43 protein-coding genes, 1 tRNA gene, 1 pseudogene and 1 riboswitch (1 of these 46 running past the window's edge) are annotated in these 57671 nt (G+C 70.8%); of the genes and pseudogenes, 25 read left to right on the top strand and 20 right to left on the bottom strand.

Annotated elements, in window-relative coordinates:
- Positions 1–1232, bottom strand: the 5' end (the start) of a protein-coding gene (locus ACFVJX_RS25690; RefSeq protein WP_384124417.1) for a glycoside hydrolase family 3 C-terminal domain-containing protein. It extends 1726 nt beyond the left edge of the window; only the first 1232 of its 2958 coding nucleotides appear in the window; its start codon is at positions 1230–1232; the stop codon falls past the left edge of the window.
- Between the two features lie 521 nt (positions 1233–1753).
- On the opposite strand from ACFVJX_RS25690, the gene ACFVJX_RS25685 reads away from it, so the two are divergent.
- The 6 genes from ACFVJX_RS25685 (at position 1754) to ACFVJX_RS25660 (ending at position 10639) form a co-directional block, all read left to right on the top strand.
- On the top strand, positions 1754–3361 hold the full coding sequence (locus tag ACFVJX_RS25685) for an extracellular solute-binding protein (protein ID WP_384124660.1): 1608 nt from the start codon (positions 1754–1756) through the stop codon (positions 3359–3361).
- Positions 3362–3452: 91 nt separating this feature from the next.
- Positions 3453–4589: an ABC transporter permease gene (locus ACFVJX_RS25680; protein ID WP_384124418.1), complete on the top strand. Its 1137-nt coding sequence runs from the start codon at positions 3453–3455 to the stop codon at positions 4587–4589.
- On the top strand, positions 4586–5563 hold the full coding sequence (locus ACFVJX_RS25675; protein ID WP_384124420.1) for a carbohydrate ABC transporter permease: 978 nt from the start codon (positions 4586–4588) through the stop codon (positions 5561–5563). Before ACFVJX_RS25680 ends, ACFVJX_RS25675 begins: the two co-directional genes overlap by 4 nt.
- Before the next feature lie 62 nt (positions 5564–5625).
- Entirely contained in the window at positions 5626–7602 is a 1977-nt protein-coding gene (locus ACFVJX_RS25670; RefSeq protein ID WP_384124422.1) for a beta-galactosidase, read from the top strand.
- Positions 7599–9893, top strand: coding sequence for a glycoside hydrolase N-terminal domain-containing protein (locus ACFVJX_RS25665; protein WP_384124424.1), 2295 nt, complete (start codon positions 7599–7601; stop codon positions 9891–9893). The genes ACFVJX_RS25670 and ACFVJX_RS25665 overlap by 4 nt, the downstream gene beginning before the upstream one ends.
- A 32-nt stretch (positions 9894–9925) precedes the next feature.
- Positions 9926–10639, top strand: a complete 714-nt coding sequence (locus ACFVJX_RS25660; protein ID WP_384124426.1) for a hypothetical protein — start codon at positions 9926–9928, stop codon at positions 10637–10639.
- Between the two features lie 78 nt (positions 10640–10717).
- Here ACFVJX_RS25660 and ACFVJX_RS25655 read toward each other — a convergent pair whose 3' ends face one another.
- Positions 10718–11725: a LacI family DNA-binding transcriptional regulator gene (locus ACFVJX_RS25655; protein ID WP_384124428.1), complete on the bottom strand. Its 1008-nt coding sequence runs from the start codon at positions 11723–11725 to the stop codon at positions 10718–10720.
- Positions 11726–12239: 514 nt separating this feature from the next.
- Here ACFVJX_RS25655 and ACFVJX_RS25650 point away from each other — a divergent pair.
- From ACFVJX_RS25650 to ACFVJX_RS25640, 3 genes are all read left to right on the top strand, one after another.
- Positions 12240–12782, top strand: a complete 543-nt coding sequence (locus ACFVJX_RS25650; protein WP_384124430.1) for a hypothetical protein — start codon at positions 12240–12242, stop codon at positions 12780–12782.
- Positions 12783–12925: 143 nt separating this feature from the next.
- A complete protein-coding gene (locus ACFVJX_RS25645; protein ID WP_384124662.1) occupies positions 12926–14032 on the top strand; it encodes a sensor histidine kinase in 1107 nt (368 codons plus the stop codon).
- The gene (locus ACFVJX_RS25640) at positions 14029–14694 is read left to right on the top strand and encodes a response regulator (RefSeq protein ID WP_384124432.1); all 666 of its coding nucleotides are present in this window, start codon (positions 14029–14031) and stop codon (positions 14692–14694) included. The genes ACFVJX_RS25645 and ACFVJX_RS25640 overlap by 4 nt, the downstream gene beginning before the upstream one ends.
- Before the next feature lie 148 nt (positions 14695–14842).
- Here the strand turns inward: ACFVJX_RS25640 and ACFVJX_RS25635 are convergent, their stop codons facing one another.
- The 5 genes from ACFVJX_RS25635 to ACFVJX_RS25615 form a co-directional block, all read right to left on the bottom strand.
- Entirely contained in the window at positions 14843–15760 is a 918-nt protein-coding gene (locus tag ACFVJX_RS25635) for a TIGR03854 family LLM class F420-dependent oxidoreductase (protein WP_384124433.1), read from the bottom strand.
- 39 nt (positions 15761–15799) lie between these two features.
- Complete coding sequence (locus ACFVJX_RS25630) at positions 15800–17056, bottom strand: cytochrome P450 (protein WP_384124435.1); 1257 nt, start codon at positions 17054–17056, stop codon at positions 15800–15802.
- On the bottom strand, positions 17053–18342 hold the full coding sequence (locus tag ACFVJX_RS25625; RefSeq protein WP_384124437.1) for a cytochrome P450: 1290 nt from the start codon (positions 18340–18342) through the stop codon (positions 17053–17055). Before ACFVJX_RS25625 ends, ACFVJX_RS25630 begins: the two co-directional genes overlap by 4 nt.
- A gap of 222 nt (positions 18343–18564) precedes the next feature.
- Complete coding sequence (locus ACFVJX_RS25620) at positions 18565–18957, bottom strand: hypothetical protein (protein ID WP_384124439.1); 393 nt, start codon at positions 18955–18957, stop codon at positions 18565–18567.
- Between the two features lie 48 nt (positions 18958–19005).
- Positions 19006–19115, bottom strand: a riboswitch (SAM riboswitch).
- A 135-nt stretch (positions 19116–19250) separates the two neighbouring features.
- Positions 19251–21317 (bottom strand): phosphocholine-specific phospholipase C, encoded by a 2067-nt coding sequence (locus ACFVJX_RS25615; RefSeq protein WP_384124441.1) that lies wholly within the window; start codon positions 21315–21317, stop codon positions 19251–19253.
- A gap of 386 nt (positions 21318–21703) precedes the next feature.
- Between ACFVJX_RS25615 and ACFVJX_RS25610 the strand changes: the two genes are divergently transcribed.
- From ACFVJX_RS25610 to ACFVJX_RS25590, 5 genes and pseudogenes are all read left to right on the top strand, one after another.
- On the top strand, positions 21704–22930 hold the full coding sequence (locus ACFVJX_RS25610; protein ID WP_384124443.1) for a hypothetical protein: 1227 nt from the start codon (positions 21704–21706) through the stop codon (positions 22928–22930).
- 250 nt (positions 22931–23180) lie between these two features.
- Entirely contained in the window at positions 23181–23765 is a 585-nt protein-coding gene (locus tag ACFVJX_RS25605) for a hypothetical protein (protein ID WP_384124445.1), read from the top strand.
- A 73-nt stretch (positions 23766–23838) separates the two neighbouring features.
- Complete coding sequence (locus ACFVJX_RS25600) at positions 23839–24456, top strand: hypothetical protein (RefSeq protein ID WP_384124447.1); 618 nt, start codon at positions 23839–23841, stop codon at positions 24454–24456.
- Positions 24457–24667: 211 nt separating this feature from the next.
- Positions 24668–24862: pseudogene (locus tag ACFVJX_RS25595) on the top strand (DUF262 domain-containing protein); the annotation flags it as partial.
- Positions 24863–24944: 82 nt separating this feature from the next.
- A complete protein-coding gene (locus tag ACFVJX_RS25590) occupies positions 24945–26357 on the top strand; it encodes an HNH endonuclease family protein (protein ID WP_384124449.1) in 1413 nt (470 codons plus the stop codon).
- A gap of 218 nt (positions 26358–26575) precedes the next feature.
- Here the strand turns inward: ACFVJX_RS25590 and ACFVJX_RS25585 are convergent, their stop codons facing one another.
- Positions 26576–27316, bottom strand: coding sequence for a TetR/AcrR family transcriptional regulator (locus ACFVJX_RS25585; protein ID WP_384124451.1), 741 nt, complete (start codon positions 27314–27316; stop codon positions 26576–26578).
- A gap of 108 nt (positions 27317–27424) precedes the next feature.
- Here ACFVJX_RS25585 and ACFVJX_RS25580 point away from each other — a divergent pair, with 108 nt between their 5' ends.
- The 3 genes from ACFVJX_RS25580 to ACFVJX_RS25570 all read left to right on the top strand — a co-directional run bounded on the left by ACFVJX_RS25580 (position 27425) and on the right by ACFVJX_RS25570 (position 31041).
- A complete protein-coding gene (locus ACFVJX_RS25580) occupies positions 27425–28390 on the top strand; it encodes an NmrA family NAD(P)-binding protein (protein ID WP_384124453.1) in 966 nt (321 codons plus the stop codon).
- A gap of 195 nt (positions 28391–28585) precedes the next feature.
- A complete protein-coding gene (locus tag ACFVJX_RS25575; protein ID WP_384124455.1) occupies positions 28586–29065 on the top strand; it encodes a hypothetical protein in 480 nt (159 codons plus the stop codon).
- Between the two features lie 137 nt (positions 29066–29202).
- The gene (locus ACFVJX_RS25570; RefSeq protein ID WP_384124457.1) at positions 29203–31041 is read left to right on the top strand and encodes a hypothetical protein; all 1839 of its coding nucleotides are present in this window, start codon (positions 29203–29205) and stop codon (positions 31039–31041) included.
- A gap of 6 nt (positions 31042–31047) precedes the next feature.
- Here ACFVJX_RS25570 and ACFVJX_RS25565 read toward each other — a convergent pair whose 3' ends face one another.
- Complete coding sequence (locus ACFVJX_RS25565; RefSeq protein ID WP_384124459.1) at positions 31048–33213, bottom strand: tetratricopeptide repeat protein; 2166 nt, start codon at positions 33211–33213, stop codon at positions 31048–31050.
- Positions 33214–33465: 252 nt separating this feature from the next.
- Here ACFVJX_RS25565 and ACFVJX_RS25560 point away from each other — a divergent pair, with 252 nt between their 5' ends.
- Positions 33466–35274: an AAA family ATPase gene (locus tag ACFVJX_RS25560; RefSeq protein ID WP_384124461.1), complete on the top strand. Its 1809-nt coding sequence runs from the start codon at positions 33466–33468 to the stop codon at positions 35272–35274.
- Between the two features lie 155 nt (positions 35275–35429).
- Here the strand turns inward: ACFVJX_RS25560 and ACFVJX_RS25555 are convergent, their stop codons facing one another.
- A complete protein-coding gene (locus tag ACFVJX_RS25555) occupies positions 35430–36314 on the bottom strand; it encodes a maleylpyruvate isomerase family mycothiol-dependent enzyme (protein ID WP_384124463.1) in 885 nt (294 codons plus the stop codon).
- Positions 36315–36463: 149 nt separating this feature from the next.
- On the opposite strand from ACFVJX_RS25555, the gene ACFVJX_RS25550 reads away from it, so the two are divergent.
- The 6 genes from ACFVJX_RS25550 (at position 36464) to ACFVJX_RS25525 (ending at position 43498) form a co-directional block, all read left to right on the top strand.
- Positions 36464–37189, top strand: a complete 726-nt coding sequence (locus tag ACFVJX_RS25550) for a response regulator transcription factor (RefSeq protein WP_384124465.1) — start codon at positions 36464–36466, stop codon at positions 37187–37189.
- Positions 37176–39350, top strand: coding sequence for a sensor histidine kinase (locus tag ACFVJX_RS25545; RefSeq protein ID WP_384124467.1), 2175 nt, complete (start codon positions 37176–37178; stop codon positions 39348–39350). The genes ACFVJX_RS25550 and ACFVJX_RS25545 overlap by 14 nt, the downstream gene beginning before the upstream one ends.
- A 125-nt stretch (positions 39351–39475) precedes the next feature.
- Complete coding sequence (locus ACFVJX_RS25540; protein WP_384124469.1) at positions 39476–39847, top strand: sortase-dependent protein; 372 nt, start codon at positions 39476–39478, stop codon at positions 39845–39847.
- Positions 39848–39943: 96 nt separating this feature from the next.
- The gene (locus ACFVJX_RS25535) at positions 39944–40606 is read left to right on the top strand and encodes a class F sortase (RefSeq protein ID WP_384124470.1); all 663 of its coding nucleotides are present in this window, start codon (positions 39944–39946) and stop codon (positions 40604–40606) included.
- A 147-nt stretch (positions 40607–40753) separates the two neighbouring features.
- Positions 40754–41734 carry a sphingomyelin phosphodiesterase gene (sph, locus tag ACFVJX_RS25530; RefSeq protein ID WP_384124472.1) on the top strand — a complete coding sequence of 327 codons (981 nt, stop codon included), beginning with the start codon at positions 40754–40756 and terminating at the stop codon, positions 41732–41734.
- A gap of 105 nt (positions 41735–41839) precedes the next feature.
- Entirely contained in the window at positions 41840–43498 is a 1659-nt protein-coding gene (locus ACFVJX_RS25525; protein ID WP_384124473.1) for an FAD-dependent monooxygenase, read from the top strand.
- Positions 43499–43519: 21 nt separating this feature from the next.
- Here ACFVJX_RS25525 and ACFVJX_RS25520 read toward each other — a convergent pair.
- A tRNA-Leu gene (locus ACFVJX_RS25520) sits at positions 43520–43604 on the bottom strand.
- A gap of 247 nt (positions 43605–43851) precedes the next feature.
- On the opposite strand from ACFVJX_RS25520, the gene ACFVJX_RS25515 reads away from it, so the two are divergent.
- The gene (locus tag ACFVJX_RS25515; RefSeq protein ID WP_384124475.1) at positions 43852–45156 is read left to right on the top strand and encodes a DUF2254 domain-containing protein; all 1305 of its coding nucleotides are present in this window, start codon (positions 43852–43854) and stop codon (positions 45154–45156) included.
- Positions 45157–45191: 35 nt separating this feature from the next.
- Here ACFVJX_RS25515 and ACFVJX_RS25510 read toward each other — a convergent pair whose 3' ends face one another.
- From ACFVJX_RS25510 to ACFVJX_RS25470, 9 genes are all read right to left on the bottom strand, one after another.
- On the bottom strand, positions 45192–46373 hold the full coding sequence (locus tag ACFVJX_RS25510) for a sugar phosphate isomerase/epimerase family protein (protein WP_384124477.1): 1182 nt from the start codon (positions 46371–46373) through the stop codon (positions 45192–45194).
- A 49-nt stretch (positions 46374–46422) separates the two neighbouring features.
- Positions 46423–47832: an alkaline phosphatase family protein gene (locus ACFVJX_RS25505; RefSeq protein ID WP_384124479.1), complete on the bottom strand. Its 1410-nt coding sequence runs from the start codon at positions 47830–47832 to the stop codon at positions 46423–46425.
- Positions 47829–49004, bottom strand: coding sequence for a metabolite traffic protein EboE (eboE, locus tag ACFVJX_RS25500; protein WP_384124480.1), 1176 nt, complete (start codon positions 49002–49004; stop codon positions 47829–47831). Before eboE ends, ACFVJX_RS25505 begins: the two co-directional genes overlap by 4 nt.
- Positions 49005–49008: 4 nt before the next feature.
- Positions 49009–49857, bottom strand: a complete 849-nt coding sequence (locus ACFVJX_RS25495) for a TatD family hydrolase (protein ID WP_384124482.1) — start codon at positions 49855–49857, stop codon at positions 49009–49011.
- Positions 49857–50546: an EboA domain-containing protein gene (locus ACFVJX_RS25490; protein WP_384124484.1), complete on the bottom strand. Its 690-nt coding sequence runs from the start codon at positions 50544–50546 to the stop codon at positions 49857–49859. Before ACFVJX_RS25490 ends, ACFVJX_RS25495 begins: the two co-directional genes overlap by 1 nt.
- Before the next feature lie 36 nt (positions 50547–50582).
- A complete protein-coding gene (locus ACFVJX_RS25485) occupies positions 50583–51440 on the bottom strand; it encodes a sugar phosphate isomerase/epimerase family protein (protein WP_384124486.1) in 858 nt (285 codons plus the stop codon).
- Complete coding sequence (locus ACFVJX_RS25480; protein ID WP_384124488.1) at positions 51437–52462, bottom strand: SCO3242 family prenyltransferase; 1026 nt, start codon at positions 52460–52462, stop codon at positions 51437–51439. The genes ACFVJX_RS25485 and ACFVJX_RS25480 overlap by 4 nt, the downstream gene beginning before the upstream one ends.
- Positions 52459–53577: an inositol-3-phosphate synthase gene (locus ACFVJX_RS25475; protein WP_384124490.1), complete on the bottom strand. Its 1119-nt coding sequence runs from the start codon at positions 53575–53577 to the stop codon at positions 52459–52461. The genes ACFVJX_RS25480 and ACFVJX_RS25475 overlap by 4 nt, the downstream gene beginning before the upstream one ends.
- Positions 53578–53700: 123 nt before the next feature.
- Positions 53701–57426, bottom strand: a complete 3726-nt coding sequence (locus tag ACFVJX_RS25470; RefSeq protein WP_384124492.1) for a ThuA domain-containing protein — start codon at positions 57424–57426, stop codon at positions 53701–53703.
- Positions 57427–57671: the final 245 nt, after the last annotated feature.

Genomic DNA, 57671 nt, shown 5'->3' with positions numbered 1-57671 from the left:
TCGGCGCCCTCCGCGAAGACGATGCGCTCGGCTCCGAAGCGTTCCCGGAGCCCGTCGAGCGGGGTGGAGCGGTGGATGAGCGTGCCGCTGTACCAGTCGAGCTTGCAGGCGTCCGCGAGGAGCCCGACGACGGCGACCGTCTTCCCCGCGGCGGGATCGAGCGGCAGCAGCCCGTCGTTCTTGAGCAGGACGACAGCCTGCTCGGCGGCCTCCTGGGCGAGCGCCCGGTGGCCGGCGGTGTCGAAGTCGGCGGCGGCCGCGTACGGATCGAGCCCGGGGTCGAACTCGCCGAGCGAAAAACGGAGTTCGAGCAGCCGGCGGACGGCGGTGTCGATGTCGTGCTCGTCGAGCAGCCCGCGTTCCAGAGCCGCCCTGATGCGGCCGGTCATGATGTCGGGGTCCTGGCCGTGGTCGGTGAAGCTGTCGACGCCGGCCCGCAGGGCGGCGGCCGTCGCCTCCTCATGGGTGTCGAAGTAGTGCTCGGAGTCGACGAGGTTGGACGGTGCGCCCGCGTCGGAGCAGACGACCAGCGACCGGTCGGTCCAGCCGCGCAACTGCTGGGACAGCAGCGGCGACACGTGGTTGGGGCGCCCGTTGACCAGGTTGTACGCGGGCATGACGCCGGCCACCGCGCCCGCCAGGACGGCGTCACGGAAGGCCTTGAGGTCGTACTCGTGCAGGACCCGCGGACGGACCGAGGAGGAGGCGGTGGCGCGGTCGGTCTCGTTGTTGTGGGCGAGCCAGTGCTTGAGGACCGGGGCGGTCCGCCAGTAGTGCGGATGGTCGCCGCGCAGCCCCCGGGTGTAGGCGACCGCGATGGCGGAGGTGAGGCCGGGGTCTTCGGAGTACCCCTCCTCACCGCGCCCCCACAGCGGATTGCGCAGCAGATTCACTGTCGGGGCCCAGACGTTGAGCCCGACCCGGTCGTCCTCGGCCCGCTTGGCCCGGACCTCGTTGCCGACCGCCTCGCCCACCCTGCGCACCAGTTCGTCGTTCCAGGTGGCGCCGAGCCCGACCGCCTGCGGAAAGACCGTCGCCCGCCCCATCCAGGCGACGCCGTGCAGGGCCTCCTGACCGGTCCTGAAGGCGCCGAGCCCCAGCCGGCCGACCGCCGGCGCGAACTGGTGCAGCATCGCGATCCGCTCGTCGAGCGTGAGCCGCCGGAGGAGATCGTCGACGCGCTTGGCGAAGGGCAGCTGTGGGTCGCGGAAGGGCTGCGGTTGTTCCGTCACGTGCGGGTCCCCTTGCAGAGGTGGGAGGTTTCCGGCGCCAGGGCCTCGTTCGACCTCCCGCGGCGCACCGGAAGATCCTTCGAAGCGCTTCGATGCTCAACGGCCGACCCCGCGCATGTCAAGGCCTCGACGGCAACCTTCGTACCCAACAGTGTCCCGCAGGACCAGGAAGCGGTTCGGAAACAGGTCGGAGGAATCTGGAAACGGACTCTTGTGCGGCCGGGACCCTTCACTTAACCTCGCTGCAACATCGAAGCGCTTCGACGGAGTTTCGACGGGGCGCCCGGCGCCTTTGGCTTTCCGGGACGGCGACAGGCTCTGCCGCCTCCCTGTTGAACCGCTTCACCTGCGGCCGGTCACGCCGGCTCAGTCAGCAACGCTCCACCTCAGACACAGGAACCGAACGGCGGACGCCTGCCGTGTGTCGTCCTGGTGCGCCTCGAAGGGTTGACGCAATGACGCCGAATTCCTCCCCCTCCTCCACGGCTCCGAGCCGGAGAAGCTTCCTCGCCACCGGCGCGGTGGCAGCTGTCGCCGTGGCCGGCGGGGTGCCGCTGCTCGCCGCCTGCGGTGGTTCCGGCTCCGGTTCCGGCAGCAAGGAGGGCACGACGACGGGCAAGGCGCTGAAGAAGGTCGTGCCGGCCTACGCTCCGCTCAACCTGGTCGAGCCGGATGTCGTGAGCGTCAACGGTTCCAGCCCCGGCTTCACCAAGCTGCCGGACCCGCTGGTCACCTCGGTGAAGTCGGTCCCGGGCAAGGGGTCCGAGTTCCGCGTCATGACCCCGCTGTGGGGCACCGTCCCGAAGAAGAACAACCCGTACTACACGGCGGTGAACAAGGCCGTCGGCGCCACGCTGAACTTCGACCCGCAGGACGGCAACACCTACCAGGACAAGATCGGGGCGGTGCTGGCGGGCTCGGACATCCCGGACGTCATGACCATCCCCGGCTGGAACATGCAGGGCCAGATCCGCAACGCCATCACCGCCAAGTTCGCCGATCTGAGCCCCTATCTGGCGGGCGACGCGGTCAAGAAGTACCCCAACCTGGCGAACATTCCGACGGGTGCCTGGCAGTACTCCGTCTTCGGCGGCAAGCTGCGCGGACTGCCCATGCCGACGCCGGTCATCGGCAACGCGATCTTCTACCGCAAGGACCTCGTCGGCTCCGGCGCCGTCCCGGCGAGCGCGGACGACCTGCTGGCCTTCGGCAAGGAGTACACCGACAGCAGGAAGAAGGTCTGGGCGTTCGACGACCTCTGGACCTGCGTCCAGAAGATCTACGGCCTGCTGCCCGACGCGCCGCACTACTGGCAGCTGGAGAACGGCAAGCTGGTCCACAAGATCGAGACGAAGGAGTACCGCGAGGCGCTCGCCTTCGCCCGCAAGCTCCACGACGGCGGATACGTCCACCCGGACGCCGACGCCGGCAAGGACGCCGACGCCAAGATCCGCTTCACCGGCGGACAGGTGGTGATGTACAACGACGGCACCGGCGGCTGGAAGGGCATGGTCACCGAACAGGCCTCCGCCAACGCCAAGTTCGACATGCAGGCGCTCGACTTCTTCAGCCATGACGGCGGCAGGCCGGTGCTGTGGCAGGACGACCCCGCGGGCATCTTCACCTTCCTCAGCAAGAAGCTGTCCAAGGCGCGGATCGAGGAGTTCCTCGCCATCGCCGACTACGCGGCCGCGCCGTTCGGCACCGAGGAGTTCATGCTCACCAACTACGGCGTGAAGGGCACCCATTACACGATCAAGAGCGGCGCCCCGACCTACACGCCGCAGGGAGTCGAGGAGGCGCAGCCCTCCACCTTCCTGTTCCTCGCGTCGCCGCCCGCCTCGATCGCGTACCCGGACCAGCCGCAGCTGGCCAAGGACTACGCGGCCTGGATGGCGCGGCAGGCCCCGCACATCAGGAAGCCGCTCTTCTTCGGCATGCAGATCGTCGAACCGCAGCGGTACGCCTCGCTGTACACGCCCTTCGACGACCTGCAGAAGGACATCCGCCGCGGCCGCAAGAAGGTCGGCGACGTCGACGAGGCCGTGAACACCTGGAGGAAGAGCGGCGGCGACAAGCTGCGCGCCTGGTACCAGGACATTCTCGACAAGAACGGCTCCGGCAACTGACGGGTACGACGCGCACCAGTGCGCGGTGACAGGGCCGCCGGACGTACGGAGCCGGCGGCCGGGGCCAGGAGCACGACATGGGGAGCACACGGTGAAGCCACGGGCCACGGTCGCGACCGACCCGGACCGCACCTCCGACGGGGCGAGCACCCCGGCCGGCGGGAGCGGTGACGGCGGCGGCAAGGACACGCGCGGCGGGCGGACGAGCAGGCCCCGGGCGGCCGGCGCCGGCGGGAAGCGTACGGCGAAGGACCGCCGCGCGGACAACACACCGGTCGGAAACGGGCGTTCGGGCACCGGACCGCGTGCGGGTGGCATCACCTGGCGCCAACGGCTGCGGCGTGACCGCACCCTGGTACTGATGACGCTGCCGGCCATCGCCCTGCTGCTGATCTTCAACTACGTCCCGCTGCTCGGGAACATCGTGGCCTTCCAGGACTACGACGTCTACGACCTGGGAATTTCCGGCAGCCCCTTCGTCGGCTTCGACAACTTCACCCGGATCTTCGAGGACTACCGCTTCTGGGAAGTCCTCATCAACACCCTCGTCATCTTCGTCACCCAGCTCGTCCTCTTCTTCCCCATCCCGATCGCGATCGCGCTGCTGCTCAACACGATCATGAGCACCCGGGTACGGGCCTGGGTGCAGGCCGTCGTCTACCTCCCGCACTTCTTCTCCTGGGTGCTGGTCGTCACCGTCTTCCAGCAGATGTTCGGCGGCGCCGGTCTGGTCGCCCAGTGGCTGCGCGACCACGGTCACACGGGCTTCGACCTGATGACCAACCCGGGCTTCTTCAAGTTCCTGGTCTCCGCCCAGGCCGTGTGGAAGGACGCGGGCTGGGGAGTGATCGTCTTCCTCGCCGCCCTGGCCGCCGTCAACACCGATCTGTACGAGGCGGCGGCCGTGGACGGGGCGGGCCGCTGGCGGCGCATGTGGCACGTCACGCTGCCCGCACTGCGACCGGTCATCGCGCTCCTGCTCGTCCTGCGGGTGGGCAGCGCGCTCAACCTCGACTTCGAGCAGATCCTGCTCCAGCGCGACCAGGTCGGCGCCGGCGCTTCGGAAATCCTCGACACCTACATCTGGTGGACGGGCATCAAGACCGGTGACTTCGGCTACGCGGCCGCAGCCGGAATCTTCAAGGGGCTGTTCAGCGTCGCCATGGTGCTGGGTGCCAACAAGGTCGCCCACATGCTGGGCGAGCAGGGGGTGTACTCCAAGAAATGACAACTCTCGCGGAAGTGGAACTCGAGAAGGACCCGGTGGAGCCGGCGCCCCGCGCGGAGACCCCGCTCCAGCGCGCCCTGCGGATGGAACCCCGACCGGTCTGGGAGGAGGAGCCCACCAGGGCGGGGCTCGCCTTCAAGGGAATCGGCCTCGTCGCGATCTGCGCGATCGTGATCATCCCGATCTGGGTGGTGCTCGTCACCAGCCTCTCCGACACCAGGACGATCAACGACGCGGGCGGTCTGGTCGTCCGGCCGAAGCACATCACGTTCGTCGCCTACAAGGAGTTGCTCAGCGGAGGCGCGGTGACCCGCGCGGCAGCGGTGAGCGTGGGCCTCACCGTCGTCGGCACGGTGGTCAGCATGGTGGTCTCGATCCTGTGCGCGTACGGACTCAGCCGCCGCGACTCGTACGCCCACCGTCCGCTGCTGATGACGCTGATGGCGACGATGTTCTTCGGCGCCGGACTCATCCCCACGTATCTGCTGGTCACCGGAATCGGGTTGAGCAACAGCTACTGGTCGATGATCCTGCCCAGCGCGATCAGCGTCTTCAACGTGCTGGTGCTGCGCGGCTTCTTCATGGACACCGCGCCCGAACTCATCGACGCGGCCCGCATCGACGGAGCCGGTGAGTGGCGGATCCTGCTCCAGATCGTCATGCCGCTGTCCCGTGCCGTGATCGCCGTGATCTCGCTGTTCTACGCGGTCGGCTACTGGAGCCAGTGGTTCAACGCGATGCTCTACATCCAGGACAGCGACAAGTACCCGCTGCAGATGATCCTGCGTCAGCTGGTCCTCCAGCACCAGGTGCCACCGGGCGCCATGGGCGCGGCGGTCAGCAGTGGCGCGATCAACAGCCTCGCCGTGCAGATGGCGGTCATGATCCTCGCGCTGATCCCGGTCGCGGTGCTGTCGCCGTTCGTCCAGAAGCACTTCCAGAAGGGCATGCTCACCGGCGCCGTGAAGGGATGACCCTCGGCACCCGTTCGCGCCCCCTCGCCGTTGCCAGACCGTCCCAAGGAACGAGAGACGCCATGCCGTCCCTGCGCGACGCGGCCCGCGGCCGCATCCTCTTCGGAGGCGACTACAACCCCGAGCAGTGGCCCGAGGAGGTGTGGGAGGACGACGCCCGGCTGATGAAGGAGGCCGGGGTCAACTCCGTCACCCTCGGCGTCTTCTCCTGGGCGAGAATCGAACCTCGTCCGGGTGCGAGGGAGTTCGGCTGGCTGGACCGGCTGATGGACCTGATGCACGCGCACGGGATCGGCGTCGTCCTCGCCACCCCGACGGCCTCCCCGCCGCCGTGGATGGGCGCGCGCCACCCGGAGACGCTGCCGCGCACGGAGGACGGCTCGATCGTCTGGTACGGCTCGCGTCAGCAGTTCTGCGCGAGCTCTCCCGTCTACCGGCGCTACGCCGCCGCACTCACCGAGGACCTGGCGGCGCGGTACGCGGACCATCCCGCGCTCACCGTCTGGCACATCAACAACGAGTACTGCACCCACTGCTGGTGCGACGGGACGGCAGCGCACTTCCGGCGCTGGCTGCGGAGCCGGTACGGCGCGGTCGACGCGCTCAACGAGGCCTGGGGCACGGCGTTCTGGAGCCAGCGCTACGACTCCTGGACCGAGATCCTGCCGCCGCGCAAGGCGCAGTACATGAAGAACCCCGCACAGGCTCTGGACTTCAAACGGTTCACCTCGGACGCGCTGATGGAGTGCTATGTCGCCGAGCGCGACATCGTCGCCCGGCACACCCCGCACATACCGGTGACCACCAACTTCATGCCGCTGTGGTCGGGGCAGGACGCCTGGGCCTGGTCGGCCCAGGAGGACATCGTCTCCGTCGACATCTATCCGGACCCCAAGGACCCTGGGGGCGGCCAGTACAACGCGATGCTCGCCGACATGACGCGCTCGCAGGCCGCCGGACCGTGGATGCTCATGGAACAGGCAGCCGGCCCGGTCAACTGGCGAGGGGTCAACCACCCCAAGCCGGAGGGGCTGAACCGGCTCTGGTCGCTCCAGTCCGTGGCGCGCGGCGCGGACGCCGTCTGCTACTTCCAGTGGCGCCAGTCCCGGCAGGGCGCGGAGAAGTTCCACTCCGGAATGCTCACCCACGCGGGCGAACAGGGCCGCACCTTCCGGGAGATCAAGCGGCTCGGCTCCGAACTGGCCGCACTCGGACCGGCCGTGAGCGGCAGTGACGTGCCCGCCGACGTCGCGATCCTGCACGACTGGGACTCCTGGTGGGCGGGCGCGCAGGACGGGCGGCCGTCCTCGCTGCTGGACTACACCGAGGTCGTGCGGAGCTGGCACCGGGCCCTGTGGGAGAACGGGGTCGTCACGGACTTCGCCCGGCCGGACGCCGATCTGAGCCGGTTCAAGGTGGTGGCCGTGCCCCACCTGTACCTGCTGGACGACACCGCGATCGACAACCTGGTGGCGTACGTGCGCGACGGCGGCAGGCTGGTCTGCGGCTTCTTCAGCGGGGTCGCGGACGTGGACGACCGGATCAGGCCGGGCGGTATGGACGTACGGCTGCGCGAGCTCTTCGGCATCCGCACGCTCCACGAGTGGTGGCCGCTGGACGCGGGCGCGACCGTGGAGTGCGACGGGTTCCGGGGCGTCCTGTGGTCGGAGGAGCTGGAGGCGGAGGCGGATACCGAGGTGGTGTCCGCCTATCTCGACGGTGAGCTGGCCGGGCTGCCCGCGGTGCTGCGCCGGGGCCGGGCCCGGTACCTGTCGACGCTGCCCGAACCGCGGGCGCTGCGCGCACTGCTCGGCGAGGTGGTGCGGGAGGCCGGTGCCGATCCGGTGCTGGAGGGGCTGCCCGACGGTGTGGAGGCGGTCCGCAGGGGCGAGCTGCTCTTCCTCCTCAACCACGGGCGGGCTCCGGTCACCGTCGCGGTACCCGGCGGCGGGGAGGACCTGCTGACCGGTGGGGCGGTGGACGGTCCCGTGGAGCTGGGCCGTCACGGCGTGGCCGTGCTGCGGAGCGCCGCACCATGACGGGCCGCGCGCACATCGACGGCACCTGGGAACCGCGCCCCGCCACCCGCTGGGAGGATGCCTTCCTCGGCGGCAACGGCCGGCACGGAGCGATGGTGTACGGGGATCCGGCCGACGACCGGGTCATCGTCAACCACCACAGCCTGGTGCGGCCCAACGGCAGCGAACACAGCAGGCCGCCCGAGCTGGCGGACCGGCTGGACCGGTTGCGGGACGCGCTGCTGGCGGGTGACACCACGGCCGGCGAGCGGTTCGGGGCCGGGCGGCCCCTGGCGTGGGTCCAGCCGTTCCACCCGGCGTTCCAGACCAGGATCCGCCCCATCCATGCCACCGCCCCGTCCACCGGCGGGGGCGCGCAGGTCGCCGGCGGGGGCGGGCAGGTCGCCGGCGGGGGCGGGCAGATCACCGGCTACCGCCGCTCGGTCGACTTCGCGACGGGTGAGATCACGGCCGTGTGCGAGGGGCGGCGAAGCCGGGTCTTCGTGTCCCGTGCCGACGACGTGATCGTCCAGTCGGTGACCGGCCCCGCGCTCGCGGTGGACCTGGTGCTCGACCACGCCCTGCCCGGAGCGCCGCCCCGTCTGGCCATCGGCCGCAGCACCGTGCTGAGCCCGGGCGGCGGCCGGCTGGCGCTGCGGGTGGGCTACCCGGACAGCGAGACGGCGTACACGGGGGTGACGGTCGTCCGGGCGGACGGCGGCAAGGTGTCGGTGTCGGGTGAGGGCATCCGTGTCCAGGGGGCGCGGAGCCTGCTGCTGATCACCCGGGTACGGCGGCACACGGGCGATCTCGACCTCACGGCGGAGCGCGCCGCCCTGCCTCGGCAGGACTATCCGGCGCTACTGGCCCGCCATCTCCCGCTGCACCGGGCCGCCTTCGAGCGGGCCACTCTGACTCTGGACGCCGATCCTGCGGAACGGGCCTTGTCCGGCAGTGACTTGCTGCGGCTGCCGGACAGCCCGGCGCTCATCGAGCGGCTGTTCGCAGCCGGGCGCTACCACCTGCTCTCGTCCTCCGGACTGCTGCCGCCCCGGCTGACGGGGCTGTGGACGGGCGACTGGAACACCGCCTGGTCGGGGGCGTTCACCACCAACGCCAATCTCAACCTCCAGGTCGCCTCCGCGGCCGCCGCGGCGCTGCCGGAGGTGTCCGAGGCCCATGCCGCCCTGGTGTACGGACAGCTCGGGGACTGGCGGGACAACGCGCGTGCGATCTTCGGGGCGCGCGGGATCGTCGCCCCGTCCCACACCGACGGCGAGTCCGGGCACACCCGCCACTTCCAGCGCGCGTACCCACTGCACCTGTGGACCGCCGGTGCGGACTGGCTCCTTCAACCGCTGCTCGAACACGCCGAGGCCGGCGGGGTGACGGACCCGCGACTGACCGGCGCGCTGCACGAAGCCGCACTGTTCTACGAGGACTTCCTGTCCCGTACCGGCCCGGACGGGTCCGTCGCCGTCGTGCCCTCGTACTCGCCGGAGAACCGTCCGGCCAACGCGAGCTGGGTCACGGTCAACGCGACGATGGATCTGGCCGCCGCCCGTCACGCGCTGACCGCGTCGGCCGACCGCTCCCCCACCCACCCGGCATCCCCCCGCCGGCGCGCCCTGGCCGGCCGGCTCCCGGACTACTCGGTCAACGGGGACGGAGCGCTCACCGAATGGGCGTGGCCGGGCCTGGAGGAGAACTACGACCACCGTCATCTCAGCCATCTCTACCCGGTGTGGCCGCTGGACGCGATCAACCCGTACGACACCCCGGAGCTGTCGGCCGCCGCGCATCGGGCGCTGGAACTGCGGGGAGCGGAGAACGACTCCGCCCACGGCCATCTGCACCACGCGCTGATCGCCGCACGGCTGCGGGACGGCGCACGGGTCTCCGCTGCCCTGGACGCCGTGCTGGCGGGTGACTTCTTCCACAACTCCCTTATGAGCGCGCACTACCCGGGCCGCGACGTCTACAACGCCGACGCCGCCCACGCGCTGCCCGCGGCGGTGATCGAGTCGCTCGTCCACTCGACCCCGCGCCGGCTGGTCCTGCTGCCCGCGCCCCTCGCCCGCTGTTCCGGCGGTGAACTCCGCGGCATCCGGACGCGGTTCGGTGCGGGCCTCGACCTGCGCTGGTCCGCCGACGGCACCGCGACGGCGGTGCTGCGTCCCACCCGGGACGCCCGTGTCGATGTCCGCACGGGGACCGGCAGCACACTCACCGATTCCTCCGCCGGAACCACCGCGGCTTCTGTCGAGCTGACGGCCGGTGTGGACCGCGTCCTCCGTCTGGAGCCGCGGTAGCACTCCCCCCACCCACCATGGAAGGGACAACCATGGCACCACGTACCCGCACCCTCAGCAGGTTCGTACTGGCCCCGGCAACGGCAGTGGCGGCCCTCATCGGCTTCGCCGCCGCCCCCGCCCAGGCAGCGATCTGGTCCTCATCGGACCAGTGGGGCAACTACACCACCTCCGACGGATACACCCTGTACAACAACATCTGGGGTTCCGGCGCGGGTTCGCAGTCCATCTGGGCCAACTCGTCCGGCAACTGGGGCGTTTCGGCCAACCACCCGAACACCGGCGGAATCAAGTCCTACCCCAACGCCAAGAAGGTCGTCGGCAAGCCCATCACGTCGCTGTCGTCGCTCACCAGCGACTACAACGTCACGGTCCCCTCGTCCGGTGCCTACAACACCTCGTACGACATCTGGGACACCGACTACGACTACGAGCTCATGCTCTGGGTCAACTACAACGGCGCCGTGGGCCCGCTCGGCACCTCACAGGGCACGGTGACACTCGGCGGCCACTCATGGACCGTCTACAAGGGAGACAACGGGGCCAACCAGGTGTTCTCGTTCCTGCGCACCTCCGACTCCACCTCGGGATCGGTGAACATCCTGCCCATCCTGAAGTGGATCAAGGACACCAAGGGCTGGTGGGGCGACGAGACCATCGGGGACGTCCAGTTCGGTTACGAGATCACCTCGTCTCCGGACGGCCTGGACTTCACGACGAACGGGTTCGCTGTCTCCGCGAGCTGAGCCGTACGAGCCGCACCCGCAAGGAGCCGGCCCCCGCGAGGCGAGGGGCCGGCTCGTGCTCGCTGCGGCGCCCCGGTCTCACCTCGGGGCAGGGCCGGTGCTCTCCCGTACGGTCAGCTCCGGCGCCAGCAGCTCCACTTCGTCCGTGCCACGACCGGAGAGCTTGGCGACGACCTGTTCGACCGAGCGGCGGCCCATCTCCTGTGCGGGTATGGCCACCGAGGTCAGCCGCACCGAGGCCTGGGCCGCCACCTGCTCGGGGCAGATCGCGACGACGGACACGTCCTCGGGCACCGCCCGGCCCTGCTGTCGCAGCAGGTTCAGCAGCGGCTCGACCGCCGACTCGTTCTGCACGATGAACCCGGTGGTGCCGGGCCGCTCGTCGAATATCCGCGACAGGGTCTGGGCCATCGCCGGATAGCCGCCCTCGCAGGGGCGGTGCAGGACCCGCACACCTCTCTCGCGCGCCTTGGCCCGCACTCCGTCGACGGTGCGCTCGGCGAATCCCGTGTGCCGCTCGTACACCGCGGCGGCCTCTCCGATCACCGCGACCTCGCGGTGCCCGAGGTCCGCGAGGTGTTCCACGCAGAGCGCCCCGGTCGCCTCGAAGTCCAGGTCCACACAGGTCAGTCCGTCGGTGCCGGCGGGCAGTCCGATGAGCACGGCGGCCCGGTCGGTCTCACGCAGCAGCGGCAGCCGTTCGTCGTGCAGCTCGACGTCCATCAGGATCATGGCGTCGGCGAGAGAGCTCCCGGCGATCCGGCGGACGGCGGCGGGGCCCTCCTCGCCGGTCAGCAACAGGACGTCGTAGCCGTGGGTGCGGGCGGTGGTGGCGACCGCGATGGCGATCTCCATCATCACGGGGACGTACATGTCGGTACGCAGCGGCACCATGAGGGCGATGATGTTGGACCGGCTGCTCGCGAGCGCTCGCGCACCGGCGTTGGGGTGGTAGCCGAGCTGTTTGATGCTCGCCTCCACCCGCTCCCGGGTGGGCACCGAGATGGACCGCTTCCCACTGAGGACGTAGCTCACCGTGCTCGCGGAGACTCCGGCGTGCTGCGCGACCTCGGCAAGGGTGACCATTCAGCTCTCCATCACAGGACGATGTCGGACACCGGCACGCGGACCGGCCTGCACCGGCGGATACGAGCAGACGCGAGCAGGTGCGGCGAAGCGCTTCGACTTGCACCATCTCCCTGCAACATGCACGGATAACGCGAGCCTAGACGCGTGTGCACAGCGTGTCCATAGCCCAGTCGAAGCGCTTCGACTCGTAGTCCCGCCCTCTTTCCGAGCCGCCGCCGGGCTCGGCGGCCGTGACCGCCGACCCTACGACTACCGCCACGATATGCCGGACAGCCGACCCGTTGCATCGGCGGGACCGGTGCGTCCGCGTTCAGGGGACCGCGGGTGCTGGACCGCGGGTGCCCGGTCGCCCAGCAGTCGGCGTCTCCTGGCCGAGCGGTGCGGAAGAGCCGAGCGGTACGGACGAGGGGTCCGGACCGTGCGGGTGGACGTGCCCCCACCGCCGATCTCCACCCCTCGTTCCACCCACGGGTCCAGGTGCGAGAGCCCGTGCGAAAGCAGTCTTGAGGGCATGACAACCACCGACTGGATCACCGACATCGCTCTCGTTCTGATCGTCTTCCGGCAGTTGCGGGAAGGCCGCCTGGACCTCAAGACCTTCCTGCTCCCGCTGGGGATCGTGGCATTCGTGGCGCACTCGTACCTCCACAGCGTGCCCACCGCGGGCAACGACCTGGTGCTGATCGGCGCACTGGTGGCCGTGGGCGCGGCCCTCGGCATCGCCGGCGGAGTCTTCACCCGCGTCCGGGTCGCGGGCGAACACCTGTTGATCAAGGCAGGTGTGATCTCCGCGGTCCTGTGGGTGCTGGGCATGGGCGCCCGCATGGGCTTCCAGATCTGGGTATCGCACGGCGGGGGCGCCGACGACGTGGCGCGGTTCAGCATCGCCCACCACATCACCACGGACCAGGCCTGGGTCGCCGCCTTCGTCCTGATGGCGCTCACCGAGGTCGTCACGCGGCTCGCGACGATCTTCGTCCGGAGCCGGATGGTCGCCCGGCCCGATGCGCTCGGTACCGCGGCGCCCGCACCCGCATTCGACCGCACGGCCTGACCGTGGGCTATGGTCACGCCGTGCCCGAAGCACAGAGCGCCCCCGAAGAGCAGAACGTGCCCGTAGCGCAGAACACCCCCGGCCGGGGAGCGTCCTCGCACGGGGAGCCCGGCCCACGGCACGTTCCCGGTCAGGACCCCCGTGTGCAGTGGGTCCTGACCCTGTTCATCATCGGCGCCGCCTTCGCGACGGTCCGCCCGCTCGGGTTCAGCGGGCGGGGCCTCGCGGTCGCCGCGCTCCTGCTGGTGAACTCCCTCGCCCTGGCGGCCCGGCACCTGCCCGAGGCCAAGGTCCCGCCCCGCGCGGCCGTGATCTGGCTGGGCCTCGGCATCGTCGCCGCGGCCGCCCTGATCGGCGTCAGCCGCAGCGGTTCGAGCTATCTCTTCGCGTACTTCGTCGTGGGTCATGCCGGATTCCGGCTGCCGGTGAAGCAGGCCGTCACCCTCGCGGCGATGTGCAGCCTGCTGTGCGGCGGCGTGCTGTACTTCCGCCTCGGCCCGGGCCACCACCTGCTGCCCTGGACCCTCGGCCTGACCACCGGCGTCCCCGTCGTGATGGGCATCGTCAACCGCAGCCGTCAGCGCGCCGTGCGGGCTGCGATCGATGCCGCCGAGTCCGCCGAGCGGGCCGCCCGCGCGGAGGCTCAGACAGCCGTCCTGACCGAGCGCGGACGGATAGCCCGCGACGTGCACGACGTCCTCGCCCACTCACTGGCAGGCATCAACATGCAGCTGGAACTGGCGGACGCCCTGATCGACACCGGCGACCTGGAGAGGGTGCGCGCGGCGAACCAGAAGGCGCACAGCATGGTCAAGGAGAGCCTGAAACAGGCCCAGTGGACCGTGCACGCACTCCGTGAGGACGCCCTGCCCCTGGTCGAGAGCCTGACCGCGCTGATCGACTCCTCCGGCCACCGCGACGCCCTCACCGTCGCCGGGGTCGTCCGCGAGGTGCCGTCCCGGGTCACCCACAACCTGCTGCGGATCGCACAGGAGTCGCTGACCAACGCCGCACGGCACGCACCCGGCGGCGAGGTCCGCGTGATGCTGGCGTTCGACGCCGCATCGACGACACTGAAGGTCCGCAACAGTCCGCCGACCCGTGCGGTGCGTGCGGGCGTCGGCAGCGGAATGGGGCTGATCGGCATGCGGGAGAGGGTCGCCCTGTTGGGCGGGACGATCACCGCGGGCCCGGTCACCGAAGGACCGGACGAGGGCGGCTGGCAGGTGGAGGCAGTGATCCCAGGATGAGCGAATCGACGCAGGGCACCCGGCGGTTGCGTGTGATCGTGGCCGACGACCAGGCCGCGGTACGCGAACCGCTGGCCGCGGTACTCGGCCTGGCCGAGGACATCGATGTCGTCGCGGCCGCCGCGGACGGTACGGAGGTGCTCGCCGCGGTCGCCGCCGGGCCGGTGGACGTGGTCCTCATGGACCTGCGTATGCCCGTCATGGACGGCACGGAGACGACCCGGCGGCTCACCGCGGAGCACCCGGACGTGGCCGTCGTCGTCCTGACCACCTTCGCCGACGACGACTCCATCCTGGCCGCGCTGAACGCGGGGGCACGCGGCTACCTCACCAAGAACGCGGGGCGCCAGGACATCACCCGCGCGATCCGCGCCGCCGCCGCGGGACAGTCCGTGCTCGACCGCGAGGTGCAGGACCGCCTCCTCGCGACGGTCCGCACCAAGCCTCAGGCGCCCGGACAGCCGCTGAGCGCCGACATCACGCCCCGCGAACGCGAGGTCCTCACCCTCATCGGCCGGGGCCTGCCGAACCGGGCCATCGCGGAGAAACTCTTCATCAGCGAGGCCACGGTGAAGACGCACATCAACAACCTCTTCGCGAAGGCGGACATCAAGAACCGCGCCGACGCGGTACGGCGCGCGATCGCGGCGGGCCTGGCCTGACTGTCCTGGCCGTCCTGGCCGGACGCCCCCCGGCCCGACGCCCTGACCCGACGTCCCTGGCCCGACCGTCGTGGCCCGACTGCACTCGCGTCGACGACCGCTCCCCGCCGGGATCGGACAGGGGCCTGTGTTCCCCTGCCCGACGCGCTCAGTTCTGCCGGGGCAGCAGTTCCGTCTCGAACCGGTCCAGGAAGGAGTCGAAGGACTGGGCCCGCGAAGCCGCCCCCACCCCGGCACCGGCTACTGCCCCGGCGGGATAGATCACGAACTTGCTGAGTCCTGCCTCGACATAGCCGTCCAGCAGCCGGTGCAGTTCCGGCCATCCATCGGCGACGAGCTCACGCGGATCGCTCTCCGGAGCACGCCGGCGCACAGCCGCTGCCAGCTCCTGCGGAATTCCGTCCTCCGCCACGGTGAGACTGATCCCGAAGTGGTCGGGCTCGATCTCCCGTCCCGCTTCCCCGGCCGCGGCGCGGATCGTCTCGCGAGCCCGGCCGGCCTCCTCGGGCGTGAGGAAGGACCCCAGCCAGCCGTCCCCGTACCGCCCGACCCTGCGGAGCCCGGCGGGGGCGCTGCCTCCGAGCCAGATGTCCAGGGGCCTGGCCGGCAGCGGCGCGAGCCGTGCGGACGCCACCGCGAGATACTCCCCGTCGAAGTCGACGACCTCGCCGGCGAGCGAGGCCCGCAGCAGTTCCAGGGACTCGTCGAACAGGGCCCCGCGCCTGCCGTCCGGCGCGGGGAACAGCTCTCGTTCGTCCGGCCTTGCAGGCTGGAGCCCGAGGACCGGGAGAACGCGCCGGGGCGCCAGACCGGCCAGGGAGACCAACTGCTTGGCCACCAGCACCGGGTGCCGGCCCGGCAGAACCGCGACCGAGGTGCCGACCTTGAGCCGGCTCGTCCGGGACAGTGCGTGGGCCATCCCGATGAACGGGTCCACCGCGTCCGAGTAGATGTGCTCGGACAGCCAGAGGGAATCCACGCCGTCCCTTTCGAGACGGTCGACGATCCGGCTGAAATCCGGCAAGGACGAACCGGCGCCGAGCCCCACTCCGAAGCGGATCTTCATGACCACCACAGTACGCGCGAGGCTGCCCACCCGTCCGATTCAGGCGTTGAGCAGGATGGGGAAGGCTTCCATGTCGTTCTGGGTCATCACCGGCAGCTTGCGGATGTCCGCGTCCGGCACCGCGAGCCGCAGTCCGGGGAACCGGGCGAAGAGGGCGGGCAGGGCTATCCCCGCCTCGACCCGGGAGAGCGCCGCTCCGGGGCAGATGTGCGGTCCGTGGCCGAAGGTCATGTGCCGGATGGGGGTGGTGCGGGTGATGTCGAAGGCGTCCGCGTCGGCGCCGTGCTGCTCGACGTCACGGCCGATCGCCCGGTAGGAGATGACCACGCCCTCGCCCTTGGCGATGACGTCGTCCCCCACCTGGATGTCCTCGGTGGCGAACCGCATCAGCAGATGGGTGGTCGGGGTGTCCCACCGCAGCGTCTCCTCGATCACGGTCTCCCAGGAGACCTCCCCGTCCAGCACCAGCCGCAACTGCTCGGGGTGGGCCAGCAGGGCCCGTACGGCGTTGAGGATGAGCCCGATGGTGGTCTCGTGCCCCGCCGCGACCATCGCCTTGAGGTTGCCCACCACCTCCTCCTCGGTGAGCGGCTCGCCGCCCTCGTCGGCCAGGATGAGGGCGGAGGTCAGATCGTCGGTGGGCCGTGCGGTCTTCTCGCGCACGAGCCCGGCGTAGAACACGTCCAACTCGGCGAGCAGTGCCAGCCGTTCGTCCTGCGGGGTGAGCATCGAGAAGAACGCCTTGTACTGCTTGGTCAGCATGGCGTTCTCGGCGGGGTCCACGCCCATCAGCATGCCGACGACCCGCATCGGCAGGGGCTGCGCGAAGACCGACTTCAGGTCGACGACGCCCCCGTCCCGACCGCCTTCGGCGAGGGCGTCCAGCAGCTCCTCGGTGAACTCCTCGATGTCGGGCCTGATCGCCTCCAGCCGCCGGGGCGTCAGCGCCTGGGAGGTCTTGGTGCGCAGCCGCCGGTGCTCGGCACCGTCCACGGTGAACATGGACCGTCCGGCGTCGACCATGCCGATGAGCGGCCATGCGTGCGTCACCTCGCCGCTCCGCCACAGCCCCCACGCGTCGAGGTCCTTCACCAGCCTTGGGTCCACCAGGAGTTGGCGGGCGTCCGCGTGCCGGGTGATGGTCCAGGCGGGCACGCCGAGCAGTTCGATCCGCGCGAGCCGGCCGGCCTCGCGCAGCCTCGCCGTCTCCCCGTCCAGGTCCTGGACCATGGGGTCGATGACGACGGTCCCGGCGTCCGGGGCGGCTGCGTGCGCGGCGGCGTGAGGGCAGTTCACGAGAGGTCTCCTGTCGTGCGAACGGGGGTGAACCGAACGGGGAGCGCGGTGGTCCCCCGCAGAAACGCTGACGGCCGCCGTACGAGGTCCGCGACGGCGACCCGTAGCTCCAGATCGGGCAGCCGGTCGAGCAGCACCTCGATTCCGGTACGGGCGATGATCTCGGCGATCTCCTGGGCGGGGAACGGGCACCGGTACTCACCGTGGCTGAAGGCGAGATGTGCGCCGTTGCCGCCTTGTTCGGAGGCGCCGCGGCCTGACAGGTTCTGCCGGATCAGGGGATCGGTGTTGGCGGCTCCGAGCCCGAGCAGCAACATGTCGCCCGCCTCGATCCGCTGTCCGCCGAGCCGGGTGTCCCGGGTGGCCCAGCGTCCGGCGAGGATCTGCGTCGGCCCGTCCTCCCAGAGCACCTCGTTCATGGCCTCGGCCACACTTCGCCGCCCGCCGGCCATCGAGTCGGCGAACTCGTCCTCGGTGAGCATCAGCCGGAGCGAGTTGCTGATCCAGTCGGCGGTGGTGAGGTGCCCGGCGGCCGTGATGGCCATCAGGTCGAGCATGTACTCCTCGTCGGTGAAGGCCTCGGGGAAGTCGAGCATCCGGGAGGTCACGTCGTCCCCGGGCTCGTCCCGCTTGGCGGCGACCAACCGCCGCATGTGCTCGCCGAATCGCAGATGGGCTTCCTGCGCCCCCGGGCCCCCGTCGGCCAGGTCCTTCAACACCCGTGCGATGTCGGCGCCTTCGTCGTCGGGGAACCCGACAAGCCGTGCGAGGACAAGCACCGGGAGGGGTTCGCAGAAGTCGGCGACGAGGTCCGCCGCGCCGCGGCTGCACACGGAGTCGATCAGCCGGTCGGCCAACTGCTCGCAGTGGCTGCGGATCTCGAACGGGTCGGCCCCTTCGAGTGCGGGTCCCACCATCCTCGCGTGACGGCGGTGCTCCTCACCCGCGCTGAAGTAGATGGACGGCAGGGGCCGTCCGACCATGGGGAGCAGGGGCCAGTCATCGGGGATGTGTTCCCACTGGTTCCACAGGCCGACATCGCGGGGGAACAGCTCGCCGTCGCTGGTGACCTGGTGCAGTTCGCGGTACCCGATGACCAGCCAGGCGGGGAAGCCGCCGGGCAGCTCCACGGGGACGACCGGCCCGTGGTCGCGCCGCATCGCGCGGTAGACGGCTCGCGGCTCGGTCTGGAACGAGGGGCCGCCGAGCGGCACGGCACCCGCATGGGCGGGACACGCCGGCGGGGTCGAGGAGGGCGCGGGCTCTGCTGAGGGTGGGCGCGTCATCATCCTGACTTCTGTGGCGGAGGCTTCACGCGTCACGATCATGCGATCAACGCATGTTCACTATAAGGATTTTATGTGACGCCACATCGGTCAATGCCGATCAAAGCTGCAAGCCGAGCAGAAGCCATCCGGTACAACTCCCGGACAACTCGGCATAATTGACAATCGACCACCAACAGAGCACGGCTACTCGCGGCGCCTCACCTCCCGGCCGTCATCTCCCTACGACAGCCCGGCAGCGGGGAGACCGCACAACTCCCCACCGTCGAGAGCGACGTTGACAAGGCCGGCCACCCGGCTGTCGCCGTCCACGAGCTTCAGCGCATGCCACCGGGGCAGCCAGTACACGCGTCCGCGATGGGCCGCGAGCGTTTCGCGCAGCGCGTCCGGAGTGTGGGTCCAGACCGTGGGGAGGACACCCGCGTAGTCGAAGGCGGCGCGTAGTCCGACCCATCCGTCGTCCCCGACGTCGCCCGCGGTCAACAGGATCTCGACGGCCTGCCCCTGCTCCTGGCTGCACTTCTTGGCGTGGATCCAGTGCATCCGATGGCCCGGGGCGTAACGGTCGCAACCGTCACTCCGGACGGAGCCGCTCTCGGTGAGGTGACGCAGCATGGTGAGTCCCGCCTTCCGGGGCAATGGACCCCGAGCGCTCTGCACCGCGGTCCGCTGTTCCCCGCACCTCGCGCACGGGGCAGGTCGTCACCCGGAGCACCCGCAGCGGAGCGGGGTGCCGTCCAGCCAGCCGGGGCTGCGCGCTGGAACTCATGACCCGACGAAAACGATAACGCACCGGCGTACACGCACCGCCGGGCACCACCGCACGGCCGACGGACGGTCAGGGGTACACGGGGGCCGGCCCCCGTGTACCCCTTCCACCGCACCGCACCACCCGTACGGCCAACAGCTCAGCCGGTGACGAGGCCCGGGTCGCTGGTGCCGGCCGCACCCGTCTCGACATGCCCGGCGAACCGGCGGAGGAACGTCTCGTCCGCGTCGGAGACCACTGTGATGTCGTACCAGTGATTGCTGCCGCGCAGGTCAACGGCGTGATTCACGGTCGCCCCCGCACGCACCGCCACGGTCTCCGCCCCTCCCCCATAGGCATCCGCACCGCGCACCGTTAGTTGTACGGTCCCGTCGGCGGTGTTGGTGAGGGTCAGTTCGAGCCCGCCGCTCGCCGCGTCATGACGTACCGTCACCTCCGGTCCCGTGGCCTTGCCGGACCCCCTGAAGGCGCGCAGGAATCCGTTCGGGCCGTGCACGGTGAGGTCGGTCACTTCCTTGGAGTACGCCGTGTTCCAGCTGTCGGAGACCGACTTCCCGGCCTCGGTCGTGTAGGTCCACGGCCCGTCGGTGCGATTGGCGGACGTCACCAGGAACTGCGCCCCGGCCGCGTCGCCGCCGCTGAAGGTGAGCTGGTACTTCCCGGTGGACGGGTCGGCCGCCCCGTCCACGAGGGGCGCGTACCGCAGCGGCCGGGTGGGCCGCCCGCCCGCCTCCTGCTTCGGCACACTGCCGGAGACCGGCGGTACCGGTACGTAGTCGGGGTGCCGGTCGGCGTCCGGGGGCGCGTACCCGTCGGTGGAGGGCAGCGAGGCGGGCGCGGTGTCCGTACGGCTGAAGTCGAAGGCCGAGGTCAGATCGCCGCATACGGCGCGCCGCCAGGGCGAGATGTTGGGCTCGTGCACGCCGAAGCGCTCCTCCATGAACCGGATGACGGAGGTGTGGTCGAAGACCTCCGAACACGAGTACCCGCCGGTGCTCCACGGGGACACGACGGTCATGGGCACGCGCTGACCGAGCCCGTACGGCCCGGCCGCGTAGCTGAGGTCGCCGGGGAAGTGGTCGGCGGAGGTGTCCACCGTGGACAGCCCCTGCGCGGCCCCGGACGGGACGAACGGCGGCACGACGTGGTCGAAGAAGCCGTCGTTCTCGTCGTAGGTGATGAAGAGGGCGGTCCGGCCCCACACCTCGGGGTTGGAGGTCAGCGCGTCCAGCACCTGCGAGATGTACCAGGCACCGTAGTTGGCGGGCCAGTTCGGATGCTCGCTGTACGCCTCGGGAGACACCACCCAGGAGATCTTGGGGAGCGTCCCGGCCCGGACGTCCGCCTTCAGATCGTCGAGGAGCCCGTCCCCGCTCTTGACGTCGGTGCCGGTGCGCGCCTTCTCGAAGAGCGGGTCGCCGGGCTTGGCATTCCGGTAACTGTTGAAGTAGAGCAGGGAGTTGTCGCCGTACGTCCCCCGGTAGGCATCGTCGATCCATCCCCAGGAACCGTCGGCGTCGAGCCCGTCACCGATGTCCTGGTAGACCTTCCACGACACCCCGGCCTTCTCCAGCCGCTCGGGGTAGGTGGTCCAGCCGTACCCGGCCTCGGCGTTCCCGAGCACGGGGCCACCACCGGACCCGTCGTTGCCCGTGTACCCGCTCCACAGGTAGTAGCGGTTCGGGTCGGTCGAGCCGAGGAACGAGCAGTGGTACGCGTCGCAGACGGTGAAGGCGTCGGCGAGTGCGTAGTGGAACGGGATGTCCTCACGGGTGAGGTGGGCCATGGTCGTCGCCGTCTTGGCGGGCACCCACTGGTCGTAGGCCCCCTTGTTCAGCGCCCGGTGCCCACCGGCCCAGTCGTGGTTCAGGTCCTGGAGGAACTGCAGCCCGAGATCATCGGCCGGCGGCCGGAACGGCAGCACCTCCTTGCCGAGCCCGTCCTTCTGGTGCCAGACCGGCTTCCCGCTGGGCAGCGTGACCGGACGCGGGTCACCGAAGCCTCGTACGCCCTTCATGGTCCCGAAGTAGTGATCGAAGGAACGATTCTCCTGCATCAGTACGACGATGTGCTCGACGTCCTGGATCGTGCCCGTACGACCCTTCGCGGGAAGCGACGCGGCACGGGCGATACTGCCCGACAGCGCGGAGAAGGCGACCGTGCCTCCCGCGAGTTGCAGGAGACGGCGACGGTTCAGTTCTGCCATGGGTGAGGGCCTCTGCGGGGTGAGGAGACGTGGGGGCGAAAGCGACTGGAGTGTTCCAGAATCGGCCTGCTCTATGGAAGACCCTTGCAGTGTGCACACGGTGGCGTCCGGCCGAACAAACAGCGACGAAACGGGTGGCCGCGGCGGGGTGGCGGCACCGTGGGGGCGCGGTGGGGGCCGGATTGCCGGAGACGGGCAGACCCGTGGCCACAGGGCTGCCGACTCCTGTTCTTGCCGATTCGACCCGCCACCGAGCACGCTGCACGGGGCGGGCGCGAGCGGGCTTCACAGAGGCAGGCACGAGCACGCTGCGCAGCAAGCCGGCTGGCTCGCTCGCTCGCTGGCCGACCGACCGACCGGATGCGAGGGGGCCCTGGGTGAGACACATGCCCTTCTTCCGATGGGTGCTGACGCTCGGCGTACTGCTCATCGGGTGCTCCGCGGCCGTCTACGTAACCGTGCCGGACATGCCCGAGCTGCGGCAGGTCGATCTGTCCGTGCTGGAGGAGGCGCCGGACGGGGCGTGCACGGTCCAATGGAACGACCCCTTCGACCACCACGAACACGAAGCCCCCTACCGGTGCGACGCCGATCGCGACCCGATCCTCAAGGCGCCGGCCTACGACCCCGAGTCCGGGCACGGCTGGGAGACCGGGTTCGTCGTCGCCGAGGGCTCGGACAAGGGCGAGCTGTACTCGCTGGGCGAGGACGACGACGAAGCCGCCGATCGGACCGACCTCTCCGACCGGCTCGTGATCATCGGCCTGCTCCTGACGATCACCGGACTCCTGGGCGGCAACATCCGTGCGGCGTCCCGGCTGAGCGGCGTACAGCCGCACCTCATCCGCCGCGCCCACCGGCTGAGCGAGCGAGCCTCGTCGGTGGCCCGCGACCACTCACGGGCGGTCGACGCGGTCCGGCAGGCGTGGACACCCTTGCACCGGGAGCGAGTGCGCGAGGAACTGACCCGCATCCCGGTGTCACGGCTGCGCAGTGAGGACAAGAGGCGTTTCAGGACGAAGGAGTGGGAGAAGGCCGGCATCCGGACCGTGCGCGACGTCCTCGACACCGGCGTGTGGGAGCTGGGACAGCTGCCCGGCGTGGGCCGCCGCACCGCCGAGCGGGCGGTCGGGGCCGCACAGCGCACCGCCCGGGCGACGAGCGAGAACGTGGTGCTCCGGATCGCGGCGGACAGGCCCGAGCCCCGGACGACAGCCCTGATCGCCGCTCTGCACGTGCTGATGGCGGCCGGGCCCGGGGCGCGGCAGGCAACGGAGACCGCCAAGGAACTGGCCGCCGAGTTAGACGTGCTGCTGCCCGAGGCCTCCGCCGCGTCCGGGTACGCCCGGATGCTGCGAACCGGCCCGGAACAACGCCGAAGGGCCCGGTCGGCCGTGGGACGGCTGCGCAAGATACTGGACGAGGCGGAGCGGAACTGCGTCGACCAGCGGTTCGGGCAGGCGTCGGTCGACCTGCTGCGCGGTCCGGACAGCGCGCGGGACGGGCTGTCGGCCTGGGCCGACTTCGAGTCCCGGACCAAGGACTACTACCGGCTGCTGGCAGAGATCACGGCCGACCGCGACACCGGAATCCCCCTCCGGACCCAGTACTGAGACGCCGACTTCACTTACGGACTCACATGCTGGCACGTGCGGGACCACGCGCTGGGTCACGTGCGGGGGCACACGCTGGGTCACGTGCGGGGTCACATGAGGGGCCATCACATGCGGAGTCACTTGCGGTGAACCCGGAGTTCGAGGACGACACGTTCGGCAGAAAGAGAGCGCGACCAGACCGGTTTGCCGTGCGCGATCCAGGAAAGGCGGGGGAGGCCAACTGCCCCTCTGGAAAGCGATGTTGCCTATGCGCGCAAGATCCGTACACACCTCCGGTGTTCTGACCGCGGCCCTGCTGCTCTCGGCCGCCGCGATCGCCCCGTCGGCCGGCGCGACCGTCCGGGACACGTCCGGCCCCCTGGCCGGTGACGGTGGAGCCCAGCACTGCACAGTGAACGCGACGTCAGGCATCGAGAGCTGCTACCGGACGTTCACGGAGGCCATCGAGGCCGCCAGCGGCGGCCGGATCACCGGCGCGCCGCCCTCCGCGACCGCAGCGGTACACAGTGACGCGTTCAAGTCCCGAATGGCCGAGCAGGCGCAGGAGGGAGTCATCCAGGGAACCTTCTTCGACGACGAGCAGTACGGAGGGGACTCCCTCACCATCTGGGGCGCCGAGCCGTGTGTGAAGGACGGCTGGGTCAACTTCCAGTTCGACCTGGGGGACGACTGGAAGAACCGCATCTCCTCCTTGCAGCCGTGGGGCGGCTGCGCGCTCTGGCTCTACCCCGAGCCGGGACTGAACGGTGACCGGGACGGCCCGTTCGAGGAGAACAGCGCCGCCATCGGGTCGTTCATGAACGACCGCACCCAGTCCATCGGCTTCAGCTGACGGCCGCCCCCACCGGGGCGACCGCGCCCTCCTCCCCCCACACAGACTCGATCACCCCCCACGGAGATCACCCATGACAGTGAAAGTCCGGCTCCCCCTGCTTCTCGCGGCGCTCGTGACCGCGGGCAGCGCCGTCCTGACCGCTCCGGGCACCGCGCTCGCCGAGGACCAGCCCACCATCCGTGAACTGCTCGACAAGTGCGACAACGGAACCGACAGCTGCGTCTTCCACCCCGACGGGGCAGCCGAGATATCGATGGGCGAGTCCCATCAGGTAGGCGACTCCGCCTTCAACTGCACCCCGGACAACCAGACCACCACCGTCGGCTGGTCGGACACGACAGGCGAGTCCAACAGCGTCGGTGTCTCCCTGACGGCGGAGTACGGCTTCTCGCTCGTGTTCAAGATGAGCATCACGGCCACCTACGGCCACACGTGGGAGAGTTCGCACACCGAGTCGGAGCTGACGGCAGTGAACGTCCGGCCGGGCGAAGTCGGTTGGGTGACCCGCGAGGCCCAGATGCAGCACGTCAGCGGAACGTACGAGATGCACTTCCCGGACCGCTTCTACGGCCACTACTACTGGTACGTGCCCTTCGACGCGACGGGCCCGATGCCGGACGCGCCGAGCACCAAGACGCAGCACACCCGGGCGATGACCGACGAGGAGAAGTCGGCCCACTGCGGCTGACAGCACCCGGCGCACGCCTGTCGGGCCAACAGCCTGCGGCAAGCCCCTCCCGACCCCGGTCGGGAGGGGCTTGCCGGGCCGGGCCTCCGCCGCACCGGGAAGCCTGCCCCATCCGCCGGCCTGGAAGGCCTGGAAGGCCCTCCAGGCCCGAGCCCCGTCACTCCCCGCTGTTCCTCAACTTCGCTGCGAAGTCACCGTCCGGTGAGGAATCATGCGGATCATGGCTCAGCTCGAAGCGCGCGAAGTGCCGCTGCACAAGGTCTTCTGCAGTGACTACGACTTCCGGATCCCCGACTATCAGCGCCCCTACGCTTGGCAGCCCGAACAGGCCCAGCAACTCCTCGCCGACCTCGAGGAAGCTCTTCTGCGAGGTGACGGGGAGCCCTACTTCCTGGGCTCTCTGGTACTCGTCAAGGACAGCCGAGCCGCCGAGGCCGATGTCATCGACGGTCAGCAACGTCTGACGAACCCTGACCATCCTGCTGGCCGTGTTGCGGGATCTGGCGCAGCAGCCCGATGTGGTGACCAACCTGGTGGCGATGATCTCCGAGCCCGGGAACACGGTCCTGGGCCTGAAGGCCAAACCCCGACTCACCCTGAGGCCCCGGGACGCCGACTTCTTCCAGCAGCACGTCCAGACCGACGGCTCCATCAGCACCCTCCTCAAACTGAACCCCCACAACCTCAGGACCGACGCGCAGAGGGCTGTACAGGCGAACGCACAGGCACTGCACACCACCCTGGCCGCCTGGAGCGACGATCAACGCCTCTCACTGTGCAAACTGATGGGGGTCCAGACGTTCCTCGTCGCGGTGAGCACCCCTGATCTGGAGAGCGCCCACCGGATCTTCAGCGTCATGAACTCCCGGGGCCTGGACCTGTCGCCTGCCGACATCTTCAAGGCCCAGATCATCGGAGAGATCGACCAGGAGGTCTCGGAGACGTACGCCAGGCGGTGGGAGGACTCCGAGGAGAGCCTCGGCCGCGAGGACTTCTCCGACCTCTTTTCCCACATCCGCATGATCTTCTCCGGCGAGCGAGCACGACAGGAACTGCTCAAGGAGTTCCAGAGCCAGGTCCTCGTTCACTACAAGAACGGTCGCGCCAAGGAGTTCGTGGACCACGTACTCGTTCCCTACGCCGAGGCGTCCGCGGTGATCCGCGACAAGGCATACGCGGCCGGAGACGGCTCGGACCAGGTCAACCTGTGGTTCCGCAGGCTGTTGCTGTTGGACAACAACGACTGGTGGCCTGCCGCGCTGTGGGCTCTCACGACCCACGGAGACGATCCGGTGTGGCTGGGTTCGTTCCTCCGGTCACTGGAACGTCTCGCGGCAAGCATGTTCGTCCGACGTGTCTACACCACTCCCCGCGTGTTCCGTTTCGCGGAGTTGCTGACCGAGCTGAAGGAGCTGACCCCGGACAGTGCCCTCGACGCCTCGGCCTTCCAACTGACCGAGACGGAGCGGGCCGAGACACTGCGCCGGCTCGACGGCGAGGTCTATCACGAGTTGAGGACACGACGGTACATCCTGCTGCGGCTCGATGAGTTGGTCTCCGAGGACGACATCGTGGCGACCTACGACGCTCCGCGCATCACGGTCGAGCATGTGCTCCCCCAGAACCCCGATGCCCAGTCGCAATGGCGTGCCGACTTCACCACGGCCGAACGCGCCCTGTGGACACACCGACTGGCCAACCTGGTGCTGCTCAGCCGCGCGAAGAACTCCCAGGTCCAGAACCTCGACTTCACCGACAAGAAGGAGCGGTACCTCAAGCGGGGCGTCGTGACGTTCCCCCTGACCACACAGGTGCTGGGCCAGGACACCTGGACACCGGAGCACCTGGAGAAGCGCCAGACGGAACTCCTCGGCCTGCTGGCCGAGGAATGGCGGCTGTAGCGGGAGGGTGAGGGTCAGTCGGGCCGCTGTCGCCACGCTGGACAGGGCTGACGAGACCAGTGAGACGGCTCCCGGTGCACGCCCGCAACGCTCCGGGAGTTGTCGGAGCAGTGAGCGTGCGAACGGAACGGCCGGCGGATCCGATTTTCAGTAGATCAATGAGATCGAGTGCGGCGTTGGCAGCCATCCGTGCGTGGACGGCCCACCCCCGCCGGGCCTCAGCGCCCGCTGCGGCGGCGATGGGCCCGCTGCCGGCAGGTAGCACCGCAGAAGCGTGCCGGGCGCCCCGCGGTCTTGGCCTCGAACTCGGCTCCGCACTCCTCGCATCGCGTTCTCATTACGTGACGCTCGCCGGGACCGTAACGAAACGCATGCCTTTCCGTGACCGAAGCCGGGCCCCGCAGACCCTCCAGCGCCAGGTGCACCATGCGGACTCCCCCGGCGCTGTCCCGGTGGGTGGCCCGTATCGTCGCGCACCCGGCGATGAGCACGGCGACGTCGTCCGAGCCGATCCCGGCGCGGACTCCGCCGGCCTGCTGGGCCGCACGGAGCAGTTCGGCCAGTGCCTCATGGAATTGGCGGGCCGACGCGAGGAGCATCGGACGCGGCCAGCTGGTGTCGTTGGTCACGAGGTCGCAGACGTGCCTGCGCCCCGCGGACTTGTCGACCGTCTCCAGGAGAAAGCCGAAGAACGCCGCGGTAGGAGAAGCCTGGGCGGACCACCGTCGGGCAGCGGCGACCAGGTCTTCGACATGGTGGACGAGGACGGCCTCCAGCAGGTTCTCCTTGCTCGGGAAGTGCCGGTACACGGTGCCGGTGCCGACCCCCGCCTGCCATGCGATCTCGCTGAGCGAGACGTCGAGTCCCTGAACGGTGAACGCGCCCACGGCGGCGCCGAGCACCTTCGCGCGGTTGCGCCGGGCGTCGGCCCGGCCGGTGTCAGGGGGAACAGGAGCCATGTCACGTAATCCCTTGTCCGTCACGTTCAACCGGGTGGAGGATTCCACATCGTCCCCGGGGCCGCCATGCCGACCGCGCCTTCGAGACTCCCCTGGGCGGAGGATGACATGACTGCTCGACCGGCACATCCCGCATCCGTTCCCGGCGCCCGTCGTCGCGGTGACCGACTCGTCGCCGTGACCGGCGCGACGGGTAAGCAGGGCGGCGCCACCGCACGTCGGCTTCTGGCGGCGGGCACGCCGGTGCGTGCGATCGTGCGTGACACGACCGCCCCGGCGGCCCTCGCGCTGCGGGCCGCCGGGGCCGAACTCGCCCTCGGCGACTTCGACGACCCGTCAAGCCTGCCGGTGGCACTGCGAGGTGCCTCGGCGTTGTTCGCCGTGCCGCCCGTCGCCTACGGTCCGGGCGGCACCGATCTGGAGCGGGAAGTCGCCCGCGGGCGAGCACTCGCGGACGCCGCGGCCACCGCCGGTATCGAGCACGCCGTGTTCACCGGCATCGCTTCCACCCAGGACCGAGTGGCCGCGTCTCAGGGCAAGGAACAGATCGAGCACTACCTGCGCGAGCGGATTCGTCTGGTGACGGTACTGCGCCCGGTGCGGTTCATGACGAACTTCCTCGCATCATGGGACATCGGTCTGGACGGCATCGTCGACGGTGTGCACCGGCACATCTTCCCGCCGGACGAACCGGTCCAGGTCATCGCGCTGGAGGACATCGCGGAGTTCGCCGCGCTGGCGTTCGAGGCCCCCGATCGTTTCGCCGGCCGGACGCTGGAGCTGGCCGGGGACGCCCCGACCCCTGCGCAGGCCGTCGCCGCCATCACCGAAGCGACCGGCACGGCGGTGCGCTACCGGCAGCTCACCCATGACGAGGCCGCCTCCCTCGGCCCCGAGATCGCCCATGTCAGGGAACGGTGGGCGCAGGGCGCACGCTGGCACGCCGACATCGAGGTACTGCGCGTGGTGCACCCCGGAATGCGTACCTTCGCGGACTGGCTCGAGGAGTCCGGTGCCGAGGCGCTCCGCGCCATGTTCCTCGGCCGTCAGGACCCGCAGGCGCAGGCAGGGTGAGGCGGTCGGCGAGCTCGGCCCGGGGCCACGAGACGGGTCCTGCCACGCCTGCGCCGGAGCGGGCGTCCCCCAGCGTCCCCTGGGGGACAACCCCCAGATAGGTCGGGGAGAAACCGGGTCGTGCGGAGGACGCCGGGTCCGTAGGTTCTGGGGTGGAATCGTCGTACCGCTCCACACAGCCCCCGGAGGAATCTCGTGACCGCCCCAACCCCTCAGCCGTCACGCGGGCCGCACCCGCTCGTCGCGGCCTTTGTGCGCTTCGTGGTCTGCGGCGGTGGGGTGGGGGTCGCGTCCAGTGGGGTGCTGGTCATGCTGCACGGAGCGATGCCGTTGGCCGTGGCGAACGCGCTGGTCACCGTGGTGTCCACCGTGATAGCCACCGAGTTGCACAGCCGGGTGTCGTTCCGGAGCGGGCGTCGGGGATGGGGCATCCACCTTCAGTCCGGGCTGACCGTCGCCGTGAGTTACGCCTTCACCACCGGGGCGCTGCTCTGTCTGTACGCCGTTCGGTCCGAGCCGTCGGCGCTGGTCGAGCAGAGTGTGTATCTGTCGGCGTCGGCCCTCGCCGGGGTCGGGCGGTTCGCGCTCCTGCGGGTCGTGGTCTTCGGGGAGCGGAAGACCGGCCGGACCCGTGGTGGGGTGCTCGGTCGGACGTCAGTGGCCATGGCTGCCTGACCCGCAAGGGCGGGCCGCGGCCCTCCGTCCCGCCGGTCGTCCGCGCCGATTGGATATCGTGGCTGGTCGGTCGGGCGGTTGCACGGCCGGTGAGTCGAGTGGGCGGGGCGCAGGTGGCACAGGAGCGGGCCGGTTGGGTGCGGGTGCCTGTCGGGGACGGGGCCGCGCGGTGGGCCACGCGGGGGAAGTGCCTGCGGGTGCTGGTCGTCGTGCACAACGTGACCGCCGCAACGCGGCTCCTCGATGTGCTGCCGCTCTTCGACGGCGATCTGCGGATTCAGCTCCTCGCCACCTGCCCGGAGTCCTCCGCGTTCTCGGCCGGCACCGCCGAACTGCTTGTCGACACCGGGGTTCCGGTGCTGCCCTGGGAGCAGGCCGTCCGGACACCCGTGGACCTGGCCATCTCCGCCAGCTTCGGGGGGCAACTGGAGCTCATTCGTGGGAAGTTGACCATCCTCTCCCATGGAGTTGGGTACACCAAGAGGCTGGCAACACCGGACACCGGGTCAGGGGCGGGGGCGTTCGCTGTTGCGCCCGTGTTCGGGCAGGCTCCTCAGTGGGTTCTGGCGGACGGCGTGCCCATCGCGGACGCGCTCGTTCTCTCTCATCCCGAACAACGCGACCGGCTGCTCGCCGCGTGTCCCGAGGCCGCGCCGACCGCCGTGCTGGCGGGTGACCCCTGTTTCGACCGTATCCTCGCCGCCCGCCCCTACCGTGAACGGTTCCGGCGGGCGCTCGGAGTGCGGGCCGGGCAACGGCTGGTCGTTCTCAACTCCACCTGGAACGCCGCGTCATTCTTCGGAGACGGAGACGGGGGCGGAGTCGGGGGCGGAGTCGGGGGCGGGAGTGGGAGTGAGGGCCTGGGCGGGGGCCGAGAGGGCGATGACCTACTGCCCTCGCTGCTGCCCCGGCTCGCTCAGGAGTTCCCCTTGGACGAGTACCGGTTCGCCGCCGTCCTGCACCCCAACATCTGGCACGGGCACGGCCCCGGTCAGGTCCGGGCCTGGCTCGACCGGGCGCGGCGCTGCGGGCTCGCGCTGATCGATCCGCTCGAAGGGTGGCGGCAGGCGCTGCTGGCCGCCGACGCGGTGGTCGGGGACCACGGGTCCGTCACCTTCTACGCCGCGGCGCTCGGCACTCCGGTGATGCTTGCCGCGGCTCCGCTGCACGAGCTCGATCCCGATGCGCCGATCTCCGATCTCATGCGGGAGGCGCCCCGGCTCGACGCCTCCGCGCCGCTGCGCGAGCAGATCGACCGGCTCGTCGATGACCATCGGCCGCTGCCGGGACCCGCCGAGTTCACGACCTCGGTGCCGGGTGAGGCGGCGGCCCGGTTGCGTACCCTGTTCTACTCGATGATGGGCGTGGCGGAGCCGGAGTGGGATGCCTCGCTGGAGACCTTGCCGCTGCCCGGTCATGAGCCCGTGTCCGTCACCGTGCCCCTGCGGGTCCTGACCCGGGTTCTCCGTCCCGGCGAGGTCTCTGTGTCGCGCTGGGCCGGTTCACCACCTGCCTCGGAGAGCCTCGACGGAGACCTGCACATCGCTGTGCACGAGGACACGCGTGATGTGGACCGGCTGGATCTCGCCGATGTCATCTTCCGGGACGGGCTGCCCGACGATCCCCGGTTCGGGTCGCCGTCGGTCTGGACGGCCGAGGTGTTGCAGCGCCATCCGGGCTGTGCCCTGGCCGCCTTCGCCGTCGGGCCCTTCGAGTGCGTCGTCCGGCTGCGGGGCGGGGCGCTCCTGCGTCTGGTGTCCGGGCCCGAGGAGGAGGGGGACGAGGGCGGGGGCGGAGCCGATCCCGGCGTCAGTGCCTCTGCTCTGCACGCGCTGCTGGGGGCCGGAGAGCCCGGTCCCGGCCCCGCCGCCCGGCGGCTGGCCGAACTGGTGGACGGCGGCGGGTTCTCGGTCCGTCTCGGGGGCCCGAACCGGCCCCGGCGATGGGTGCGGGTCGTCGGTCTCGCCGCCGGGTGACCCGGTTCAGCCCGTGCCGGCCGCCTCGGTCTCGCAGCGCTCGCGCATGCTCCGCAGATGGGACACGTGGTACTCGGCACGCTGGCCGCTCAAGGTGGTGAGTGCCGCCTCGATCAGAGGCCGGGCGCTCTCGGTGTCCGACGCGTCCAGCCACGTCTCGGCAAGGTCGGTCAGGGTCCGGGCGGTGTTGTACGTGTCGCCGTTCGCCCGGAAGTGGCTCAGTGCCGTGCCCAGCCGCTCCCGGGACTCGTCGAGCCTGCCCAGGCCGCGCAGGGCCCGGCCCCGGTGGCGTTCCAGCAGGGCGCGTGCGCGGGGGACGTCGGCGGCCCCTTCGTCCTCGGCCCGCATCGTGATCAGGACGGCGTCCGCCTCCTCGAAGCACTCGTGGGCCTCCTGGAAACGCCACTGCCGCAACCGCAACAGCCCGAGGAATTCCGTCGCCGACGCATGACCGCGCTTGTGGCCCGCCGACTCCTCGGCCCGCGCGGCGGCCAGTGCCTCCGTCTCGGCCTCGTCCCAGAGGCGCAGCTCGGTGAGGGTGTGGGCCAGTTGGGCGTGCAGTGCTCCCGCTTCGGCGGTTCCCGGCAGCCGGGCATCGGCGAGGCGTACGCCGATGCGCAGGGCGGGGAGCAGCATCTCGTGGTGGCCGGCCTTGAGTTGCAACGGCCAGAGGGACCGGCACAGCCGTACGGCGGAGGCCGGGTCGCCCGACTCCTCGGCGCAGTACACCGCTTGGACCAGGTTGCCGGATTCGGCGATCAGTGCGTCGAGTGCCTCGCCCCGGCTCTCGAAGACCGGGGCGGAGACCGGGCCGTGCCCGGCCGTGGAGGGTGCGGGGACCCGCCAGCTCTCCGGCAGTGACTGATGCGCCATGGATGTCGACAGATCGACGTACCAGCGCAGGGCTCGGGCGATCGCCGCCGAACAGGCTGCGATGCCGTCCTCCTGCACGGCGACGGCCTCGGCGTGTCCGCGTACGGCGGGGCGGTAGTGGTAGCGGGACTCGCCGGCGGCAGTGGTGTTGCGCTCCAGCAGGAGGCCGTCGGCCAGTTCGTCCAGCCGTCGTGCCGCTTCCTCGGGCGTCGTGCCGGTCACCTGGGCGGCAAGGCCCGCTTCCACGGCCGGCCATTCCCGCAGTGCCGTCAGGCGGTACAGCCTCGCCGTCCCGGGTTCGAGCAGGCGGTAGGTGTCCTCCGCGGCTCCCCGTACGGGATCGGCGGCTGCCGACGTGCCTGGGACGGGTGCGGTGAGGCGGGGTGCTGCCGCGCGCAGGGCGTACGGGGATCCGCCGCACCGCGCGAGGACGGACGGCAGTGTGGCGCGGGCCGCCGTGAGCGCGGGCTTGTCCAGGAGCTGGGTCAGCAGCCGTACCGCGTCCTTGTCCGTCAGCGGGCCGACGGGCACGCGTACCGCGTCGAGGCCGGGGAACGGATTGCGGGCCACCACGATCGTGAACACGGCGGGCGCGGAGGTGAGGAGCGGCAGGATCTGGGCGGCCGAGTGCGCGTGGTCCAGGACGATCAGCAGCTTCCGGTCCGCCACGCAGCGGCGGAAGAACTCGCCGAGCCGGTCGCCCGAGGTGGGCATGTCCTCGTCGCGGACGCCGAGTTGGCGCAGCAGGCTGCGCAGTACCGTCCCCGTCTCGCGGGCGGTGCGGGTCCCGCCGGCCAGGTCGGCGTAGAGCTGCCCGTCGGGGAACATGGCCGCCTGGCGTACTCCCCAGTGCACGGCCAGCGTGCTGGTGCCCATGCCTTCGGCCCCGTGCACCAGGGCCAGCCTCGGGGTGCCGTCCGCGCGGCGGGACGCCTCACGGTCGAGGCTCTTCAGCGCCTCCTTGCGGTCGGTGAAGAACCTTATCGAGGCGGGGAGGGCCGGTTGCCCGGTGCCGGGGGCGAAGTCCGCACCGGTTCCTGGCGCACCGCTGGTGACGCGGCTCGCGAAAGCGGTCCAGGCGGAGGCCAGTCGGGGGTCCCGGTGCAGCCGCTCGGACATCATGCGGGCCACGGCGTCCAGTTCGGCCGGTGCGGTGGGCGCGGGGACCTCGCGGCCCGCGATGCGGCGGACGAATCCGCCCGTCGACTCCCACGCCCACTTCCCGGCCTCGTTGGCCATTCCCGAGCCGACCGCGCCCAGCACTGCCGTAACGGCCGTCAGCGAAATGGGATCAAGCATGTCGCACACTCCCCGTTCCCGGTGTTCCGCGCGATGCGCCCTCCCCGGCACCGCCGCTGCCACCGTGCAGATGCAATCTACCGAGTTGGGCGGTGCCCCGTACGCACACCGCGCCCCGCCGCGGGGTTGGCTATCCTGACGAGCGTTCCAGCTGATCACGGTGGGCCGTGCGGATGAGGCGGGCCGTGCGGACCAAGGGGTCGTGCGGGCCCGCCGGCGCGGGCTGCGCGCCCGTCGAGGGGGGAGAGACACGTGCAGGGTGCGGCCGCGAGCCGGGGTTCGGTCAGGAAATCCGAACAGGCCTGGCAGCAGGCGATGCTGTTGATGCAGCGCGGGGACACCTCGGGCGCGTCCGCGCAGTTCGCGCTCTCCGCGTCGCACGATCCCGCTGCCGCCGACGCGTGGCTGGGACTGCACGCGACCGGGCAGCGTCAGCCGGAGGCGCTGGACGGGATGGCGCGCAACTCCGCCGCTTTCGGCGCGCTGCGTACGAAGTTCGGGCTGCCGTTGCGGTCCACCTTCCAGATCGGCCACTACGTCACGTTCAGGCTGGAGAACGCGCGCGATCTGTGGCTGGCGGCCACGTCGTCGCTGTTGGACAACGGGCGTATTGAGGAGGCCTGGTCGGGGCTGTCCACCGCTCAGCTCGACTGTGACGAGACGCGGTTCGTCTGTGCGCGGTACGCGTTCGTCAAGGAGGACTGGGCCCTGGTGCTGAGGTTCGCCACCGGGATCGGTGACGCGTTCCTGCACGACGAGGCGCAGTTGTACGTGGGTGCCTCGCTCTTCGCCCAGGGTGTGTACCACGAGGCGCTGAACGTACTCGCGCCTCTTCCCCGGAAGCTGGAGACGGGGAGCCGGTTCGACGCCGAGTGCAAGTACTTCATGGGGCGGTCGCTGGAGGAGCTGGGGCGGCACGAGGAGGCGTTGAAGCGGTATCAGTACGCCTTCCGTTGCTCCCCGGGGCTCTTCGACGTGGACACCCGTGCCAAGGCGCGCCCGAAGGCGCCGTCCGTCCCGGTCGCCTCGGTCGTTCCCGAGCCCGTTCCCAGCACTCCGGCACCCCCTGTCGCGCCGCCGGCCGGGGTCAAGCCCTCCCACTCCGGCACCACAGGCGCGGGGACGGACACCGACGGGCTGTCCGCCGAGGAGCGGGCCCGGTTGCTCACCGCGGCCCAGGAGTCGCTGGACGCCATGATCGGGCTCCAGCCGGTGAAGCGCCAAGTGCTCACCCTCATCGCTCAGTTGAGGATGTCCGCACTACGCGAGGAACAGGGCCTCCCCGGTGGCGCGCGGCCCCGCCACTTCGTCTTCGCGGGGCCGCCCGGCACCGGGAAGACGACCGTGGCCCGGATCATCGGCAAGGTCTTCGCCGGGCTGGGACTGCTCGGTTCGGGTCATGTGGTCGAGGCCCAGCGCGTTGACCTCGTCGGGCAGCACCTCGGGTCGACGGCCCTCAAGACCAGCGCGGTCATCGACTCGGCGCTGAACGGGGTGCTTTTCATCGACGAGGCGTACGCCCTGTCCAACAGCGGGTACAGCGGTGGCGACGCGTTCGGCGACGAGGCGTTGCAGGTCCTCCTGAAGCGGGCCGAGGACGACCGGGACCGGCTCGTCGTCGTACTCGCCGGATACCGCGCCGAGATGGCCGAGCTCCTCGCGAGCAACCCCGGTCTGGTCTCCCGTTTCAACACCCGCGTCGACTTCCCCTCGTACTCCGCCGGTGAACTCGTCCTCATCGCCCGGTCCGTGCTGGCCTCCCAGGGCGACGAGCCCGATGCCGGGGCCGTCGATGTCCTCGGTTCGCTCTGCTCGGCGATCGTGGACGGCGGTATGGCCGACACCGTGGGCAACGCCCGGTTCGCGCGAGAGCTCTGCCAGAAGGCCTCCGCGCAACGAGACCTGCGGCTGTACGCGACTCACGCCGACAGCACACCGAGCCGGGAGGAGATGGTCACCGTACTCGCCCGGGACGTGGTCGCCGCGCACGATGAGCTCATGGAGTCCCACGGTCTCGCGGGTGAGGCGGAAGGAGCGGGCACGGGTGGCAACGGCGGGTAGCGGGCACGGGTGACAGCGCCGGGTAGCGGGTTGCCGGTGGCAGCGCCCGCTCTGCCGGCACCTGTCCCGCCTTCTACCGTCACGGCGCCTTGAGCCTCGACCGTCAAGGCGCCCTGAGTCGCTCCACCGTCACGGTGCCTTGAGTCTCTCCAGCATCACGGCGCCTTGAAGTACTCCGGGAAGCGAGGGCCCAGCCACGGCTTGCGTCCCCACGCGAGAACCCGCCCCCTGGCCATCGCGCCCGCAGGGGCGATACGGCCGAGTGCCATCAGCAGGAAGGTGACCGGCTCGATCGAGATCGTGCAGTCCGGGCGGCCCGGCGGCAGGTGGCCCACCGCGACCTCGCCCTCGGCGAACGTCACGCCGAAACGGCCACCGCCCCACAGCCGCACCGCGTAGCGGGCGTTGAGACCTGCGGTGGCCGCGGGGTCCGTCACCCGGGGCATGGCCAGGACGAGGAAGGGCAGCGTCAGCCGGGCGCGGTCCCGGTCGACCATGTGCGGGCTCTTCAGGGCACGCGCCAGGTCGTAGCCGTGGCCCAGCATGTGCGTCAGGAGGTACGAGCCGAGGACCGCGCGGTTCATCGGTCCCATAGGTGTCATCAGTTCCTCGTCCGCCGGGTGCACGTTCGTGGAATGCCCGTCCGTCGGGTGCTCGTCGATCGCGTCGAGGAACGCCGTCGTCTGCGCCACGATCATCGCCGCCAGCGGCTCCCCCGCGCGCTCCCCGAACGCGGCGAGGGCCCGCTCGTTGGCCGCGGCCAGGCCCCCCGGAGTCCCGTCCCCGTAGCTGTGCGACTTCCCGGCGGCGACCTCGGCCATCAGCTGGTTGGCCTGCGCGAGATGCGCCGCCGCCTCCCCCACGGTCCACTCGGACCTGGGTACCGGCAGACCGGTGTCGGGGGCGTCGCGCAGCAGCGCCGCGATCTCCGCGGCCGTCGCCCGCAGCGCGTCGGCCAGCCCCTCGGGCAGCCTGCCCCGCACGTCCTGCCCCGCCACTGACTCCACCCTGCTACCGCCCTCGTGAACGCCGCGCCCCATGCGTACAGCTCCTGCCCGTGTCCATGCCCGTGCCCATGCGTACGGGCCGACCGCGCGCACCTGTTACCTGCGGGTACACAAGAGCAGTCCACGCGTGCGGAAGGCAAGGGGTGGGGGCCTACCGTTCGAACCCCTCTACGATCGAGCGCGTGTGCGCAAACGTGATCGTCGCTGAAGACGACGAGAAGCAGGCCGAACTCCTTCGCCGGTACCTCGAACGGGAGGGCCACTCCGTCACGCTCGTCGGCGACGGACTCGCGGCCCTCGACCAGGTCAGGCACCGGGAGCCGGACCTGCTGGTTCTCGATGTGATGATGCCCAGGGCCGACGGTCTGGACGTCATCCGCGTCCTGCGCGCCGAGTGCCGGGAGCTGCCGGTGCTGATGCTGACGGCCCGCACCACCGAGGACGATCTTCTGCTCGGGCTCGATCTCGGCGCGGACGACTACGTGACCAAGCCGTACAGCCCGCGTGAGCTGATGGCGCGGGTCCGTACGCTGCTGCGCCGCAGCCGGCGGGCCACCGGAGCCGAACCGGCCGACACCACACTGCTGACGGTCGGTGCGCTCGTCGTCGATCCCACCCGGCACGTGGTGTCGGTCGGCGGCGAGGCCGTCGAGTGCACACCCGGCGAGTTCAGGATCCTGGCCGCGCTCGCCGCTGAGCCCGACCGGGTCTTCTCCCGGCAGCAACTGCTCGCCGAACTCCACGGCTTCGACCGGTACATCAGCGACCGGACGGTCGATGTGCACGTGATGAACCTGCGCAAGAAGATAGAACCCGCTCCCAGACGGCCCGTCCGGCTGCTCACCGTCTTCGGCGTCGGATACAAGCTGACGGACCCGGCGAAGGCGGCCGCACGTGCGTCGTCGTAGCGCGGGCCGCGGGCCGGAGCACTCCCAGGGCTCCGAGCGGCGGGCACGTCTGCCGTTGCGCAAGAGCCTCTTCGCACGGCTGCTGGCCGTATCGGCCCTCGTGGCGGCCTGTTCGGTGGCGGCCACAGCCTGGCTGGCCGTGCAGACGACGTCCGGGGCGATCCGGCAGGAGCAGGGGCAGAACCTCGCCGCCGACGCCGGGATCTACCGCAGCCTGCTCGGTTACGCGGCGGCTCATTCCACCTGGGACGGCGTCGGCAAGACGGTACGTGACCTGGCCAAGCAGTCCGGCCGCAGGATCGCGCTGACGACGGAGCGCCGCTCGCCGCTCGCCGACTCGGCCGAGCCCGCGTCAGCGGCCTTGCCGGCCCAGGCCTCGGCGGTCGTCGACCCGCTGTCGGTGGACACCGCGCTGGCCGCGGAGAACGCCGGCACCTCCGGCGCCCCTGCCGACCGGGTCGATCCGCGTGCGGTCGGGCCGTTCCGTCTGCCGGCCTCGGAGCGCACGCAACTGCAACGGGGCGCCCAGCGGCAGGTGGCCTGTCTCAGCTCGCAGGGGATCGCCTCCGACGTGGTCCGCAGCGAAAGCGGGCGTCCCCGGATCCAGGTGGTGGGCAACGACCCCGACCGGCTGCAGGGCTCCCGCTGCGCCACCGAGGCCCTGGACGCTCCGACGAAGACCGAGAAAAAGGCCCTCGATGCCCTGAACCAACTGGCCGACGCCTGTCTGAAGCGCCAGGGTCGCAGCGGCGTGCAGCTGAAGCTCGACCTGTCCTGGGGGCAGTCGTCGGAGCCGACGCCTGCGGAGAAGACACCCGACATGGCTCCGAGACCGGTGCCCACCACCGTGCCCGCTCCCGGATCCAGTGTGCGGCCCCAGTCCTCGGCGACTCTCGCGCCCACGGAGGCGGTCGGCAACGGCGAGGACGACCGGGCCATCGCCTCGTGCGTCGGCACGGCCCGCCGTGAACAGCTCAGTTCGTACGTCGCCTCGCCCGCCCTGCTGTTCATCAGCGACACCGGCGGAGCCACGGTGCCCGGCTTCGATCTGTCCCCGGCCAACACGGCCAGGATCGCGGGCACAGCCGCTCTCGTCCTGGCACTCACCGTCGGCGCCTCGGTGCTCGTGGGAGCACGACTCGTACGCCCGCTGCGCGCGCTGACCGGCGCCGCGCAGCGGATGCGGGACGGCGAGGACAGCGTGCCGGTGCTGGTCACCGCGGACACCGAGATCGGCCGGCTCGCCGCCACCTTCAACGACATGTCCGCCCACCGCGCCCGACTGGAGGCGCAGCGCAAGGCGATGGTCAGCGATGTCGCCCATGAGCTCCGCACGCCGCTGAGCAACATCCGCGGCTGGCTGGAGGCGGCGCAGGACGGAGTGGCCGATCCGGACCCGGCGTTCATCGCCTCGCTGCACGAGGAGGCGGTGCAGTTGCAGCACATCATCGACGACCTCCAGGACCTCGCCCAGGCCGATGCGGGCGCGCTGCGGGTGCACCCCGAACCGGTTCGGATCGAGGAGCTGCTGACCCAGGTCGCCGCCGCGCACCAGGCCCGGGCGGAGACGGCCGGGGTCGCACTGACAGTGCTGCCCGCACCGCCGGACCGTCCGGTGCCGGGGCTGATGGCCGATCCGGTCCGGCTGCGCCAGGCCATCGGCAACCTGGTGTCGAACGCGGTCCGTCACACCCCGGCGGGTGGGACGGTCACCTTGCTTCCGTCGGGTTCCGGTGCGCCACACCCGGCTACCGGTTCCGGTTCTGACTCCGGGCCGGGCGAGGCGGTGCTGGTGGACGTCGCCGACTCAGGCAGCGGCATTCCGCCCGAAGACCTCGACCATGTCTTCGACCGTTTCTGGCGTGGTGAGAAGTCCCGGAGCCGCCGCACGGGAGGCAGCGGTCTCGGCCTGGCGATCGTCCGCAAGCTCACGGAGGCGCACGGGGGGACGGTCTCGGCGGTGAGCGTGCCGGGCGAGGGATCGGTGTTCACGCTCCGGATCCCGGCCGACCGCGAGGGATTGCCCGCGCCATCGGGACAGGACGACGGCTGCTCGTCCGCGGCCGGCTCGGAAGGGGCCCTCTCCCCCGCGGCCGCGCCCGGTCCCGCGTCGGAAGCCGCGTCCGAAATCCCGACCGGCTCCGGATCCGCGCAGCCCTGATGCGATGACCACAGCGTTCTGACAGCTTCTTCATAACTTCGGGACAACCTGTCGGCACGCCTCGGGCCTCGGTGCGAATCCGCACCGAGGCGCCGTCGAGGCCGACCTGGAACGGAGCCAAATCCATGTCCCTGCGCTCGTCCGTGCGTACTGCCGTACTCGCCGCCTTCGTGGCCGGTGCGGTATGCGTCCCCGCAACCTCGGCTTTCGCCGACTCCTCCACCGCCCCGTCGCCGGTGCCGACGAAGCAGAGCGCCGAACCCTCCTCGGTGCCCTCCGAGGTGCCCACCGCCGCAGCGTCCAAGAAGGCGCGAGACCGCGCGGCCGCCGTCCGCGGCGCGACGCCGCGCGGCGGAGTCGCCGCCGGCGAGCGTCCGGCAGGCACAACGGGTGACAACACCGCAGCCGTCACCGGTTCCGCCGTGGCGGCCCTGCTGGTCGCGGGCGCCGGAACGGTCGTCCTGCGCCGCCGCTCCGCCGGCCGCCGCAACGGCTGACCGGCCCCCAGCCGAAAAGCCGGCAGTGGCGCCGTCCCTCACCGGGGCGGCGCCACTGCCGTCTGCTGAACCCACCCCTTTCTGGAGTCCGCCCTCATGCCCCGCACACCCAAGCCGCAACTCCGCCTGCGTACCGCGCTTCCGGTGTACGCCTGCCTCGCGCTGACCACGCTGACCGCGCTGACCGGCTGTTCCGAATCCTCCTCGTCGAAGCCCGCGTCCGCGGCAGCCGCCCGGGGCACGGAATCGGCCGCCACGGCCGGAACTCCCGCACCCGGTCCGGGAACGCCGTCCCCCTCCGACTCCACGCAGTCCGCCTCACCGCCCGCCCGTGTCTCGATCCCCTCCCTCGGAATCAACAGCACGGTCATGCGTCTCGGTCTCAACCCCGACCGCACGGTCGAGGTACCGCCCGCAGACAAGGGCATGACTGTCGGCTGGTACACCGGGGGTTCCGTACCAGGCCGGCCGGGCGCGGCCGTACTGATCGGCCACAACGACACCCGTTTCGGCCGGGCCGTCTTCCACGATCTCAAGAAGATCGCCAAGGGGGCTGACATCAGCGTCCGCGACGCGAAGGGCACCGAGATCCACTTCAAGGTCACCGGCCGCGAGACCGCGAGCAAGAAGGCCTTCCCGACCGCGCGCGTATACGGGCACACCGATGCCAGGGCGCTGCGGCTGATCACCTGTGACGGGTCGTTCGACGCCCAGGGGCACCCCGTGGACAACCTGATCGTGTACGCCGAGAGGAAGTGACAGGCGCGCCGGGGAGTGCGGCTCACCTGATGGACGGCCGCGGGCAGGGCTCCCGGCACCTACCGTCTACCCATGGGTAACTCGCCCTGCTTTCATGGGGCAGGACGCGATCGCCGTCAACCGCAGCAGCAGAATCGGGAGCCCCCTGTGCCCTACTCCGCGCTCCGCCGCACCTCCGGCGTGACCCTGTCCGCCGTGCTGGCCGCCGTCACGCTGACCGTCGGCGCCCCGCAGGCCTCCGCGGCCGACGCCCCGCGGCTGCGGGTGCTCACGTACAACACGTTCCTGATGAGCACGAACCTCTACCCCAACTGGGGCCAGGCGCACCGGGCGGCGGAGATCGCGAAGGCGGACTTCTTCCGGGGCAACGACGTCGTCGTGCTGGAGGAGGCTTTCGACAACTCCGCCTCGGACGCCCTGACGCGCGACGCCTCCGCCCAATACCCGTTCCACACACCGGTGGTCGGCCGGAGCAGGAGCGGCTGGGACGCCACCAGCGGGTCCTACTCGGCCGCGACACCGGAGGACGGTGGCGTCACCGTTCTGAGCAAGTGGCCGGTCGTCCGGCAGGAGCAGCACATCTACGAGGACGCCTGCGGCAGCGACTGGTGGTCCAACAAGGGCTTCGCATACGTGGAGTTGAACGTGAACGGTGCCCGGGTCCATGTCGTCGGCACGCATACGCAGTCGACGGACCCGGGGTGCGGCGCGGGTGAGGCGGCAGAGATCCGCGGTCGACAGTTCCGGCAGATCGACGCGTTCCTCGACGCCAAGAAGATCCCGGCGTCCGAGGAGGTCGTCGTGGCCGGTGACCTCAACGTCGACTCCCGCTCCGCCGAGTACGCGTCCATGCTGACGGACGCCGGGCTGGCCGGTGCGGACACCCGCACCGGGCACCCCTACTCGTTCGACACGCAGGACAACTCGATCGCCGCCGAACGCTACCCCGACGACCCACGCGAGGACCTCGACTACGTCCTCCACCGCACCGGCCACGCGAAGCCCGCCGGGTGGACGAACGAGGTGGTCAAGGAGGAGAGCGCGCCCTGGACCGTCTCCAGCTGGGGCACGGCGTACACGTACACGAATCTCTCGGACCACTATCCGCTGATCGCCTCGGGGCGGTAGCAGCCGGCGCCGCGGGCCCCGGGCGGAACCCGCCGTGCCCGGCTCGCAGTCCGTGCCCCGCCGGGCCACCATGGAGGAGGGCCGGCCGGACGCTGGGAGGCACCCGTGGGCAACAGCCGGACGATCGATGTACTGATAGCGGGCGCCGGTCCTGTCGGACTGAGCGCGGCCGCCGAGCTCCGCCGCCACGGCGTGCGGTGCCGGCTCGTCGACCGGCTGCCGGCCCGTCTGCCGTATGCGAAGGCGGTCGGGATCCAGCCGCGCACCCTGGAGATCTGGGACCGGATGGGCCTGGTTCGCGACGTGCTGGAAGCCGCCGTCCCGATGAGCGGACAGCTGGTCTACGTCAACGGGCTCGAACGCGCGCGGATCGAACTCCGGCTGCCGCCCGAAGTGCCCTACGGATTCGCCGCGCTGCCCCAGTACGAGACCGAGCGCCTGCTGGAGCAGTACGTGGCGGGTCTGGGTACGGAGATCGAGCGCGGCACCGAACTGCTGTCGTTCACCCAGGACGCGGACGGCGTCATCGCCCGGCTGACCACCGCGTCCGGTGCCTCCGAGGAGGTCCGCGCCCGGTATCTGATCGGCTGCGACGGCGCGCACAGCGTCGTCCGCAAGGGTCTCGGACTGGACTTCGGGGGCGGCTCCTTTCCCGAGGAGTACATGCTGGCCGACGTCGAGGCCGACTGGGACCTGCCGGCCGGGTACGCGGTGCGCTCCAGCCATCTCGCCGACGACGGTTCGACCGACGACCTGCTGGTCTGCATCCCGCTGCCCGGCACGGGCCGCTACCGCATGTCGATGCTGGTCCCGCCCGAGCTCTCCGCCGGCACAGCGGACGGGGCGGGCGGCGGCGACGAAGTGGCACACGGGCTGGAGGGCGGCCGGACGCCCGCGCTGTCCCACATCCAGGCGGTCGTCGACCGCCTGGCCCCCGCTCCGGCCACGCTGTCCCGCATGCGCTGGTCCTCCGTCTTCCGCATCAGCCACCGGATCGTCGACCGGTACGCCGACGGCCGGGTCTTCGTCGCGGGCGACGCCGCCCACATCCACCCGCCCACCGGCGCCCAGGGCATGAACACCGGCATCCAGGACGCCTGCAACCTGGCCTGGAAACTCGCCCTCGTCGTCCGTGGCGAAGCCGGGCCCGCCCTGCTCGCGGGATACGACACCGAGCGCCGCCCGATCGGTGAGGAGGTCGTCGGCCGCACCGTCCGGCACGCCGCCCACGGCATCGACGCCGACCCCGACGACCCGCGCACCGTGATGCTCCGCGAGGCCCAGCTCCTCGTCGGCTACCGCGACAGCCCCCTCGTCGGTCCCGCGTACGGCCCGGACGACGCGCCCCGGCCCGGTGACCGGGCACCCGACTGCGGAGGCCTGACCACGGCCGTCGCCGGCTACTCGCTGCGCCTGCTGGACATCCTGCGCGGCCGCGCCGGGCATGTGCTCATCCGTTACACGGACGATGCCGGGGACGTGGCCGGGGACGCGGGGACGGCGACGGCGGCCGGTACGGAGGTCGTGACCGTGCTGGCCTCCGGAGCCGCACCGGCCTCCCCCGGGTACCTGGACGACGCCGGTGAGTTCGCCCGGCTCTACCGCCCGGAGGGTCCGACCGGCTTCCTCGTCCGCCCCGACGGACAGCTCGGCGCCCGCTTCCCGCTCCCGGACGCCGCGGCGGCAGTCGCGGACTACTTCTCGAACCTGTCGGCGACACGAAGAACTCCCAGCTCGGAGGAGACCGAACCGGGAGTTGGATGAAACGGATGAAGCGTTCCTAAGTGTCCGAGGGGGGACTTGAACCCCCACGCCCGATAAAGGGCACTAGCACCTCAAGCTAGCGCGTCTGCCATTCCGCCACCCGGACTGGGTGATCAGCCGCGGTCTCCCGCGGCGACAAAGAAAACAATACCAGGGGTTCGGGGTCACTCTCACCTGCATATCCGGTGGTCAGTGCGCTGGTCAGCGCCGTGCGCGGTCATCGGGGCGGCGTCCCGGACCGCGCGCCCCGGCACATGGGCACGGTCCGTCGCCGGACCCGTACGCAGGGTGTGTCCGGAGGGTCGGCCGCAGGGTCCGTCGGGGCAAGCACGGGGCGGGTTACGTTCACCGGCATGAGTGATCGCGGATATCGGCAACCCCGCGCGCTGTCACCGTTGCGTGAGCATCTGCGCGAGACCTTCTGGTTCGCCCCGACCCTGACGCTGGTGTGCGCCTTCGTGCTCTGGTTCATCGCCTCGGCGATCGACGAGGCGATCGTCTCCTTCCTCCAGGACGAGCGGGCGTACGCCGCGATCAAGGACCTGATCTCCTTCACCGAGGACACGAAGCAGATCGTCGTCACGATCAGCTCGGCGATGATGACCTTCATCGGTGTGGTCTTCAGCATCTCGCTGGTCGCCGTGCAGATGGCGAGCGGGCAGCTCACGCCCCGGGTGGTGCGGATCTTCGTGCGGAGCCGGATCAGCAAGCTCACGCTGTCGGTGTTCCTGGCGACGTTCGTGTTCTCGCTGCTGGTCCTGAGCTCCTACGAGAGCGAGACGAATCCGCGCCGCGTCACATCCGTGCCGTTCCTGCAGAATCTGCTGACGGCCGTGTTCGTCGGGGTGAGTCTGCTGCTCTTCATCGCCTATGTGAGCTCCACGCTCCGCCTCATGCAGGTCGGACCCGTCCTCGACCACATCACCCGGGACTCCTTCCGCGTGCTCGGGCGGATGCCGCGCGGCCGGCCGCAGGAGGGGCCGCTCGCGGCGGAGACCGCGCGGCTCGTGCACGAGGGGCGGGCCGGGGTGCTGCGGGACGTGAACGTGGCACGGCTGATGCGGGCCGCGCGGCGCCAGGGCGTCGTTCTGCGGCTCATTCCCAGGCTCGGGGACTTCGTCGTGCCGGGGACGCCGGTGTTGGCGGTGCACGGCGGGGCGCCGCCGCCCCGGCACGCGCTGCGGTACACGGTGTCCGTCGGTGTCGAGCGCACGCTGCACCAGGACCTGGCGTTCGGGCTGCGTCAGCTCTCGGACATCGCGCTGCGGGCCCTCTCCACGGCCGTGAACGACCCGACGACCGCCGTGCAGTGCCTGGACCGGATCGTGCAGTTCCTCGCGGCGGTGGTGGACCTCCCGCTCGGCGCGGTCCACCACCGGGACCGCAGGGGGGACGTGCGGCTGGTGCAGGACGTGCCGGGCTGGGCGGACCTGGTGGATCTCGGGTTCGAGGAGGTCCGCAGATGTGCGGCGGACACCCCGCAGGTCACCCGTCGGCTCCTCGCCGGAATCGACGATCTCGTACTGCTGGCGCCGCCCGAGAGGCAGAAGCCACTGGCCAGACACCGTGCGCTCCTCGTTCAGGCGGTGGAGCGCACGGTGCCGGACGCGGCCGAGCGGGAGTTCGCACTGCTTCCCGACCGGCAGGGAATCGGCTGAGCGGGCCGCCTCCGGGGCGGGGCCCGCCGATGGTGCTACTTACGGAGCGCCGACAGCCCCTCGTAGCTGATCCGGGCCTGCTTCAGGGACTGCGCGAGGTCCGTATCGCTCGGTGCGGTGTCCTGCTCGATCATCGGGTTGCGGTAGCCCGACTCCCCGACACGGCGGAAGAACGTCCGGTAGTCGATGACCCCGGTGCCGAAGGGGACCATCTCGTAGCCGTCGCCGTTGGTGGTGCTGACCACGCCGTCCTTGGCGTGGAACAGCGGGTAGCGCTTGTTGTGGCGGCGGACCAGCCCCGCGGGGTCGAAGGTGTTCTCCACCTGCGATCCGTCGTGCGCGGTGTAGGTGTGGAACTTGTACTGCGCGACGTGCGCCCAGAAGATGTCCATCTCCAGCCAGACGGTCTTCGGGTCGGTGACCTTGAGGAAGTACTCCAGCTTGCGGACGCCCGAACTGCGGGTGGGGCGGCCCTGGTCGTCCAGCGGGCCGCCGTCGAGCAGGAAGCCGTAGGCGGCGTCGTGGTTGTGGGTGTACAGCTTGATGCCGGCGCGATGGGCGATCTGTCCGAGTGCGTTCCACTTGTCGGCGGCCACGTCCCAGTCGGCACGGTAGGCGCTGCCGGTGGGGTCGCCGCCGGTGCCCATGTGGTCCATGCCGAGGATGTTCGTTATCTCCAGGTGCCGTTTGAACTCGTCCAGGTCGCTCTGGCTCAGGGGCCAGGACGACGGGATGAAGCCGTGGTTGCCTTGGGCGCGCAGCCCGTAGTCGTCCAGCCACGAGCGCAGCAGCTTCGCGCCCTCCACCGTTTCGAGGTTGCTTCCGCCGGGTGCGTTGGCGTGCTGCCCGTACCCGGCGAACTCGACCTGCTTGTAGCCGTAGCGCGCCAGCTCCTTGAAGACGGCGCGGAAGCCGGAGGGAAGGTCGGTACTGAGAGGATCCCGGGCCGTGGCGTCGCGCACGGTGTAGAGGATGATTCCCCTCTTCGCCGCCGGGACCAGGGCCTGGCCGTGGCCGTGGCCGTGGCCGTGGTGATGGCCGTGGCCGTGGCCCTGGTGGGATGCGGGCTGGGCGAAGGCCGGCGATGCGCCGACGACGGGCGCGGCGATCGCCGTCGCCGCAGCCGCGGTGCAGCTGCTGAGGAAGCGGCGGCGGCTGACGCCGAGGCTGCGGCGCAGGGCGCCGTCCGTTGCTGATTCGTCGTTGTACTCGGTCACGGTCTCTCTCTTTCTCGAAGATGCTCGCAACGCTGTGTACGGACCGGTCTCATGCGAGGCCGGCGAGCGTGAGGAGCAGCGGCTTCACTTCGGTGGCGCGGACGGGGCCGGTGAACGCGTGGGGGGTGGAGCAGAGGATGAGCGGGCCTTCTTCGTCGCTCAGGGGGAGGCGGCCGTGGCTGCCCCGGATGGGTGACGGGTCCAGGGGGACGACCGCCATGCGGTAGCGCATGCCGAGCTTCTTGCGGGCGACGGCCGTGGCCGCCTTGACCCTGACGTACGGGTCCTGGGGGTCCAGGAAGAGCTCGACGGGGTCGTAGCCGGGCTTGCGGTGGATCTCGACGAGCTGTGCGAAGTCGGGCGCGCGGTCGTCGTCGAGCCAGTAGTAGTACGTGAACCAGGCGTCCGGGTCCGCGACGGCCACCAGCTCGCCGGAGCGCGGATGGTCGAGTCCGTGGGCCTTCTTGCCCTCGTCGTCGAGGAGTTGCTCGATGCCCGGGAGGTCCGCCAGGGCCTCACGGGTCGCCTCGAGGTCCTCGGGACGGCGTACGTAGACGTGCGCGATCTGGTGGTCGGCGACGGCGAAGGCCCGGGAGGCCATCGGGTCCAGGTACTCCATGCCGTCCTGGGTGTGGACCTCCAGGAGGCCGGCCCGGCGCAGGGCGCGGTTGATGTCGACGGGCCGATCGACGCGGGTGATGCCGTACTCGGAGAGGGCGACGACGGTACGGCCCTCGCGGCGGGCGTCGTCCAGGAGCGGGGCGACGGCCCGGTCGAGGTCGGCCGCGGCCTTGAAGGCCCGCGGGTCGTCGGGACCGTAGCGCTGGAGGTCGTAGTCGAGGTGCGGCAGGTAGCAGAGGGCTAGGTCGGGGTGGCGGGTGTCGAGGATGTGCCGGGTCGCGTCGATGATCCACTGCGAGGAGACGAGGTCGGCGCCGGGCCCCCAGAAGTGGAAGAGGGGGAAGGTGCCCAGCTTGTCGGTGAGTTCGTCGTGGAGGGCGGGCGGGCGGGTGTAGCAGTCGGGTTCCTTGCGGCCGTCGGCGTAGTAGACGGGTCGTGGGGTGACGGTCCAGTCGGTGTCGGCGCCCATCGCGTACCACCAGCAGATGTTGGCGACGGTGTAGCCGGGGTGGGCGCGGCGGGCGGCGTCCCAGAGTCTGTCGCCCTCGACGAGCCCGTTGTGCTGTCGCCACAGGAGGACGTCGCCCAGTTCGCGGAAGTACCAGCCGTTGGCGACGATGCCGTGTTCGGCGGGGGTCGTGCCGGTGAGGAAGGTGGACTGGGCGGCGCAGGTCACGGCGGGGAGCACCGTGCCGAGCGGCGCGTGGGTGCCGGACTGCCCGAGGGCCTTGAGGTGCGGCATGTGGTCGAGGAGGCGTGGGGTGAGCCCCACGACGTCGAGGACCAGGAGCGGGGTGGGTGAACCCGTCGCCCCGGCGGTCGTCCCGGCGGTGGTCATGGCAGCTCCTTGAGGCCGAGGTCGACCAGGAGGTCGCGGGCGAGGGTGAGTTCGGCGGCGATGCCGTCGGCGAGCTGGGCGCGGGTCCGGGGGCGCAGCTCGGCCGGGAGCGCCTGCCAGGTGTACGTCTCGACCTCCAGGTGCCGGGTGAGCGGCCGCGTCCCGCCGACCAGACGGGTCAGTGCGGACCGGAGTACGGGAAGGGTGGAGGTGAGCGGGGGTGCGGGTGGTGCGTGCAGCGGTACGTGGAAGTGGGCGCGCCACGGGGCACTGTCGGGCAGGGTGTCGCCGGTGACCGCCTCGTCGAGGTCGTCGGTTCCGCGCAGCCCCGCGGCGGTGGAGACGCGGGTCTGGTGGAGGAAGCGGGGTTCGGCGAAGGCCGCGAGGGCGGTGCGTACCTCGGGGAGGTGGGGGTGCTCGGCGTGCAGGGCGGCGGAGAGCTGGGCCTTGACGGCCTGGATGCCTGCGGCGGTGAGTGCGTCCAGTGCGGTGTCCGGGTCCTCGAAGGAGGTGGCGAGGTGGCAGGTGTCGATGCAGATGCCGATGCGTTCGTGGCCGACGGCGGTGAGGGGGGCGATGGCGTCGGCGGTGGTCTCGACGGTGCAGCCCGGCTCGGGTTCGAGACCGATCCGGATGGACTTGCCGGTGAGCTCGGCCAGTGCGTCGAGGCGTTCGCCGAGGGTGGTGAGCGCGGCGAGCGCGGTGCGGGCCGCCTCGGGGTCGCCGGTGTACGGGGTGCGCCAGGCGAGGGGCAGGGTGGAGATGGTGCCGTCGGTGACGTCGTCGGGGAGCAGGGTGGCGAGGAGCCGGGCGAGGTCGGTGGTGTGGGCGAGCCGTTCGGGGTCCGTCCAGTCCGGCTTGTACACCCGGTACTTGACCTCTTCGGCGCCGAACCCTTCGTACGGGAAGCCGTTGAGTGTGACGACTTCGAGCCCCCGGCCGTCGAGTTCGGACCGCAGGGAGCGAAGCTGCGAAGGGTCGTTGACGAGGGTGCGGGCGGCGTCCCGGGCGAGCCAGAGGCCGATGCCGAGGCGGTCGCGGCCGAGCCGTCTGCGTACCGGTTCGCAGTGGTCGCGCAGCTGGGCGCGGACGCCTTCGAGGTCTTCGGCCGGGTGGACGTTGGTGCAGTACGCGAGGTGGACGACGGTGCCGTCGGGGTGGCGGAAGCGCATGGCCTCACTCCCCGCCGCGGAGGATGGAGTTGCCCTCGTGGAGCGGTTCGGGGGTGGCGGTGTCCAGGTGGAGGCGGCCGCTGCTGCCGTAGAAGGCGACGGGGTTGCGCCAGAGCACCTGGTCGACGTCGTCCTCGGTGAAACCGGCCGCGAGCATGGCGTCGGCGACGCCGCGGGTCTTCAGCGGGTCGCTCTTGCCCCAGTCGGCGGCGGAGTTGACGAGGATCTTCTCGGTGCCGTGCAGTTTGAGGACGGCGACCATGCGGTCCTCGTCCATCTTGGTGTCGGGGTAGATGGAGAAGCCGGCCCAGCAGCCGCTGTCGAGGGCCTCCTTGACCGTCGTCTCGTTGAGGTGGTCGAGCACGACCAGTTCCGGTGCGAGGTGGGATTCGCGGACGACGTCGATGGTGCGGCGCAGCCCGGCGAGCTTGTCGCGGTGCGGGGTGTGGACGAGTGCGGGCAGCCCGTGGTCGGCGGCGAGCTGGAGCTGTGCGGCCAGCGCGGCGTCCTCGGCCGGGGTCATCGAGTCGTAGCCGATCTCGCCGACGGCGACGACGGAGTCCTTGACGAGATAGCGCGGCAGGGCGTCCAGGACGGGGGTGCAGCGGGGGTCGTTCGCCTCCTTGGGGTTGAGGGCGAGGGTGCAGTGGTGCGCGATGCCGTACTGGGCGGCGCGGAAGGGTTCCCAGCCGAGCAGGGCGTCGAAGTAGTCGAAGAAGCTGGCGGGCGAGGTGCGGGGCTGGCCGAGCCAGAAGGAGGGTTCGACGAGCGCCCGGACCCCGGAGTCGTACATCGCCCGGTAGTCGTCCGTGGTGCGGGAGGTCATGTGGATGTGGGGGTCGAAGATGCGCATCAGGACTCCTCCGATGGGGCCGTGGGGGCGGCTGGGCCGGGGGCACCCGGGCCGGGGGTCGTAAGGGCGAGTACGCGGTGCAGGTCGTCTGGGACTGGGCGGCCCGCCGCGGTGCGCTCGGCAGCGAAGTCGCCCAGCATCCGGGCGAGTTCCGCGTCGCCGCGGGCGCGCCGGGCCAGCTGGTCGACGGCGGCGACGGGCACTTCGGTGAAGAGGCACTTGAGGACGGCGTGGCGCCAGCCGTGCGGATCGAGGTGGTCACCGGCGTACGGGCCGACGGCGGCGGCGATCAGCGTGGTGTCGTTGGCGCGCAGTGCGTCCTCGACGAGGGGCAGGGCGGTGGCTCCGAGGTCCAGTGCGGGCAGCGTGAGCAGGACGGCGCGCCGTTCGGCGGCGGTGCCCTGCTCGTAGATCCGGGTCAGCGCGGCCGTCCCGGCATCGGCCGCGACGAGCAGCAGGGCGCGTACGGAGTCGGCGTGTTCGAGTCCGCAGTGCCGGCCGGCGGCGGCGTACCGGAGCTCCCACGGGGGCACGGCGTAGGAGTTGCCCGAGGGTTCGGCGTCCGGGTGGGCCACTGCGTGGGCGGCCTCGGCGAGTGCTTCGTCGAGCCAGGCGCGTGCGGCTCCGCCGAGCTGGGCGTCGAGCTCCTTGCGGGTCAGGAGTGGGGTGTCCGGCGAGGTCATCGGCATGGCGTTGCTCCCTTCGGCGGTCGGTGGCCGGGCGGCCTAACGGCTCGACGGTCCGTGCTTGCGGAGGAACTCGATGGAGGTGCGGGCCAGTTCGGGTCCGGCGTGGGAGTGGCGGGGCAGCTCGACGACGGTCAGCCCCGCGTACCCGCTGTCGCCGAGGGCGTCGAGTGCGGCGAGCACGGGCGGGAAGTCGATCTCGCCGTCGCCGAAGGGGAGGTGCTCGTGCACGCCTCGGCGCATGTCCTCTATCTGGACGTGGCGCAGCCAGGGTGCGGCGTCGCGTACGCAGTCGACGGGCAGGGCCGGTTCCAGGCACTGGCAGTGGCCGATGTCGAGGGTGAGTCCGAGCGGTTCCGGGTCACCGCACAGGATGCGGAGGTGGTGGAAGTCGGCCAGGTTGGCGAGGAGGTGTCCGGGCTCGGGCTCGATCGCGAGCGGCACACCCGCGTGCTCCGCCGCCTCCAGCACCGGGGTCAGGGCCTCGGTGAGCCGCTGCCAGGCGGTGTCGGGTGCGGTGTCCGGTGGCGTGATGCCGCTGAAGCAGTGCACGGCGTGTGCGCCGAGTCCGGCGGCGACGTCCACGGCCCGGACGAGCAGCGCGGTACGGGCCGCGCGGGCCTCCGGGTCCGGGTCGAGCAGGGAGGGGCCGTGCTTGCGGCGCGGGTCCAGGACGTAGCGGGCCCCGGTCTCCACGGTGACGCCGAGCCCCAGCTCCTGGAGCCTGGCGGCGACCTCGGAGGTGCGGGCCGCGAGGCCGGGGGCCATCGGGTCGAGGTGCATGTGGTCGAGGGTCAGCCCGACCCCGTCGTAGCCGAGGTCGGCGAGGAGGGCGAGGGCGTCGCCGAGGCGGAGGTCGGTGAGCCCGTTGGTGCCGTAGCCGAGGCGGATCGTCATGTGGGGCTCACCTTCCGGGCGAGACTGCGGGCGAGCGGGACGAGTCCCATGACGGCGAGCGCCGTTCCGGAGGCTCCGGCGCGGGCGGCGAGCGCCGCCTGGAGCGGGATCATCGCCCGGATCCCGCTGCCGACCGCCCGCTGGGTGAGCGGAGGCGACGGGTTGAGCGCGGCGTGTGCGAGGGGCCGGGCGGCGGTTCGGAGGTAGGCGCCGGTGACCGCGGTGAGGAGCAGCCGGGCAGGGGCGCTGCCTGCGGGCCGGCGTCCGGGCGTGGTGGCCGAGCCCGTTCGCCTGGCGCGCGGGGGCCGGCCGCTCTCGTCCTGCCACCCTCGCACCGTGACGCCGCCGAGGGCAACGACCGCCGCGAGGGCGGCCAGCGGCACGGCGGTGGAGCCGCCCTGTGCCTCGTGGCGCGAGACCGCGGTGACCGCGTAGGTGTGTGCCGTCAGCAGGGCGGCGGCGGGCAGGGCCGCGCGGGCGGCGGCACCGGAGTGCCCGGCCGCCGCCCTCCGGGTCGGTTCCGCGGCCACCCCGGCAGCGGCACCGTTCGCCGGCGCGGTCCCGGTCGCAGTCGCAGCCCTCGTCGCGGTCGCGCCCAGGAGCACGTCCAGGCCCCGGGCCGCCGCCATGGCCGCCGGGCCCGCCGGGGTGTGTTTCAGGCGGAGGTCGTACGCCCAGACCGTTGCCGCGAGGCCGGTGGCGACCGTCAGGGCCGGGCGGCCGGCGCGGGCGGCGAGGGCCAGCCCCGCCGCGGTGAGCGCCCCGGCCGCGGTGAGCGCCGCGCGGGGGGTGATCCGGCCCGAGGGGATCGGGCGGTGCGGGCGGTCGATGGCGTCCTCGTCGCGGTCGGCCCAGTCGTTGAGGGCCATGCCCGCCTCGTACAGACAGAGTGAGGCGCCCGCGGCGAGGGCGGTGGAGCGGTTGGGCCGGTGTCCGGCGGCGGCGGCGCCCGCGAGGGCGTCGCCCGGCACGGTGAACAGTGCGGAGACCCTGAGCAGTTCCGCCCAGGCGCCTGCCGTCACTTCTCGCCCCGCAGCCGCTCCGCGAAGGCGAGCAGTTCCACGTACTGCTCGGACAGTGCGGCAGGTCCGCCGTCGGGGTCCTTGAAGTAGAAGGCGAGTTCGGGGCGCGGGCCGGTCAGGCCGACCTCCTGGGCGCGGGCCAGCAGCCGTGCCAGGTCCAGGACCAGGGGCGCGGCGAGTGCCGAGTCGCAGCCCTGCCAGGTCGTCTGGAGCACCATGCGTGTGCCGAGGAAGCCGTCGAACGCGATGTGGTCCCAGGCCGTCTTCCAGTCGCCGAGCGCCGGTACGTCGTCGATGTGGACCTCGCCCTCGGGGGCGGAGCCGAGCGTGTCGGCCAGGACGCGTTCCTTGCCTGCGTTCTTCGCGGCGGCCGCGGCCGGGTCGGCCAGTGCCGCCCCGTCCCCGCCGCCGAGGAGATTGGTGCCGGACCAGGCGCGTACGGGCAGGGCGCGCTGCACGAACATCGGGGCGAGCACGGAGCGCAGGAGCGTCTGGCCCGTCTTGCCGTCGCGGCCCGCGTGCGGAAGACCGCCGTCCGCGACGGCGTCCCGCAGGGCGGGGGTGCGCAGCCCGGTGGAGGGGGTGAAGTTGACGTACGGACAGCCGGCCCGGAGCGCCGCGGCCGCGTAGAGGGAGCTCGCGGGCAGCCGCTCGGCGCCTTCGGCGGGCGCAGGCTCGGTGGACGCGACGTTGACGACGACGGTCCTGGCCAGTTCGTTGCGGCGGCCGAAGTCGGTGAGGTCGGCGGCGAACGCGGTGATGAGTTCCTCGTCCGTGCGGGTGTCTCCGGGGAGCGGTCCGCCGGGGCGGATCTCCGTGTCGGCCGTGGCGAGTTCGGCGCGTACGGCTGAGGGGAGGCCGTGCGGCAGCACTCCCCCGGCTGCGAGTGCCTCGGCCCGTTTGGGCAGCGGGCAGTCCAGGGTGTCGTGTCCGCCGAAGACGAGCGAGGCCACCGGTGGCAGGCCGCTGTCGGCGAAGGGTGCGGTCTCGGTGACCATGCCGGCGGCCGGGTGGAGGCCTGCCGCGACCGCTGCGCACCCCGCCGTGGCGGTGGTGGCGACGGAGCCGCGTGCTCCGATGAACCAGACTCCGGTACGAACGGCGGGTGCTGACACGGGCTGCCTCCCTGACTGGGGGTCCTGGCTGGGGCAGAGCTGGTGGCGCTGTACGTGAGGGGAGGGGCCTCGGGCGGCGGGCGGGCCGGGTACTGCTGCCCGCCCGCCGTCCGGGCGGTGTCCTTATGAGGAGGGCAGTTCCTTCAGCTGGATGTTGCGGAAGGAAACGTGGTCGTCGGCGCTGTGGTTCTGGAGGCCGATGTAGCCGTCCTTGAGACTGCGGGCCGGGTCGGTGTTGGTGAAGTCGTTGATCTTCGCTCCGTTGAGGAAGATCTGGAGTCGTTCACCCTTGACCTTGATCTCGTAGCTGTTCCACTGCCCCGGCGGCCTGAGTACCCGGTCGCGGGCCTTCACGTCGGCGGCCTTGAAGGTGTAGACGGAGCCGGTGGTGCGGTCCACGGCGTCGGAGGCGTCGATCTGGACCTCGTAGCCGTTGTCCACGGCGGACCAGGGGTCGTCGGACTCGGGGAAGCCCACGAAGACACCGGAGTTGTCGTCGCCCGCCATCTTCCAGTCGAGCTTCAGCGAGTACGACTTCAGCTCCTTGGCCTGGTAGGTGAGCAGGCCCATGCCGCCCTCGGAGCGCAGCTCGCCGTCGACGACGTCGAACTTTCCGGGTCCGGCCTGCTTCCAGCCCTCCAACGTCTCGCCGTTGAAGATCGACCGGTAGCCGGTGTCCGGCTTGCAGTCGGCCTTCACCTGGCCGGCCGCGTAGCGCAGGCCGCCGGAGAGCACCTTGCGGAAGTCCGCGTCGGCGTACGACTCCTTGGTGTGGCCGAGGCCGGTGTAGAAGGAGCGGCCGCCCTGGTAGGTCTGGCACCAGGTGATCGGGTGGTCGCCCTTCATGTTGCCGCCGGTGTACGTCGTCTCGTCGAGGGTGGCGAGGACCTTGACCTTGTCACGCGGGTTGGTGCGGTAGTTGTACAGCTCGTCGGTGCGGTCCCAGGTGCCGCTCAGGTGTGCGGTCGCCGGGTTCTTGTGGTCCTCGACCCGGACGGTGACGGGCTGGATGGCCGGGTGGCTGTCGAAGTACGCGCCCACCAGCCCGCCGTAGAACGGCCAGTCGTACTCGGTGTCCGCGGCGGCGTGCACGCCGACGTAGCCGCCGCCGGTGGTCACGAAGTTCTCGAACGCCTTCTGCTGGTCGGCGTTGAGGACGTCACCCGTGGTCGACATGAAGACCACGGCGTCGTAGCGGGCCAGGTTGGAGGTGGTGAACTGACCGGCCTCCTCGGTCGCGTCGACCGTGATGTTGCTGTCCTTGCCGAGCTCCTTCAGCGCGGCGATGCCCTCGGGGATCGCGTCGTGGCGGAACCCGGCGGTCTTGGAGAAGACCAGGACGCGCTTGGCGGTCTTGTCGGGCGGGGTGTTGGAGAGCTCGAAGTCGTCGATGTCGTAGAGCGCGCCATCGCCGCCCTTGAAGACGAGGAAGAGCTCGGTGGACTTCTTCGGGACGCCGCGCAGTGGTACGTCGATGTCCTGGAAGGTCTCCCAGCCGCCGGTCACCGGGACCGGTGCGGAGCCGAGGATCTTTCCGTCGGCCGAGCCCGAGCGGACTTCGAGGAAGCCGCCCGCGCCGCCGGAGGAGATCCGCGCGGTGAGCTTGGTGGAGTCACCGAGGAGGTAGGGCTTGAAGGAGATCCAGTCGCCGTTCTCGATCTCGCCGACCGTCTTGCCGCCGTGCGCCTCCGTCTTGTTCTGCGGCACGACGCCGGAGGAGTCGCTGTAGTGCTCGGCCTGCCGGTGACGCGGTTGCAGTTCGGCCTGGTCGTGACCGGACAGGGCCGCCTGGCCGCCGCCTCCGCCGTCCGTGTACGAGGCGTCGATGACTCCGAAGATGTTGGCGTTCGGGTCGTGCCCGCCGTCCATCTCGGTCTTGATGGTGCCTTCGCAGCCGTGCGCCGAGGTGATCGGGTGGCCGTGGGCGTCGTGGCCGAGGATGAAGCGGACCTCGATCTTGGAGCAGTCGATGGTGCCGTCCTCGGGATCGGTGACGGTCACCTTGAACGGGACCTCGTCGCCGAAGTCGAACAGCTGCCCGTCACCGGGCAGTTCCAGGTTCACGACGGGAGCGGTGTTGCCGACCGTCACATGGACGTTGGCTGTTCCGGTGCGCCCGGTGGGGTCCGTGGCGGTGACGGTCGCGGTGTAGGTGCCGTTCTTCTTGTACGTGTACGTGGGGTTGGCCTCGGCCGAAGTGCCGCCGTCACCGAAGTCCCAGCTGTAGGTGAGCGCGTCCCCGTCACCGTCGGTGGTGCCGTCCGAGGAGAAGGCGACCTTGAGCGGTGCGGTGCCGGAGGTCTTGTTCGCAGCCGCCTCCGCGATCGGTGAGCGTCCGCCGGTGGCGTTCTCGATGCGGTACAGGGCGGAGTTCTCGTCGCCGCCGAAGTAGCCCGTGCCGTAGTCCAGGACGTAGAGGGCACCGTCGGGGCCGAAGGTCATGTCCATGATCTGGGTGCCGGACCACGGCATGTCGTTGATGGACTGCACCTTGCCGTCGGCGTCCTGCTCGATGCGCTTGATCCACTGCCGGCCGAACTCGCCGGCGAAGAAGTCGCCGTCGTAGGACTCGGGGAACTTCACGGGCGAGTCGAGGTCGGCGTCGTAGTGGTAGACGGGTCCGCCCATCGGGGACTCGGATCCGGTGCCGAACTCGGGCACCGACCCGTTGTCGTACGGGATCCAGGCGGGCTGGGCCGGGGGCAGGTCCACCAGTCCGGTGTTGTACCGGGAGTTGTTCTTCGGCGCGGCGCAGTCGAAGGCCTCACCGGAGGTGCCTGTCGCGAAGTCGTACTGGATGAAGGGGTCGTTGTCACCCGTGCAGTACGGCCAGCCGAAGTTGCCGGCCTCGGTGACCCGGGCGAACTCGACCTGTCCGGCCGGTCCGCGCTTCGGGTCGGCGGCGCCCGCGTCGGGCCCGTAGTCGCCGACGTACACGATGCCGGTCGTCTTGTCGACGGTGAAGCGGAAGGGGTTGCGGAAGCCCATCGCGTAGATCTCGGGGCGGGTCTTGTCCGTGCCCGGCGCGAAGAGGTTTCCGTCGGGCACGGTGTACGTGCCGTCGTCGGCGACCTTGATGCGGAGGATCTTCCCGCGCAGGTCGTTGGTGTTCCCGGCGGACCGGCGGGCGTCGAACGCGGGGTTGCGGTCCGGCCGGTCGTCGATCGGGGTGTAGCCGTCGGAGGCGAACGGGTTGGAGTCGTCGCCGGTCGACAGGTACAGGTTGCCCTGCGCGTCGAAGTCGATGTCGCCGCCGACGTGGCAGCAGATGCCGCGCGAGGTCGGGATGTCGAGGACCTTCTTCTCGCTGGCAGTGTCGAGCGTGCCGTCCTCCTTGAGGACGAAGCGCGAGAGCCGGTTGACTCCGTCGAACTTCGCGAAGTCGGCGGCGGTGCCGTTCTCGGGGGCGTCGGTGGACGGGGTGTCCAGCGGGGGCGCGTAGTAGAGGTAGATCGCCCGGTTCTCGCTGAAGTCCGGGTCCACCCCGACGCCCTGGAGCCCTTCCTCGTCGTGCGAGTAGACGGGCAGGACGCCGGCGAGCGTGGTGTCGCCGCCGCTGTCGGTGAGCCAGAGCTCGCCGCCGCGGGCGGTGTGCAGGACGCTGCGGTCCGGGAGCACAGCCAGCGTCATGGGCTCGCCGGTCTCGGCCACCCCCTTGGCGAGGGTCACCTGCTGGAAGTCCTCGTCGGCGGCAGCGGTGCCGGAGTCCGCGGGGGCGGTGTGGGCGGCGGCCGTGCCGGGCGTGGCACCCAGGGTGAGGGTGGCGGCGGCCAGCAGGGCACCGGTGAGCAGGGCGAGGGATTTGCGGACGCGGAGCCGGGTTCTGGTCCTGGTTCGGGTTCTGTGCACGAGTGTCCTCCGGAGAGTGCCGGTTGTACGGGCGGGTGCTGCCGTGCCGCGCGGGGACTGCCGCGCAGGTCAGTCGGGGCCTGTGGGGCACCGGTGACGGGGGTTATGTCATGTACACGTTCTGGACGGTAGACCTGTTCGTCCTGGACGGAAAGCCCTTGCGCAGGGGTGATGTCGAACTTTTTCCTTGGCCAGGACAAAGGGGGGTTCGGGCAGGGGGTACCGGCCCGGCGGCAGGTGTGATC

Source organism: Streptomyces sp. NPDC127177, assembly GCF_042672475.1.
Lineage (GTDB): Bacteria > Actinomycetota > Actinomycetes > Streptomycetales > Streptomycetaceae > Streptomyces.
This window is presented reverse-complemented; position numbering and strand designations above follow the sequence as displayed.

Coding starts and splice junctions, on each gene's coding strand:
- eboE (WP_384124480.1), bottom strand. CDS start 49,004: ATGCGCTTCCGCCACCCCGACGGCACCGTCGTCCACCTCGCGTACTGC.
- ACFVJX_RS25610 (WP_384124443.1), top strand. CDS start 21,704: ATGCCCTTCTTCCGATGGGTGCTGACGCTCGGCGTACTGCTCATCGGG.
- ACFVJX_RS25640 (WP_384124432.1), top strand. CDS start 14,029: ATGAGCGAATCGACGCAGGGCACCCGGCGGTTGCGTGTGATCGTGGCC.
- ACFVJX_RS25635 (WP_384124433.1), bottom strand. CDS start 15,760: ATGAAGATCCGCTTCGGAGTGGGGCTCGGCGCCGGTTCGTCCTTGCCG.
- ACFVJX_RS25485 (WP_384124486.1), bottom strand. CDS start 51,440: ATGACGATCCGCCTCGGCTACGGCACCAACGGGCTCACCGACCTCCGC.
- ACFVJX_RS25605 (WP_384124445.1), top strand. CDS start 23,181: ATGCGCGCAAGATCCGTACACACCTCCGGTGTTCTGACCGCGGCCCTG.
- ACFVJX_RS25665 (WP_384124424.1), top strand. CDS start 7,599: ATGACGGGCCGCGCGCACATCGACGGCACCTGGGAACCGCGCCCCGCC.
- ACFVJX_RS25625 (WP_384124437.1), bottom strand. CDS start 18,342: ATGACGCGCCCACCCTCAGCAGAGCCCGCGCCCTCCTCGACCCCGCCG.
- ACFVJX_RS25515 (WP_384124475.1), top strand. CDS start 43,852: ATGAGTGATCGCGGATATCGGCAACCCCGCGCGCTGTCACCGTTGCGT.
- ACFVJX_RS25490 (WP_384124484.1), bottom strand. CDS start 50,546: ATGCCGATGACCTCGCCGGACACCCCACTCCTGACCCGCAAGGAGCTC.
- ACFVJX_RS25540 (WP_384124469.1), top strand. CDS start 39,476: ATGTCCCTGCGCTCGTCCGTGCGTACTGCCGTACTCGCCGCCTTCGTG.
- ACFVJX_RS25555 (WP_384124463.1), bottom strand. CDS start 36,314: ATGGGGCGCGGCGTTCACGAGGGCGGTAGCAGGGTGGAGTCAGTGGCG.
- ACFVJX_RS25620 (WP_384124439.1), bottom strand. CDS start 18,957: ATGCTGCGTCACCTCACCGAGAGCGGCTCCGTCCGGAGTGACGGTTGC.
- ACFVJX_RS25535 (WP_384124470.1), top strand. CDS start 39,944: ATGCCCCGCACACCCAAGCCGCAACTCCGCCTGCGTACCGCGCTTCCG.
- ACFVJX_RS25585 (WP_384124451.1), bottom strand. CDS start 27,316: ATGGCTCCTGTTCCCCCTGACACCGGCCGGGCCGACGCCCGGCGCAAC.
- ACFVJX_RS25495 (WP_384124482.1), bottom strand. CDS start 49,857: ATGCGCATCTTCGACCCCCACATCCACATGACCTCCCGCACCACGGAC.
- ACFVJX_RS25655 (WP_384124428.1), bottom strand. CDS start 11,725: ATGGTCACCCTTGCCGAGGTCGCGCAGCACGCCGGAGTCTCCGCGAGC.
- ACFVJX_RS25565 (WP_384124459.1), bottom strand. CDS start 33,213: ATGCTTGATCCCATTTCGCTGACGGCCGTTACGGCAGTGCTGGGCGCG.
- ACFVJX_RS25675 (WP_384124420.1), top strand. CDS start 4,586: ATGACAACTCTCGCGGAAGTGGAACTCGAGAAGGACCCGGTGGAGCCG.
- ACFVJX_RS25580 (WP_384124453.1), top strand. CDS start 27,425: ATGACTGCTCGACCGGCACATCCCGCATCCGTTCCCGGCGCCCGTCGT.
- ACFVJX_RS25505 (WP_384124479.1), bottom strand. CDS start 47,832: ATGACCACCGCCGGGACGACCGCCGGGGCGACGGGTTCACCCACCCCG.
- ACFVJX_RS25615 (WP_384124441.1), bottom strand. CDS start 21,317: ATGGCAGAACTGAACCGTCGCCGTCTCCTGCAACTCGCGGGAGGCACG.
- ACFVJX_RS25600 (WP_384124447.1), top strand. CDS start 23,839: ATGACAGTGAAAGTCCGGCTCCCCCTGCTTCTCGCGGCGCTCGTGACC.
- ACFVJX_RS25670 (WP_384124422.1), top strand. CDS start 5,626: ATGCCGTCCCTGCGCGACGCGGCCCGCGGCCGCATCCTCTTCGGAGGC.
- ACFVJX_RS25650 (WP_384124430.1), top strand. CDS start 12,240: ATGACAACCACCGACTGGATCACCGACATCGCTCTCGTTCTGATCGTC.
- ACFVJX_RS25660 (WP_384124426.1), top strand. CDS start 9,926: ATGGCACCACGTACCCGCACCCTCAGCAGGTTCGTACTGGCCCCGGCA.